The 51984-nt window shown below is 60.5% G+C and carries 52 protein-coding genes; 30 read left to right on the plus strand and 22 right to left on the minus strand.

Going from position 1 to position 51984, the window contains the following annotated elements; translation table 11 throughout:
- Positions 1-65 precede the first annotated feature (65 nt).
- Entirely contained in the window at positions 66-428 is a 363-nt protein-coding gene (locus E4O98_RS02300; protein ID WP_148853797.1) for a cupin domain-containing protein, read from the minus strand.
- 230 nt (positions 429-658) lie between these two features.
- On the opposite strand from E4O98_RS02300, the gene E4O98_RS02305 reads away from it, so the two are divergent.
- Both E4O98_RS02305 and E4O98_RS02310 read left to right on the plus strand, forming a co-directional pair.
- Entirely contained in the window at positions 659-2152 is a 1494-nt protein-coding gene (locus E4O98_RS02305) for an aldehyde dehydrogenase (protein WP_032878725.1), read from the plus strand.
- A gap of 150 nt (positions 2153-2302) precedes the next feature.
- Positions 2303-3445 carry an MFS transporter gene (locus E4O98_RS02310; RefSeq protein WP_032878726.1) on the plus strand — a complete coding sequence of 381 codons (1143 nt, stop codon included), beginning with the start codon at positions 2303-2305 and terminating at the stop codon, positions 3443-3445.
- 11 nt (positions 3446-3456) lie between these two features.
- On the opposite strand, the gene E4O98_RS02315 is transcribed toward E4O98_RS02310, so the two are convergent.
- Both E4O98_RS02315 and E4O98_RS02320 read right to left on the minus strand, forming a co-directional pair.
- The gene (locus E4O98_RS02315; protein WP_081883358.1) at positions 3457-5025 is read right to left on the minus strand and encodes a phospholipase D family protein; all 1569 of its coding nucleotides are present in this window, start codon (positions 5023-5025) and stop codon (positions 3457-3459) included.
- Positions 5026-5087: 62 nt separating this feature from the next.
- The gene (locus E4O98_RS02320; RefSeq protein WP_103734160.1) at positions 5088-6512 is read right to left on the minus strand and encodes a PLP-dependent aminotransferase family protein; all 1425 of its coding nucleotides are present in this window, start codon (positions 6510-6512) and stop codon (positions 5088-5090) included.
- Positions 6513-6678: 166 nt separating this feature from the next.
- Here E4O98_RS02320 and E4O98_RS02325 point away from each other — a divergent pair, with 166 nt between their 5' ends.
- Positions 6679-6903 carry a DUF1127 domain-containing protein gene (locus E4O98_RS02325; RefSeq protein WP_078822630.1) on the plus strand — a complete coding sequence of 75 codons (225 nt, stop codon included), beginning with the start codon at positions 6679-6681 and terminating at the stop codon, positions 6901-6903.
- Here the strand turns inward: E4O98_RS02325 and E4O98_RS02330 are convergent, their stop codons facing one another.
- Positions 6904-8196 carry an FAD-binding oxidoreductase gene (locus E4O98_RS02330; protein WP_032878732.1) on the minus strand — a complete coding sequence of 431 codons (1293 nt, stop codon included), beginning with the start codon at positions 8194-8196 and terminating at the stop codon, positions 6904-6906.
- A gap of 115 nt (positions 8197-8311) precedes the next feature.
- On the opposite strand from E4O98_RS02330, the gene E4O98_RS02335 reads away from it, so the two are divergent.
- A complete protein-coding gene (locus E4O98_RS02335; protein WP_005792472.1) occupies positions 8312-8665 on the plus strand; it encodes a YkgJ family cysteine cluster protein in 354 nt (117 codons plus the stop codon).
- Between the two features lie 5 nt (positions 8666-8670).
- On the opposite strand, the gene E4O98_RS02340 is transcribed toward E4O98_RS02335, so the two are convergent.
- Positions 8671-9159 carry an Lrp/AsnC ligand binding domain-containing protein gene (locus E4O98_RS02340; RefSeq protein ID WP_003176896.1) on the minus strand — a complete coding sequence of 163 codons (489 nt, stop codon included), beginning with the start codon at positions 9157-9159 and terminating at the stop codon, positions 8671-8673.
- 156 nt (positions 9160-9315) lie between these two features.
- Between E4O98_RS02340 and dadA the strand changes: the two genes are divergently transcribed.
- The 6 genes from dadA (at position 9316) to E4O98_RS02370 (ending at position 15412) form a co-directional block, all read left to right on the plus strand.
- The gene (dadA, locus tag E4O98_RS02345) at positions 9316-10617 is read left to right on the plus strand and encodes a D-amino acid dehydrogenase (RefSeq protein WP_248134062.1); all 1302 of its coding nucleotides are present in this window, start codon (positions 9316-9318) and stop codon (positions 10615-10617) included.
- The gene (locus E4O98_RS02350) at positions 10589-10942 is read left to right on the plus strand and encodes a RidA family protein (RefSeq protein ID WP_248134064.1); all 354 of its coding nucleotides are present in this window, start codon (positions 10589-10591) and stop codon (positions 10940-10942) included. The genes dadA and E4O98_RS02350 overlap by 29 nt, the downstream gene beginning before the upstream one ends.
- 78 nt (positions 10943-11020) lie before the next feature.
- Positions 11021-12094: an alanine racemase gene (gene alr / locus E4O98_RS02355; RefSeq protein ID WP_005792469.1), complete on the plus strand. Its 1074-nt coding sequence runs from the start codon at positions 11021-11023 to the stop codon at positions 12092-12094.
- A 116-nt stretch (positions 12095-12210) separates the two neighbouring features.
- The gene (locus E4O98_RS02360) at positions 12211-12759 is read left to right on the plus strand and encodes a cupin domain-containing protein (RefSeq protein WP_005792468.1); all 549 of its coding nucleotides are present in this window, start codon (positions 12211-12213) and stop codon (positions 12757-12759) included.
- A gap of 181 nt (positions 12760-12940) precedes the next feature.
- Positions 12941-13351 (plus strand): c-type cytochrome, encoded by a 411-nt coding sequence (locus E4O98_RS02365; RefSeq protein WP_348984625.1) that lies wholly within the window; start codon positions 12941-12943, stop codon positions 13349-13351.
- Between the two features lie 138 nt (positions 13352-13489).
- Complete coding sequence (locus E4O98_RS02370) at positions 13490-15412, plus strand: acetyl-CoA hydrolase/transferase C-terminal domain-containing protein (protein WP_248134066.1); 1923 nt, start codon at positions 13490-13492, stop codon at positions 15410-15412.
- Positions 15413-15527: 115 nt separating this feature from the next.
- Here E4O98_RS02370 and E4O98_RS02375 read toward each other — a convergent pair whose 3' ends face one another.
- Both E4O98_RS02375 and rep read right to left on the minus strand, forming a co-directional pair.
- Positions 15528-16100, minus strand: a complete 573-nt coding sequence (locus tag E4O98_RS02375; protein WP_032878740.1) for a xanthine phosphoribosyltransferase — start codon at positions 16098-16100, stop codon at positions 15528-15530.
- A 58-nt stretch (positions 16101-16158) separates the two neighbouring features.
- Positions 16159-18168 carry a DNA helicase Rep gene (rep, locus tag E4O98_RS02380; protein ID WP_005792464.1) on the minus strand — a complete coding sequence of 670 codons (2010 nt, stop codon included), beginning with the start codon at positions 18166-18168 and terminating at the stop codon, positions 16159-16161.
- Between the two features lie 265 nt (positions 18169-18433).
- On the opposite strand from rep, the gene E4O98_RS02385 reads away from it, so the two are divergent.
- Positions 18434-20098, plus strand: coding sequence for a bifunctional diguanylate cyclase/phosphodiesterase (locus E4O98_RS02385; RefSeq protein WP_005792463.1), 1665 nt, complete (start codon positions 18434-18436; stop codon positions 20096-20098).
- A gap of 125 nt (positions 20099-20223) precedes the next feature.
- Here E4O98_RS02385 and E4O98_RS02390 read toward each other — a convergent pair whose 3' ends face one another.
- Positions 20224-21627, minus strand: a complete 1404-nt coding sequence (locus tag E4O98_RS02390; RefSeq protein ID WP_032878743.1) for a NorM family multidrug efflux MATE transporter — start codon at positions 21625-21627, stop codon at positions 20224-20226.
- A gap of 151 nt (positions 21628-21778) precedes the next feature.
- Between E4O98_RS02390 and E4O98_RS02395 the strand changes: the two genes are divergently transcribed.
- Together E4O98_RS02395 and E4O98_RS02400 are read left to right on the plus strand one after the other, a co-directional pair.
- Positions 21779-22699, plus strand: coding sequence for a LysR substrate-binding domain-containing protein (locus E4O98_RS02395; RefSeq protein WP_032878744.1), 921 nt, complete (start codon positions 21779-21781; stop codon positions 22697-22699).
- Positions 22700-22876: 177 nt separating this feature from the next.
- Positions 22877-24853 (plus strand): methyl-accepting chemotaxis protein, encoded by a 1977-nt coding sequence (locus E4O98_RS02400; protein WP_248134068.1) that lies wholly within the window; start codon positions 22877-22879, stop codon positions 24851-24853.
- A gap of 3 nt (positions 24854-24856) precedes the next feature.
- Here E4O98_RS02400 and E4O98_RS02405 read toward each other — a convergent pair whose 3' ends face one another.
- Positions 24857-25771 carry an ABC transporter six-transmembrane domain-containing protein gene (locus E4O98_RS02405; protein WP_248134070.1) on the minus strand — a complete coding sequence of 305 codons (915 nt, stop codon included), beginning with the start codon at positions 25769-25771 and terminating at the stop codon, positions 24857-24859.
- Between the two features lie 112 nt (positions 25772-25883).
- On the opposite strand from E4O98_RS02405, the gene E4O98_RS02410 reads away from it, so the two are divergent.
- Positions 25884-26459, plus strand: a complete 576-nt coding sequence (locus E4O98_RS02410; RefSeq protein ID WP_032878749.1) for a TetR family transcriptional regulator C-terminal domain-containing protein — start codon at positions 25884-25886, stop codon at positions 26457-26459.
- 6 nt (positions 26460-26465) lie between these two features.
- On the opposite strand, the gene E4O98_RS02415 is transcribed toward E4O98_RS02410, so the two are convergent.
- Positions 26466-27962 (minus strand): YifB family Mg chelatase-like AAA ATPase, encoded by a 1497-nt coding sequence (locus E4O98_RS02415; RefSeq protein ID WP_005792457.1) that lies wholly within the window; start codon positions 27960-27962, stop codon positions 26466-26468.
- Positions 27963-28177: 215 nt separating this feature from the next.
- Positions 28178-28441 carry an accessory factor UbiK family protein gene (locus E4O98_RS02420; protein WP_005792456.1) on the minus strand — a complete coding sequence of 88 codons (264 nt, stop codon included), beginning with the start codon at positions 28439-28441 and terminating at the stop codon, positions 28178-28180.
- A 422-nt stretch (positions 28442-28863) separates the two neighbouring features.
- Here E4O98_RS02420 and glnK point away from each other — a divergent pair, with 422 nt between their 5' ends.
- The 4 genes from glnK (at position 28864) to sutA (ending at position 31644) form a co-directional block, all read left to right on the plus strand.
- Complete coding sequence (gene glnK, locus E4O98_RS02425) at positions 28864-29202, plus strand: P-II family nitrogen regulator (RefSeq protein WP_002555808.1); 339 nt, start codon at positions 28864-28866, stop codon at positions 29200-29202.
- A gap of 34 nt (positions 29203-29236) precedes the next feature.
- Entirely contained in the window at positions 29237-30574 is a 1338-nt protein-coding gene (locus tag E4O98_RS02430) for an ammonium transporter (protein ID WP_032878752.1), read from the plus strand.
- Positions 30575-30783: 209 nt separating this feature from the next.
- On the plus strand, positions 30784-31209 hold the full coding sequence (locus E4O98_RS02435) for a secondary thiamine-phosphate synthase enzyme YjbQ (protein WP_005792453.1): 426 nt from the start codon (positions 30784-30786) through the stop codon (positions 31207-31209).
- 102 nt (positions 31210-31311) lie between these two features.
- Positions 31312-31644, plus strand: coding sequence for a transcriptional regulator SutA (sutA, locus tag E4O98_RS02440; RefSeq protein ID WP_032878753.1), 333 nt, complete (start codon positions 31312-31314; stop codon positions 31642-31644).
- A 188-nt stretch (positions 31645-31832) separates the two neighbouring features.
- Here the strand turns inward: sutA and E4O98_RS02445 are convergent, their stop codons facing one another.
- The 6 genes from E4O98_RS02445 to E4O98_RS02470 are packed head-to-tail and all read right to left on the minus strand — an operon-like array spanning position 31833 to position 36415.
- A complete protein-coding gene (locus E4O98_RS02445) occupies positions 31833-32528 on the minus strand; it encodes an HAD-IA family hydrolase (protein WP_032878755.1) in 696 nt (231 codons plus the stop codon).
- Positions 32525-33424, minus strand: coding sequence for a tyrosine recombinase XerC (gene xerC / locus E4O98_RS02450; protein ID WP_032878757.1), 900 nt, complete (start codon positions 33422-33424; stop codon positions 32525-32527). The genes E4O98_RS02445 and xerC overlap by 4 nt, the downstream gene beginning before the upstream one ends.
- A gap of 2 nt (positions 33425-33426) precedes the next feature.
- Entirely contained in the window at positions 33427-34143 is a 717-nt protein-coding gene (locus E4O98_RS02455; RefSeq protein WP_005792447.1) for a DUF484 family protein, read from the minus strand.
- A 13-nt stretch (positions 34144-34156) separates the two neighbouring features.
- The gene (dapF, locus tag E4O98_RS02460; RefSeq protein WP_078822621.1) at positions 34157-34987 is read right to left on the minus strand and encodes a diaminopimelate epimerase; all 831 of its coding nucleotides are present in this window, start codon (positions 34985-34987) and stop codon (positions 34157-34159) included.
- A 3-nt stretch (positions 34988-34990) separates the two neighbouring features.
- Positions 34991-36238 (minus strand): diaminopimelate decarboxylase, encoded by a 1248-nt coding sequence (gene lysA / locus E4O98_RS02465; RefSeq protein ID WP_032878765.1) that lies wholly within the window; start codon positions 36236-36238, stop codon positions 34991-34993.
- A gap of 9 nt (positions 36239-36247) precedes the next feature.
- Positions 36248-36415, minus strand: coding sequence for a lipoprotein (locus E4O98_RS02470; protein ID WP_003195417.1), 168 nt, complete (start codon positions 36413-36415; stop codon positions 36248-36250).
- A 238-nt stretch (positions 36416-36653) separates the two neighbouring features.
- On the opposite strand from E4O98_RS02470, the gene cyaY reads away from it, so the two are divergent.
- The 3 genes from cyaY to rnk all read left to right on the plus strand — a co-directional run bounded on the left by cyaY (position 36654) and on the right by rnk (position 37749).
- Positions 36654-36986: an iron donor protein CyaY gene (cyaY, locus tag E4O98_RS02475; protein ID WP_032878767.1), complete on the plus strand. Its 333-nt coding sequence runs from the start codon at positions 36654-36656 to the stop codon at positions 36984-36986.
- 2 nt (positions 36987-36988) lie between these two features.
- The gene (locus E4O98_RS02480; RefSeq protein ID WP_078822619.1) at positions 36989-37207 is read left to right on the plus strand and encodes a DUF1289 domain-containing protein; all 219 of its coding nucleotides are present in this window, start codon (positions 36989-36991) and stop codon (positions 37205-37207) included.
- Between the two features lie 131 nt (positions 37208-37338).
- Positions 37339-37749, plus strand: a complete 411-nt coding sequence (gene rnk, locus E4O98_RS02485; protein ID WP_005792442.1) for a nucleoside diphosphate kinase regulator — start codon at positions 37339-37341, stop codon at positions 37747-37749.
- On the opposite strand, the gene E4O98_RS02490 is transcribed toward rnk, so the two are convergent.
- The 3 genes from E4O98_RS02490 to E4O98_RS02500 all read right to left on the minus strand — a co-directional run bounded on the left by E4O98_RS02490 (position 37746) and on the right by E4O98_RS02500 (position 41386).
- Positions 37746-40586: a class I adenylate cyclase gene (locus E4O98_RS02490; protein ID WP_248134072.1), complete on the minus strand. Its 2841-nt coding sequence runs from the start codon at positions 40584-40586 to the stop codon at positions 37746-37748. The two genes, rnk and E4O98_RS02490, sit on opposite strands and share 4 nt — an antisense overlap.
- 168 nt (positions 40587-40754) lie before the next feature.
- Positions 40755-41006 carry a TIGR02647 family protein gene (locus tag E4O98_RS02495; RefSeq protein ID WP_032878774.1) on the minus strand — a complete coding sequence of 84 codons (252 nt, stop codon included), beginning with the start codon at positions 41004-41006 and terminating at the stop codon, positions 40755-40757.
- A gap of 95 nt (positions 41007-41101) precedes the next feature.
- On the minus strand, positions 41102-41386 hold the full coding sequence (locus tag E4O98_RS02500) for a hypothetical protein (protein WP_032878776.1): 285 nt from the start codon (positions 41384-41386) through the stop codon (positions 41102-41104).
- Positions 41387-41512: 126 nt separating this feature from the next.
- Between E4O98_RS02500 and E4O98_RS02505 the strand changes: the two genes are divergently transcribed.
- Positions 41513-42172, plus strand: a complete 660-nt coding sequence (locus tag E4O98_RS02505; RefSeq protein ID WP_032878779.1) for a glutathione S-transferase — start codon at positions 41513-41515, stop codon at positions 42170-42172.
- Positions 42173-42269: 97 nt separating this feature from the next.
- Here E4O98_RS02505 and argH read toward each other — a convergent pair whose 3' ends face one another.
- On the minus strand, positions 42270-43664 hold the full coding sequence (gene argH / locus E4O98_RS02510) for an argininosuccinate lyase (protein ID WP_005792438.1): 1395 nt from the start codon (positions 43662-43664) through the stop codon (positions 42270-42272).
- Positions 43665-44165: 501 nt separating this feature from the next.
- On the opposite strand from argH, the gene E4O98_RS02515 reads away from it, so the two are divergent.
- The 7 genes from E4O98_RS02515 (at position 44166) to E4O98_RS02545 (ending at position 50554) form a co-directional block, all read left to right on the plus strand.
- Entirely contained in the window at positions 44166-44912 is a 747-nt protein-coding gene (locus E4O98_RS02515; RefSeq protein ID WP_078822617.1) for a LytTR family DNA-binding domain-containing protein, read from the plus strand.
- A 138-nt stretch (positions 44913-45050) separates the two neighbouring features.
- Complete coding sequence (gene hemC, locus E4O98_RS02520) at positions 45051-45992, plus strand: hydroxymethylbilane synthase (RefSeq protein ID WP_032878783.1); 942 nt, start codon at positions 45051-45053, stop codon at positions 45990-45992.
- Positions 45989-46747, plus strand: a complete 759-nt coding sequence (locus tag E4O98_RS02525) for a uroporphyrinogen-III synthase (RefSeq protein ID WP_032878785.1) — start codon at positions 45989-45991, stop codon at positions 46745-46747. Before hemC ends, E4O98_RS02525 begins: the two co-directional genes overlap by 4 nt.
- Before the next feature lie 18 nt (positions 46748-46765).
- Complete coding sequence (locus E4O98_RS02530) at positions 46766-47881, plus strand: uroporphyrinogen-III C-methyltransferase (protein WP_032878787.1); 1116 nt, start codon at positions 46766-46768, stop codon at positions 47879-47881.
- A gap of 5 nt (positions 47882-47886) precedes the next feature.
- Entirely contained in the window at positions 47887-49128 is a 1242-nt protein-coding gene (locus tag E4O98_RS02535; protein WP_005792433.1) for a heme biosynthesis protein HemY, read from the plus strand.
- A 237-nt stretch (positions 49129-49365) separates the two neighbouring features.
- On the plus strand, positions 49366-49887 hold the full coding sequence (locus E4O98_RS02540; protein ID WP_078822616.1) for a disulfide bond formation protein B: 522 nt from the start codon (positions 49366-49368) through the stop codon (positions 49885-49887).
- A 208-nt stretch (positions 49888-50095) separates the two neighbouring features.
- Positions 50096-50554: an Rsd/AlgQ family anti-sigma factor gene (locus tag E4O98_RS02545; RefSeq protein ID WP_032878791.1), complete on the plus strand. Its 459-nt coding sequence runs from the start codon at positions 50096-50098 to the stop codon at positions 50552-50554.
- A 52-nt stretch (positions 50555-50606) separates the two neighbouring features.
- On the opposite strand, the gene E4O98_RS02550 is transcribed toward E4O98_RS02545, so the two are convergent.
- Positions 50607-51284, minus strand: a complete 678-nt coding sequence (locus E4O98_RS02550; protein ID WP_248134073.1) for an FKBP-type peptidyl-prolyl cis-trans isomerase — start codon at positions 51282-51284, stop codon at positions 50607-50609.
- A gap of 192 nt (positions 51285-51476) precedes the next feature.
- On the opposite strand from E4O98_RS02550, the gene E4O98_RS02555 reads away from it, so the two are divergent.
- Positions 51477-51984: AlgP family protein (locus tag E4O98_RS02555; protein ID WP_248089213.1), on the plus strand; the 508-nt coding region annotated here is incomplete at its 3' end.

Genomic DNA, 51984 nt, shown 5'->3' on the forward strand with positions numbered 1-51984 from the left:
CATCGGGCGTTTTGAGACTGAAACAGGTGTAAATCTATTTCAGGACTAGACATGGGATTTGCTGATCAGGCTTTCTGCTCGAACACCACGTAGATCTTGCGGCACGCTTCCAGCACTTCCCAGGTGCCCTTGAAGCCAGCGGGGATCACGAAGCGGTCGCCGGCGCGCAAGGTCTTGGCGTTGCCCTCGGCGTCACGCAGCACGGAAACCCCCTGCACAATTTCGCAGTATTCATGTTCGGTGTAGTTGACCTTCCACTGCCCGACTTCACCTTCCCATACCCCTGCATTCATCTGGCCACACGGGCTGTTGTAGTGGTTGTAGATCGTTTGCTCGGGATCGCCCTTGAGGATTTTTTCTGCGGCAGGGCGGTAGCGTTCGGGGGCCGTGTTGGCTTGGCTGAAGTCGACGATATCCTGGATGCTCATGTGCGTGTCCCGTCTGGCCTGCGGTTGGAGAGCCCAAAGTCTATGTTTATTAAAATGAACATCGCAAGGGCGTTTACCGCCGTTATGTCAAATATATTGAAACATCCCCAGCCGCTGGTTTAGGGTGGCAGCTGCCTTGCGCCGAACAGCTGGCTGGCGGGCAAGAATTCTTTGAGGCTGCCGGGGGGACACCCGCCTGGCCCTCTATTCAATAAGAGGAGGACACTCGCATGACCACCCTGACCCGTGCCGACTGGGAACAACGCGCCAAGGATCTGAAGATCGAAGGCCGCGCCTACATCAATGGCGAATACACCGCCGCCGTTTCCGGTGACACCTTCGAATGCATCAGCCCGGTAGACGGTCGTCTGCTGGCCACTGTCGCCAGCTGTGACGCGGCTGACGCCCAGCGCGCCGTGGAAAACGCCCGCGCCACCTTTAATTCCGGTGTCTGGTCGCGCCTGGCGCCGGCCAAGCGCAAAGCCACCATGATCCGTTTCGCCGCGTTGCTCAAGGCCAATGCCGAAGAGTTGGCACTGCTTGAAACCCTGGACATGGGCAAGCCGATCAGCGACTCCCTGAACATCGACGTTCCCGGTGCGGCAAATGCCCTGAGCTGGAGCGGTGAGGCAATCGACAAGATCTACGACGAAGTCGCGGCCACCCCTCATGATCAACTGGGCCTGGTGACCCGCGAGCCAGTCGGCGTGGTCGGCGCCATCGTGCCGTGGAACTTCCCGTTGATGATGGCCTGCTGGAAACTCGGCCCGGCGTTGTCCACCGGTAACTCGGTGATCCTAAAACCGTCCGAAAAATCCCCGCTGACCGCCATCCGTATCGCCGCCCTGGCCGTCGAAGCCGGCATTCCAAAAGGCGTGTTCAACGTATTGCCAGGCTATGGCCACACGGTGGGTAACGCCCTGGCGGTGCATATGGACGTGGATACGTTGGTGTTCACTGGCTCCACCAAGATCGCCAAGCAACTGCTGATCCGCTCCGGCGAATCGAACATGAAGCGTGTGTGGCTGGAGGCGGGCGGCAAGAGCCCTAATATCGTGTTTGCCGATGCGCCGGATCTGCAAGCCGCCGCCGAATCTGCGGCCAGTGCCATCGCCTTCAACCAGGGTGAAGTCTGCACTGCCGGTTCGCGCCTGCTCGTGGAGCGTTCCATCAAGGACACCTTCCTGCCGCTGGTGATCGAGGCGCTCAAAGGCTGGAAGCCGGGCAACCCACTGGACCCAGCCACCAACGTGGGTGCGCTGGTGGATACGCAGCAGATGAACAACGTGCTGTCCTACATTGAGTCCGGTCATGCCGACGGTGCCAAGCTGGTCGCTGGCGGTAAGCGCACACTGGAAGAAACCGGTGGCACCTACGTCGAGCCAACTATTTTCGATGGCGTGACCAATGCCATGAAGATCGCTCAGGAAGAGATCTTTGGCCCGGTCCTGTCGGTGCTCACTTTCGACAGCGCCGAAGAAGCCATCGCCATTGCCAACGACACCCAATACGGCCTGGCCGCAGCGGTATGGACGGCGGATATCTCCAAGGCGCACCTGACGGCCAAGGCCCTGCGTGCCGGCAGCGTCTGGGTTAACCAGTACGACGGCGGCGACATGACCGCACCGTTTGGTGGTTTCAAGCAGTCGGGTAATGGCCGCGACAAGTCGCTGCATGCGTTCGACAAGTACACCGAGCTGAAGGCGACCTGGATCAAACTCTAAGCAGCACTGCAGGCCAAATGTGGGAGGGGGCTTGCCCCCGATAGCTGGGTGTCAGCCACTGCATGTGGTGACTGGCCCACCGTTATCGGGAGCAAGCCCCCTCCCACACTGTTTTGTGCGACCCCGTAAATTATCCACAGGAGCGTGGCAATGCGTTGGGCGACTTATTTCGCCGTCCTGGCCTCGGTACTCAGCGTTGGCCTGGCCTTGGGCGTGAGCATGCCGTTGGTATCCCTGCGTCTTGAAGGCTGGGGCTACGGCAGCTTCGCCATTGGCGTGATGGCGGCGATGCCGGCATTCGGCGTATTGCTGGGTGCCAAGGTCTCCAGCCGAATGGCGTCCTGGCTCGGCACTGCCAACCTGATGCGCCTGTGCCTGTGGGCCGGGGCGCTGTCTATCGGTTTGCTGGCGATCCTGCCCAGCTACCCGGTGTGGCTGGTGCTGCGGTTGATGATCGGGGTGATCCTGACCATCGTATTTATCCTGGGTGAAAGCTGGATCAACCAACTGGTGATCGAGCAGTGGCGCGGCCGCCTGGTGGCGCTGTATGGCTGCACTTATGCCTTGAGCCAGCTGTCGGGACCCTTGCTGCTGGGCCTGATGGGCACCGATCATGATTACGGGTTCTGGGTGGGCGTCGGCCTTTTGGTAGTGGCGCCGCTGCTGTTGCTGGGGCGATCCGGGGCGCCGACGGCTGATGCGTTCAGCGTCACGTTCAGCGAGCTGTGGCGCTTTTGCCTGAGCTTGCCGGCGATTGCCTGGGCGGTGGCGTTATTCGCCGCATTCGAAGCGATGATTCTGACGCTGTTGCCGGTGTACTGCCTGCAACAGGGCTTCACTGCCGAGATTGCCTTGGCGATGGTCAGCACAGTCGTCGTGGGTGATGCGCTGCTGCAATTACCCATCGGTGCCCTGGCCGATTACTTGCCGCGCCGCACGTTGTTCCTGGGGTGTGCGCTGCTGTTGCTGGCGTCGAGCCTGGCGGTGCCGTTGTTGATGCACACACTGCTGATCTGGCCGGTGTGGGTGCTGTTCGGCGCCAGCGCGGGTGGGTTGTTTACCCTGTCGCTGATTTTGATTGGCGAGCGCTACCGTGATGATGCGTTGGTGCGTGCCAACGCCCACGTGGCGCAGCTGTGGGGCATTGGCTGCCTGATCGGGCCGCTGGTGGCGGGTGCGGGCAGCCAATGGGTCAGCGGTCATGCACTGCCATTGCTGATGGCGGCGGGGGCGTTGGGGCTGGTGGTGCTGTTGCTGCGCCAAGGGGCGTTTGGAGCAGCGCAGCCTGCCTGAACTTCTTTGGCTTAAAGCATACGTTCCAGGCCAACTGACGTGGCGAACCAGGCATTGAAACGGCGCCACCAACTGCCGGGCTCGCGGGTCAGGGTGTGCAATTGCCCGTTGTCCTCGGTGACCCACACCACATTGCCATCCTGCAATTTCGCCTCGTAGCTCAGCGTCGGCGCCATACCTTCCAGCGCCAGGTTGCGCACATGCTCCGCCAGTTCAGGGCTGTCCACCAGCACGCCGACTTCGGTGTTCCACAGCACCGAGCGCGGGTCGAAATTGAACGAGCCGATAAATGACTTCTCGCGATCGAAGATCATTGCCTTGCTGTGCAGGCTCGAATCGGAGCCGTAGAGGCTGCCTCGACGAAACAGGTGCGGGCCACTGCTGGCACTGGGGTCGCCTGGTTGTCGGCGCAGCTCATAAAGTTTGACCCCATGCTCCAGCAGTGCCTTGCGATAGGGCGCGTAACCGCCGTGCACGGCCGGTACGTCAGTGGCTTCAAGGGAATTGGTCAGCAGGCTCACTGACACCCCTGCGTCGGCCCGACCTGTCAGGTACACCAGCCCGGGCGACCCCGGAACGAAGTACGCCGAAATCATGATCAGTTCACGGCTGACCCCTTCCAGCTCCGGGGCCAGTTGGGTGGTGAGCAGCAACTGCGGGTCCGGATCAGCCTTGGCCAGCACCTTGCTCGGTGCGTCCCACAGCGCCTGGTTCCAGGCCCAGATCAGCTCACGGCGCCAGATGTCCATACGTGGTCGGGTCTGGTAGGTACGCAGGCGGTTATACAGGGCGTGGTTCTGCTGACGCGATTGCGCCAATGAAGCTTCCAGGCGCCCGCGGGCGACGGCCAGATCGATTTTGGAGGGCATCTTCGAGACAAACTCATCAATAGGTTTGCTCAGTGCGCTGTTCCAGTACTGATCGAAACTGTGACCCAGTTGCTCTGCCACCGGTCCGACGCTGAGCATGTCGATATCGGTGAAGTTCAGGTTGGGCTCGGCGTCGAAATATTCGTCCCCCAGATTGCGCCCGCCCACAATGGCCACGCTGTTATCCGCCAGCCACAGTTTGTTGTGCATGCGCCGATGTTGCAGCGACAGGTTGAATACACGGCCCATGGCGCGTGTAACGCCGGTGCTGCGGCCCAAATGCAGGGGGTTGAACAGGCGAATTTCGATTTTGGGGTGGGCGGCGAGGGTGGCGATGATTTGGTCGAGGCCGTCGCTGGTGGTGTCGTCCAGCAGGATGCGCACACGCACACCGCGGTCGGCGGCCTTGAGCAGTTCGTCCACAAGCATACGCGTGCTGATGCCGTCGTGAACGATGTAGTACTGCAAATCGAGGCTGGATTGGGCGTTGCGGATCAGCTCGGCGCGAGCCATGAAGGCTTCACTGCTGTTGGGCAGCAAGCGAAAACCCGAGCGCCCTTGGTGCGGCGCCGCCTGGGCCTGGATCGAGCGACCGAACGAGGAGCCGTTCGCCGGCAGGGCATCGCTGGGAATACGCGGTGTGTCGACCGTGGCGCAGCCGCCCAGGGCCAAGGTGCCCAACAGCAAAAACGGTAATAGCCGTCGAATTATCAAGGGAGCTGCTTCCAGGTCAGGGCGGTTATCGATATATGACGGCCTTTTCCGGCGAAAGGTCAGTGCAGCGTCTCTGCCAGCATCTTGAGCGCGGCGGCGCCGACCTTGCGCACCGCTTCTTCAATCTGCGGGGTTGGCTTGGCGGCATAGTTCATACGCAGACAGTTACGGTATTTGCCGGAGGCAGAAAAGATGCTGCCTACGGCCACTTGCACGCCTTGTTCCACCAACACGCGATTGAGCTTCAAGGTGTCGAAGCCCTCCGGCAGTTCGATCCACAGCAGGAAGCTGCCTTGGGGCCGACTGGCGCGCGTGCCTGCCGGGAAGTAGCGGCTCACCCAGTCGAGCATCAAGTCGCGATTGCGCTGGTATTGCGTGCGCATCCGGCGCAAATGCGGTTCGAAATGGCCGTTTTTGAGAAATTCGGCAATCGCAATCTGCGGCTGGGTGGCGGTAGAGCCGGTGCTGATGTATTTCATGTGCAACACCCGGTCCAGGTAGCGCCCCGGCGCCACCCAGCCAATGCGTAACCCGGGTGCCAGGGTTTTCGAGAATGAGCTGCAGAGCAGCACGCGGCCATCGTCATCGAAGGATTTAATGGTGCGCGGGCGTGGGTAGCTGTAGGCCAGTTCGCCATACACATCGTCTTCGATGATTGCCACGTCATAGCGCTGCGCGAGTGTCAGCAGTGCGCGTTTGCGCGCCTCCGGCATGATGTAGCCCAACGGATTGTTGCAGTTGGGCGTGAGCTGGATGACTTTGATCGGCCACTGTTCCAGCGCCAGTTCCAGCGCTTCCAGGCTAATGCCGGTGATCGGGTCGGTGGGGATTTCCAGGGCTTTCATGCCCAGGCCCTTGAGGGTCTGCATGGCGCCGTGGAAGCTGGGCGAGTCCACCGCAACAATATCGCCGGGCTCGCAGATCGCCCGGATGCTGGCCGACAGCGCCTCATGGCAGCCGGTGGTGATCACAATGTCTTCAGCGGTCAGTTGGCAGCCGGAGTCCAGCGACAGTCGAGCGATTTGCTCGCGCAATTCCATACAGCCAAGGATGTTGTCGTAATACAGGCCCGGCAGATCCTGGCGACGACTCACCCGCGCCAGGCTGCGCAGCAAAGGTTTCAGGGTGGGTGACAATACATCTGGCATACCACGGCCCATCTGTATGACGTCTTTGCGGGGTACCGCGCGAATCAGCTCAAGCACCTGGTCCCACTGGGAGATCTCTACCGGCCGTTGGGCCGGGCGGCCTACCTCGGGCAGGGCCGGCAGCTCGCGACCGGCGGGTACAAAGTAACCGGACTTGGGCTTGGGCATTGCCAGGCCGTTGTCTTCCAGCAACCGATAGGCCTGCTGCACGGTACTCAGGCTGACCCCGTGCTCCACGCTCAAGGCTCGCACCGAGGGCAAGCGATCGCCGGGGCGATAGAAGCCTTGTTCGATGCGAGTGCCGAGTAATTCAGCGAGGTTGACGTAAAGGGTCATGGCGGCCGCTCCTGATAGACCAGTACAGATAGAGTGAAAATACAGGATTCAGCCATCCATAGGCAGTATCTGTATGGATTTAATAAAAACAGGCTGGATCTGTAATGGTTTTGCTCGTGCCCCCATCCTAGTCACTCAAGGCAACAAGCCAACGAGGGGCAGCAAAATGAACGGCATGAGCGATGTGCGGCTGGCGCTACACAGCCAAGAACTGGAAGCAGGGCAGCAGCGGGCAACGACTGCGCCTGTCGGCAGCCGCTGGAGCCTGTTCTGGCACCGTCGTCACACGCGCAAGGCGTTGCTTACGCTGACCCGCGAGCAGCTGCTGGACGTGGGTTTGACCGCTGAACAGGCGCGCCAGGAAGGCCTGAAGCCGTTCTGGCGCAGTTGATCACACCAGTTCTTTGAGGCGGTGCCAGAGCATCCCCAGCGCCAGCAGCGGTGAACGCAAGTGTTTGCCACCGGGGAAGGTGATGTGCGGCACCTGAGCGAACAGGTCGAAACGCCCCTGTTGCTGGCCGCTGATGGCTTCGCCGAGCAACCTGCCCGCAAGGTGTGTGGCATTCAGGCCATGACCCGCGTAAGCCTGGGCGTAATACACATTGGGTTGATCCGCCAACCGGCCGATCTGCGGCAGGCGGTTGGCGCCGATGCCGATCATGCCGCCCCATTGGTAGTCGATCTTCACGTCGGCCAGTTGCGGGAATACCTGCAACATTTTCGGTCGCATATAGGCGCCGATATCCTTGGGGTCGCGTCCGGAATAGTGGCAGGCGCCGCCGAACAACAGGCGGCGGTCGGCGGACAGGCGGAAGTAATCCACCGTCACGCGCTGGTCACACACGGCCATGTTCTGCGGCAGCAGGCGGGTCGCTTGCGCTTCACTCAAGGGCTCGGTGGCGATGATGTAGCTGCCGGCCGGTAGTACCTTGCCACTCAATTGCGGGTTGAGCCCATTCAGGTAGGCGTTGCAGCACAGCACCAGGGTTTTGGCACGTACGTGGCCCTGGGCGGTGTGCACCTTGACGTCGGGGCCGTAGTCGATGCGCGTCACTTCAGACTGCTCGAACAACTTCACGCCCAACTGCTGCGCGGCGGCCGCTTCGCCCAGCGCCAGGTTCAGTGGGTGCAGGTGACCAGAGCCCATGTCGATCATGCCGCCCACATAGCGCTCGGAGCCGATCACGCTGCTCATCTGGCTGGCTTGCAGCAGGCGTACCTCGTGGCGGTAGCCCAGGCTGCGCAGTTCTTCGGCATCTTGCGCCAGGCCCTGCAAATCACGGGGTTTGTTGGCCAGGTCGCAGTAGCCCCAGGTCAGGTCGCAGGGAATCTGGAAGCGTTCTACGCGGTCACGCACGATCTCCACGGCTTCCAGCCCCATCAGCTTCATCTGGCGCACGCCGTCACTGCCGATCACGGACGCGAACTGATCCAGCCCGTGGCCGACGCCGCGAATCAACTGGCCGCCATTACGCCCGCTGGCGCCCCAGCCAACCCTGCGCGCTTCCAGCACCACCACGCTGAAGCCGCGCTCGGCCAGCTCCAAAGCCGTGTTGAGCCCGGAATACCCCGCGCCAATCACGCATACATCGGCGCGCAGCTCGCCTGTCAACGCCGGGTACTCGGGGTGCGGCACGCTGCTGGCGGCGTAGTAGGACGCGGTATGCCGGGCGCTGGCGGTCATGGGGAGCCTCCCTGTTTGGAAAATTTGACGCAGGATACAGCGGTCCGATGAAGCTGTCTGCGCGCTGCGTTTTGCGTCAGAATCCACGCCTATTCGCCGTTGGGTATGTGTATCGATGAGTTGCAACAGTCAGAAAGTCAGCGCGCTGCGCAGACAGATTCCTTCATTTGAATGTGTTCCGGGTTGCCATGACTGCTGTGGGCCGGTGACCACTTCGCCTGAGGAAATGTCGCGCCTGCCACGCAAGACGGCCGCCGAGCAGGAGGCCGCCATGGATGAGCTGAACTGCGTGCACCTGGGGCCCCATGGGTGCACGGTGTATGACGAGCGGCCACTGATCTGTCGCCTGTTCGGCACCACCAAGACCTTGCCATGCCCCAATGGGCGCCGACCGGTTGAGCTGATTCATCCGCGGGTCGAGAAGCAGATCCATGAGTACATGGCGAGTACCCGGCAAGTGCTGGTCTGACTGAGTCAATCGGGGATCGGCAGGTTCAGGCTCTCCTTCACCTCTTCCATCACGATATAGCTCTTGGATTCGCGCACATGGGGCAACTTGAGCAGGATATCGCCGAGCAACTTGCGGTACGAAGCCATCTCCGAGATACGCGCTTTCACCAGGTAGTCGAAGTCCCCTGATACCAAGTGGCACTCCAGCACATGAGGCAGTTTCAGCACGGCGCGGCGAAATTCCTCAAAGGTGTCGCCAGACTTGTAATCCAGGCTGATCTCGACAAATACCAGCAGGCTGCCTTTCAAATGCTGCGGGTTGAGCCGCGCGTTGTAGCCCATGATGATCCCTTCGCGCTCCAGGCGCCGCACCCGCTCGGTACAGGGAGTGGTGGACAGCCCGACCTTTTCCCCCAGCTCCGTGAACGAAATGCGCCCGTCGGTTTGCAGGATGCGCAGGATATTGCGGTCGATCTTGTCCAGCTCCCGCTTGGTCTGGGTGTTGGTACGCATAGGGGATACGCCTCTGTGAAAAGGGTTTTTGCCAAGAATTGTCGCCAAATATAGGCATTTATATAGTGAAATGCACTGGTGATTGTTTTTTACACTGCGTCCATCATTGCTCGAATAACACACGTCAGCGGCTAAGCCCGTGATGAGGATATAAAAATGCGCGTTCTGGTCTTGGGTAGCGGTGTCATTGGGGTGACCAGTGCCTACTATTTGGCGCGGGCCGGCTTCGATGTCGTGGTGGTCGACCGTCAACCTGCCGCTGCCATGGAAACCAGTTTCGCCAACGCCGGCCAGGTGTCCCCTGGCTACGCCTCGCCATGGGCCGCGCCGGGTGTGCCGCTCAAGGCTATCAAGTGGTTGCTGCAGCGCCACGCGCCGCTGGCGATCAAGGCAACCGCCGATGTCGATCAATATCTGTGGATGGCGCAGATGCTGCGCAACTGCACGGCCAGCCGCTATGCCGTGAACAAGGAGCGCATGGTGCGCCTGTCCGAGTACAGCCGCGACTGCCTCGACGAATTGCGTACCGAGACCGGCATTGCCTACGAAGGCCGCAGCCTCGGTACGACCCAGCTGTTCCGCACCCAGGCCCAACTTGACGGTGCCGCCAAGGATATCGCGGTGTTGAAAGAGTCCGGCGTGCCGTTCGAATTGCTCGATCGCGCTGGTATTGCCCGTGTTGAACCGGCCCTGGCCAGCGTTACGGATATCCTCGCCGGTGCTTTGCGGCTGCCGAATGACCAGACGGGCGACTGCCAGATGTTCACCACGCGCCTGGCCGAGATGTGCAAGCAGTTGGGCGTGGAGTTCCGTTTCGAGCAGGACATCCAGCGCCTCGATTACGCCGGTGATCGCATTAACGGCGTGTGGATCGACGGCAAGCTGGAAACCGCCGACCGCTATGTACTGGCCCTCGGCAGTTACTTGCCGAAGCTGCTCAAGCCCCTGGGGATCAAGGCACCGGTTTACCCGCTCAAGGGCTACTCGCTGACCGTGCCGATCACCAATCCGGCAATGGCGCCCACCTCGACCATTCTCGATGAGACCTACAAGGTCGCGATCACCCGTTTCGACAACCGTATTCGTGTCGGCGGCATGGCTGAAATAGCCGGTTTTGACCTGTCGCTGAATCCACGTCGACGTGAAACTCTGGAGATGATCGTCAACGACCTTTATCCTCAGGGCGGCGATTTGGCCCAAGCCAGTTTCTGGACCGGTCTGCGTCCGACCACACCCGACGGCACGCCGATTGTCGGTGCCACCCCATTCAAGAACCTGTTCCTGAATACCGGTCACGGCACGCTCGGCTGGACCATGGCCTGTGGCTCTGGCCGCTTGCTGGCCGACCTGATGGCAAAGAAAACGCCGCAGATCAGCGCCGCCGGCCTCGATATTTCCCGTTATGGCAATCACCAGGAGTCCGCACAGCATGTCAATCCAGCGCCAGCTCACCAATGAGCGCATGAGCCAGATCGTGGTTCACAGCGGTACCGTGTATCTGGCCGGGCAAGTCGGCGACGACCTGAGTGCCGGGATTGAACAGCAGACCCGTGAAACCCTGGTCAATATCGAGCGTTTACTGGACCTGGCCGGTACCGACAAGTCCAGGTTGCTGTCGGTGACCATCTACCTGAAGGATATTGACGCCGACTTCGCCGGCATGAACGCGGTGTGGGACAAGTGGCTGCCCAAAGGCGTCGCTCCGGCCCGTGCCACGGTTGAAGCCAAATTGTGCGAGCCGCAAATCCTGGTAGAGCTGTCCATCGTGGCGGCGCTGCCTTAGCAACGATCCCTCTCCCGGCGCCGACGTTGTTGGTCGGCACCGGTTTTTCTTCACCTTGCTGCCTAGAAGCCTGCCGCCATGCGTCCAGCCCGTGCCCTGATCGACCTTCAAGCCCTGCGCCACAACTACCAATTGGCCCGTGAAGTCACGGGGGCCAAGGCGCTCGCCGTGATCAAGGCCGATGCCTACGGCCATGGTGCCGTGCGTGTGGCCCAGGCACTGGAAACCGAAGCCGACGGGTTTGCCGTGGCGTGCATCGAGGAAGCCCTGGAACTGCGTGCCGCCGGCATTCGCGCGCCGGTGCTGTTGCTGGAAGGCTTTTTTGAGGCGGACGAGTTGCCGCTGATCATCGAACAGGATTTGTGGTGTGTGGTGCATTCGTTGTGGCAGCTTGAGGCCATCGAACAGGCCAAACTGAGCAAACCGCTGACCGTGTGGCTCAAGCTGGACTCGGGCATGCACCGTGTCGGCTTGCATCCCAAGGATTATCAAGAGGCGTACCAGCGTCTGCTGGCCAGCGGCAAAGTTGCGAAGATCGTGTTGATGAGCCATTTTGCCCGCGCCGATGAGCTCGATTGCGTCAGCAGCAACGAACAAGTCACGGTATTCGAAGCAGCTCGCCAAGGCTTGGCTGCCGAAGTCAGCCTGCGTAACTCCCCATCTGTATTAGGCTGGCCAGGCGTGGCCAGCGACTGGGTACGCCCAGGCATCATGCTCTACGGCGCAACGCCATTTGGCGAAGACCAGGCCTTTGCCGCACGGTTGCAGCCGGTGATGACCCTGGAGTCCAAAATCATTTGTGTACGCGAACTGCCGGCTGGCGAACCCGTGGGCTATGGCGCCAGGTTTGTCACGCCCAAGCCGATGCGCATCGGAGTGGTTGCCATGGGCTATGCCGACGGTTACCCCCGCCACGCGCCAACCGGTACGCCGGTGCTGGTGGCGGGCCAGCGCAGCCAACTGCTGGGGCGCGTGTCCATGGACATGCTGTGTGTCGACCTTACCGACTTACCCCAAGCGGGCCTTGGCTCAACCGTGGAGTTGTGGGGCAAGAACATCCTCGCCAGTGACGTCGCCACTGCTGCCGATACCATTCCCTACCAGATTTTCTGCAACCTGCGCCGGGTGCCAAGGCTCTATTGCGGCGCTTGATGGCCGGATACGAATGCAGCTGCCCGGGATTTAGGCCCAAGTGTTGTAAATACTGAACGCTGTCGCCATGATAACGCTCAATTACAACAAAGCCTGAATCCTAGGAGGCTCCTGCATTGGACGTCGGCGAACGACTGCAATCCATCCGTAAACTCAAAGGTCTTTCCCAGCGCGAGCTTGCCAAGCGCGCGGGCGTCACCAACAGCACCATTTCGATGATCGAGAAAAACAGCGTCAGCCCCTCGATCAGCTCCCTGCGCAAGGTGCTGGGCGGTATCCCCATGTCCATGGTCGAGTTCTTTTCCGAGGAGATCCTCCAGGAAATACCGACGCAGATCGTCTATAAAGCCAATGAGCTGATCGACATCTCTGATGGTGCCGTCACCATGAAACTGGTGGGCCGGGCGCACCCGAGCCGGGCCATCGCCTTTCTCAACGAAATTTACCCGCCGGGCGCCGACACGGGCGAAGAAATGCTCACCCATGAGGGCGAGGAAACCGGGATTCTGCTGGAAGGTCGCCTGGAATTGGTGGTCGGTCTTGAAACTTTTGTGCTCGAAGCTGGCGATAGCTACTACTTTGAAAGCACCAAGCCCCATCGTTTTCGCAACCCGTTCGATGTGCCGGCGCGACTAATCAGCGCAGCCACGCCCGCGAACTTTTAACAAAAGAGGCGCCCTGCCAGCGTTGCAGAGGCTCCCATAGCTGTATCCGTGTGGCCGTATCTCCCTTTATTTAATAGGGTTGTTTCGGCAGCCCGGGCTAACCGTTATACTTTCGCCGCCTGCGAAACCGTGGCCGCAGGCGTGAATAGCCACCATTGAGGGTGAACGCGTGAACCTAATTATGAAAATGCTGGCTGCACCAGCAACCGTACTGGCCCTATGGGCTGTCAGCGCTCAAGCTGCGACCAATGATGACATTGCCAAGCGCCTGGAGCCTGTGGGCCAGGTGTGCGTCCAGGGCCAGGAATGCAAGGGCATGGAAGTGGCCGTGGTAGCGGGCGGTGGCGGTGCGAAAACACCGGACGAGATTATCGCCAAGCACTGTAACGCGTGCCACGGTACTGGCCTATTGGGTGCGCCGAAAGTTGGCGACACCGCCGCCTGGAAAGAACGCGCCGACCACCAGGGCGGCCTCGATGGCATCCTGGCCAAGGCCATCACCGGTATCAACGCCATGCCACCCAAAGGCACCTGCGCTGATTGCTCGGATGAAGACCTCAAAGGCGCCATCAAGAAGATGTCCGGCCTGTAATCAGACGATCTTCGCCAAAAATGCCGCTTACGAGCGGCTTTTTTGTGCTCGCGATTTATGTTTAGAGGCTGTTCATTGCAGCAAAGACCCGGCAAGCTCGGTCCAACTCCAATTCATGGAATGTTCGGGAGCAGTCCGATGGTGCAGTTGTGTTCAATCGAGCAAGCAGTTGACGACGTACTGGCGCGGTTGCCGGCGCATATCCACATGGGCATGCCGCTGGGTCTTGGCAAGCCCAATCTGTTCGCCAACGCGCTGTACCGGCGTATTGCCAAACTGCCGGAGCGGGCGCTGACGATCTACACCGCGTTGAGCCTGGGCCGCCCGACGATGGGCGATGGCTTGCAGAAGCGCTTTCTCGAACCGTTCATCGAGCGGGTGTTTGGTGACTACCCTGAACTGGACTTCCTCGCCGACCTGCACAAGGACAGCCTGCCGCAGAATATCCAAGTGCAACAGTTTTTCATGCAGCCCGGCAGCCTGCTCCACAGCACTTCGGCGCAGCAAGATTACGTCAGCAGCAACTACAGCCATGCCGCCCGCGACATCAATGCCGCCGGCCTGAACCTGGTGGCGCAAATGGTTGCCAGCAGCGCCGAGCATCCTGATCGCCTGAGCCTGAGCTGCAACCCGGATATCACCCTCGACCTGCTGCCGATGATCGCCAAGCGCCGCGAAGCCGGGGAAACCATCCTCGTTGTCGGCCAGGTCCACAGCGATCTGCCCTACATGCCCGGCGACGCCGAGTTGGGCATGGACGCGTTCGACTACCTGCTCGATGAAAAAGACAGCACCACATTGTTTTCCACGCCGAACATGCCGGTGGGCTTCCAGGATCATTTTATTGGCCTGCACGCCAGCACCCTGGTACGTGACGGCGGCACCTTGCAGATTGGCATTGGCTCCATGGGCGATGCGCTGACCGCCGCCTTGCTGGCGCGCCAGGCCGATAACGAAGCCTATCGATTGCTGCTGACGGACCTGGATGTGTATCAGTGGGCGCCACTGATCAGCCGTGAGGGCGGTGTCGAGCCTTTCGCGCGTGGCCTTTACGGATGCAGCGAGATGTTCGTCAACGGGCTGTTGGTTCTGGCCGATGCGGGGATTGTGCGCCGCAAGGTCTACCCGGATGTGGCGACCCAGACGCAGGCCAACGAAGGCACTCTGGACGATGCGGCGCAACCCGATGGCGTGTCGATCCACGGTGGCTTCTTTCTAGGGCCGCGCAGTTTTTACCAGCGCTTGCAGGAAATGACCCACGCCAAGCGTCTCGAATTCAACATGACTGCCATCAGCTATATCAACGAGCTGTACGGCCAGGAAGAACTCAAGCGGCTGCAGCGCCTGGATGCGCGCTTCATCAACAGCGCAATCATGGTCACATTGCTCGGTGCCGGCGTGGCCGACCAGCTGGAAGACGGTCGCGTGCTCAGCGGTGTGGGCGGGCAATACAATTTCGTTGCCCAGGGGCATGCGCTGGACGGTGCGCGTTCAATCCTGATTTTGCGCAGCTGGCGGGAGTCGGCGGGCGAGGTCAGTTCCAATATTGTCTGGGAGTACGGCCACTGCACCATTCCCCGGCACCTGCGGGATATCGTCATTACCGAGTACGGCATTGCCGACTTGCGCGGGCAGACGGATGCCAAGGTGATCGAAGCGCTGCTCAATATCACCGACTCGCGTTTCCAGGGCGACTTGATTGAGCAGGCACAAAAGGCCGGCAAGCTGCCCAAGGACTTCCAGCTGGATCCGCGCTTTGCGGACAACACGCCGGAACGCCTCCAGGCGATTCAGGCCAAGCATCGACGGTTGTTCCCGGAATACCCGTTGGGCAGTGATTTCACGGATGAGGAGCGGGACTTGTTGCGAGCGCTGAACTGGCTCAAGAGCAAATTCAAGCTGACGGAGATTCTGGAGTTGGGCAAGGCGGCACTGGATGCACCGGAGCCGCAGGCGTATCCCGAGCATTTGGTACGGATGCGTCTGGATAAGCCGGAGGGGTTTAAAGAGGATTTGTATCAGCGGCTATTGCTTGCTGGGCTACAGGCCACCGCCCGCTGACAGGCAACACAAATCAAATGTGGGAGCTGGCTTGCCTGCGATGAGGGCCTGACAGTCGATATCTCTGTCGTTTGACACTCCGCTATCGCAGGCAAGCCAGCTCCCACACGTTGATTTAGTCGATGAAGGTCACGACACCACCCGCCAAGGACTTCACCCGCGCCAGCGACTCAACCCGATAACCCTGCGCATCCAGCTCCGCACGCCCACCCTGGAACGACTTCTCGATCACGATCCCCAAGCCCGCAACAGTCGCGCCGGCCTGCTTGATGATCGAAATCAGCGCCTGGGACGCTTTGCCGTTGGCCAAAAAGTCATCGATCACCAGCACGCGGTCGCTGCTGGTCAGGTGGCGTGGGGAGATCGCCACGGTGCTTTCGGTTTTCTTGGTGAAGGAATACACCGTTGCCGACAGCAGGTTTTCCGTCAGGGTCAACGACTGCTGCTTACGCGCGAAGATCACCGGTACACCCAGGTTCAGCCCGGTCATGATCGCCGGTGCAATACCTGAGGCTTCGATGGTGACGATCTTGGTGATCCCCGAATCCTTGAACAGCGCGGCGAATTCGTCGCCGATCAGTTTCATCAGTGCCGGGTCGATCTGGTGGTTCAAAAAGGCGTCGACCTTGAGAACCTGATCGGAAAGCACGATGCCTTCTTCGCGAATTTTCTTGTGCAGTGCTTCCACGGAAAGCTTCCTCTGATGGCGCAGCAGGCGCCGAAAGTAGATTGAAAAGTAGTCGATTCTAGCGCTTTAGCATTGCGCGTATATCCGCCAGGGCGGTGTTGCCGCGAACGGCCTTCACCTCGGTGGGGGTGTCGTCATTGCCTTCCCAGGCCAGGTCATCGGGCGGCAGCTCGTCAAGGAACCGGCTGGGGGCACAATCGATGATTTCGCCGTATTGCTTGCGCTTGGCGGCAAAGGTGAAGGCCAGGGTCTGACGTGCGCGGGTGATGCCCACGTAGGCCAGGCGCCGTTCTTCCTCGATGGTGTCGGCTTCGATGCTGGAGCGGTGTGGGAGGATTTCCTCTTCCATGCCCATGATGAACACGTAGGGAAATTCCAGGCCCTTGGAGGCATGCAAGGTCATCATCTGCACGCCTTCGGCGCCGTCTTCCTCTTCCTGCTGGCGCTCAAGCATGTCACGCAACACCAGCTTGCCGATGGCGTCCTCGACGGTCATTTCGCCGTCTTCGTCTTTTTCCAGGGTGTTCTTCAGCGCTTCGATCAGGAACCAGACGTTGCCCATGCGGTAATCCGCGGCCTTGTCGCTGGAACTGTTGGTGCGCAGCCAGTTTTCATAGTCGATGTCCATGACCATGCTGCGCAGGGCGCTGATCGGGTCTTCGCCGGCGCACTGTTCGCGCACCTTGTCCATGAAGCGCTTGAAGCGCGACAGGCGATCGGTGAAGCGCGTGTCCAGGTGTTCGCCCAGGCCGATTTCGTCGGTGGCGGCATACATGGAAATCTTGCGTTCGGTGGCGTAGTTGCCGAGCTTTTCCAGGGTAGTGGAGCCGATTTCCCGGCGCGGTACGTTGATCACCCGCAGGAAGGCGTTGTCGTCGTCCGGGTTCACGATCAGCCGGAAGTAGGCCATCAGGTCTTTTACTTCCTGGCGTCCGAAAAAGCTGTTGCCGCCCGACAGGCGATACGGCACCTGGTGGTGCTGCAGTTTCAGCTCGATCAGCTTGGCCTGGTAGTTGCCGCGATACAGGATCGCAAAGTCGCTGTAGGGCCGGTCGGTGCGCAGGTGCAGGCTGAGGATTTCCACGGCCACGCGTTCGGCTTCGGCGTCTTCGTTGCGGCAGCGGATCACGCGGATCTCATCGCCATGACCCATCTCGCTCCACAGTTGTTTTTCAAACTCGTGGGGGTTGTTGGAGATCAGCACGTTGGCGCAACGCAGGATGCGGCTGGTGGAGCGATAGTTCTGCTCCAGCATCACCACTTTCAGCGACGGGTAGTCTTCCTTGAGCAGCATCAGGTTTTCCGGGCGGGCGCCGCGCCAGGCGTAGATCGACTGGTCGTCGTCGCCCACCACGGTGAACTGGTTGCGCGTACCAATCAGCAACTTCACCAGCAGGTATTGGCTGGCGTTGGTGTCCTGGTATTCGTCCACCAGCAGGTAGCGTACCTTGTTTTGCCACTTCTCCAGGATGTCCTTGTGTTCCTGGAACAGCTTGACCGGCAGCAGGATCAGGTCGTCGAAGTCCACTGCGTTGAACGCCTTGAGCGTGCGCTGGTAGTGGGTGTAGACGATGGCGGCGGTCTGCTCCTTGGGGTTGCGTGCAGCTTCCAGGGCTTCGGCGGGCAGGATCAGGTCGTTTTTCCATGAGCCGATCATGTTCTTGATTTCGTCGACGCCGTCGTCGCCTGCGTATTCCTTCTGCATGATGTCGGTCATCAGGGCCTTGACGTCGGTCTCGTCAAAGATCGAGAAGCCGGGCTTGTAGCCCAGTCGCACATGCTCCTTGCGGATGATGTTCAGGCCCAGATTGTGGAAGGTACACACCGTCAGGCCGCGGCCTTCGCCGCCCTTGAGCAGGGTGCCGACCCGCTCTTTCATTTCCCGCGCCGCCTTGTTGGTAAAGGTCATGGCGACGATGTACTGGGCGCGGATGCCGCAGTTCTGGATCAGGTGCGCGATCTTGCGGGTGATCACGCTGGTCTTGCCGGAGCCGGCGCCGGCGAGCACCAATAGAGGGCCGCCGACGTAGTTCACGGCTTCTTGCTGCCGGGGATTGAGTCGGGACATACGGAGTTTTAGGAGTCGTTGTTCAAAAGGGCGGGCATTTTAACAGGCTGGCAAGATTCTGCTGCCTTAGAACGACGGTGTGACGTACCACTCGATCTAAATTTGCCGGTTTTGCTACTTTGCCGCAGGATGTGGGGAATACTCAGACTATTTTTCACAGTCTGCGTGTTTGATAACACCTATCATTTGTCACGCATTTATCATTGCCAGGCCGCACGTCATAATGCCATCGCTCACGAAATTTAGCAGAGTCTAGGGAGTTAGCTTGTCTACGCCTGTCGAACCCTTGCGTTTGCTGCTGCTGGCCGAAGAGCCTGCATGGGCAGCGTTGTTGCGCGAGTGCCTGGTGCCGATGGGCGAAGGGGCTGTGCTGATCAGTGCACCCAACTGGGACTCGGTGAGTCGTCTGTTCGATGACGATCAGGGCGCCGTGCTATTGACCACGCCCAGCCTGCAGCCCGGTCCTGGCCGCTGCAGCTTGCCGTGTGTATTGCTGTTGGAGCAGGAGCCGCTGGTGTCGCCGCTCGGTGTCAGCGACTGGTTGATCCTGAATGGGCTGGACCCTGAAACATTGCGCCGCTGCTTGCGCCATGTGCGCGAGCGCGGCGTTCTGGAGAACACCTTGCAGCGCTTGGCCGAGCAGGACCCGCTCACCGGTATCGCCAACCGCCAGGGCTTCCAGACACTGCTGGCGGCGCGGCTGGCGGACAACGAAGGCCGCGGCCTGGCTCTGGGCCATCTGGACCTGGACAACTTCCGTCATGCCAACGACGCCCTCGGCCACCAGGCCGGCGATCGGTTGATCCTGCAAGTGGTGTCGCGGCTCAAGAGCCAGCTCGAAGCCGGGGACCAGCTGGCGCGGCTGGGCAGCGATGAATTTGCCTTGCTGATCGACACCCGTCGCGCGCCCCAGCGTGCCGAGTGGATGGCCGAGCGCATCACCGAAGTGATGGCCGAGCCTTACTGGGTCGATGGCGAAAGCTTGTTGATCGGCTGCAGCCTGGGCGTGGCACATGCGCGCGCCCGCGCCGGCGCTGACCCGTTGATGTGGCACGCCCATATCGCCATGCAGCAGGCCAAAAGCACCCAGGGCTGCACCTTTCACATCTTCAATGAACGCATCAACCGCAACGCTCGCAGCCTGGCCGACCTGGAAAGTGAACTGCGCCGGGCTTTGCGCCGCGATGAGCTGGAGCTGCATTACCAGCCGCGCCTGGACTTGGACGACGGTCATATCGTCGGCCTCGAAGCCCTGGTGCGCTGGCGCCACGGTGAGCGCGGCTTGTTGCCACCCAGCGAATTCGTGCCGCTGGCCGAGCAGAGTGGCCTGATCGTGCCTTTGGGCTACTGGGTGATTTCCCGGGCCCTGCGCGACATGCAAGACCTGCGCGAACGCGGCCTGCCGCCGCTGCACATGGCCGTCAACCTGTCGTTTCGCCAGTTCCAGGACAGCCAATTGCTCTCCACACTCAGTCGGCTGATTGCCGAGCGTGGCGTGGAAGCGCAATGGCTGGAGTTCGAATTGACTGAAACCGCGGTGATGCGCCGCAGCGATCTGGTCAAGCAGACCATGGACGCCCTGGGCCGCCTCGGCGTGCGGTTCTCCCTGGATGACTTCGGCACCGGGTTTTCGTCATTCGTGCACCTCAACAGCCTGCCGATCGCCTTGTTGAAGATCGACAAAAGTTTTGTCGGCGGCATGGAAGAGCGCGAAGAAAACCGCAAATTGGTACACGCGATGATCAACCTGGCCCACAACCTCAACCTGGAAGTGGTGGCCGAAGGCGTGGAGACACCCGAGCAGCTTGAGCTGTTGCGGTTGTTCGGTTGTGACCAGGCCCAGGGGTACCTGATCAGCAAGCCGTTGCCGTTGGCGGAACTGGTGGAGTACCTGATGTTTGGGCAAAGCCAGCAGGCGCTGTTGGGCTGAGCCTTCAAAGTGGTTCAAATGTGGGAGCTGGCTTGCCTGCGATAGCGGTCGTTCAGCTAATAATGATTAGCCTGACACACCGCTATCGCAGGCAAGCCAGCTCCCACATGGACCGCGTGCACTCGCTAGTCAGGCAGTGCCGCTTGGAATCCAACAGGAGCATCCGGCTCCTGCCGAATCATCCGCTTCATCTTCGCCTCAAACGCCCATGTCAGGCTCACCGCCGCGCACGCCAGTCCCAGCGCCAAGCCCCACCATACCCCGGTGGGCCCCCAGCCTAAAGTGAACGCCATCAGCCAGGCCGAGGGCGCACCGATCAGCCAGTAGCAACCCAGGCCGACCAGGAAGGTGGTCTTGGCGTCCTTCAAACCACGGATACAGCCCATGGCAATTGTCTGCACGCCGTCGAACAATTCAAACCACGCGGCGACGGCCAGCAGGCTGACGGCCAGGACGATGACGTCATGGAACGCCGGGTTGTCATGGTCGAGGAACAGCCCGATCAACGGGTCGGAAAACAGCCACAACACTACGGCAAATCCCAGCATTACCATGGCACCAAAGCCTATGCCGACCCGACCGGCCATGCGTGCCTGCAACAACTGCCCGGCGCCGTAATGCTGGCCGATGCGCATGGTCACCGCGTAGGACATCCCCGCCGGTACCATGAACGCCACCGAGACAATTTGCAGGGCAATCTGATGCGCGGCCAACTGGGTACTGCCCATGGTGCCCATGCACAACGCCGCAAAGGCAAACAGCCCGACCTCTACTGCATAGGTGCCGCCGATCGGCAGGCCCAGGCGCCACAGCTCGCGCAGGTAGTGGGTATTCAAGCGCAGCAGTCCAGTACCCAGCGGGTAGGCGGCGTAGGCGCGGTTGCTGCGGATGTACCACATCAATGCCAGCGCCATGCCGTTGGCGACGATGGCGGTCACCAGGCCAATGCCCATCAGGCCCAGTTTCGGCAGGCCGAACATGCCTTCGATCAAGGCGTGATTGAGCAGGTAGTTGACCACGGTGCCGCACAGGCTGATCACCATCACCGGCGTCGCCTTGCCGATCGCGCTGGTAAAGCCGCGCAGCGCCATGAAAGTCAGATAGCCGGGCAGGGCGAAAGGCAGGATGGTGAGGAATTGCCCCGCCGCTTGTACGTTGGTTTCGGTCTGGCCGAACATCAGCAGCACCGGCTTCAAGTTCCATAGCAGCAGCGCCGCTGCCAAGGCCATCAACCACGCCAGCCACAGCCCGGCCTGGGTGAGGCGCGTGGCGCCGTCGATATCGCCTGCGCCGTGACGAATGGCGACCAGGGTGCCCACCGCGGCAATCACGCCGATGCAGAAGATCGCCACGAACGAATAGCTCGCCGCGCCCAGGCCGCCGCCGGCCAGGGCTTCGGGGCTCAGGCGCGCCATCATCAGGGTGTCGGTCAGCACCATCAGCATGTGCGCCAACTGTGAGGCAATCAACGGCCCCGACAGCCGCAGAATGGCCCAGAGTTCGGTACGTGCCGGATGTTGCATGATCATCACACTCAAATAGTCAGGAAATGGGGGGAGATTGATTCTCGGCGCTTTGGGCGCTTTGCACAAAAGGATAAAAGCGATCGTTCACATGATTAAAACTCATGCCTCGTTGATTCTGATAGGGTGCCGATATTGCGCCGTCGGAGCTTTCCCAATGTCTCGTCGTCTTCCTCCACTGTATGCCCTGCGTGCATTTGAAGCCGCTTCCCGGCACAACTCCTTCACCCGTGCGGCGCAGGAACTGTCCATCACCCAAAGTGCGGTCAGCCGGCATATCCGCACCCTCGAGGAGCATTTCGCCTGCCGCCTTTTCCAGCGCAGCGGTCGCAATCTGCAGCTCACCGAAGCCGCACGCCTGTTGCTGCCCGGCGTGCGCGAAGGCTTCGCTGCGTTGGAGCGCGCCTGTCATACCTTGAATACTGAAGATGACATTCTGCGCATGAAGGCACCGTCCACCTTGACCATGCGCTGGCTATTGGCGCGCCTGAGTCGCTTCCGCGCCTTGCAGCCAGGCAATGAGGTGCAACTGACCAGTGCGTGGATGAGCGTGGATGAAGTGGACTTCAACCAGGAACCCTTCGACTGTGCGGTGTTGTTGAGCGATGGGCATTTTCCGGCGGACTGGGAGGCCAGTTACCTGTTCCCCGAATTGCTGATCCCCGTGGGCGCGCCGAACCTGCTGGATGATGGACCTTGGGACGCTGCCCGCCTGGCGAGTGCCGAGTTGTTGCATCCCACGCCTGATCGTCGTGACTGGCGCAACTGGCTGGAGCGCATGGGGTTGTCGTCCCGGGTGTCTCTCAAGGGTGGGCAGGTGTTCGATACCCTTGAGTTGGGCATGATCGCGGCGGCGCGTGGCTATGGCGTGTCCATGGGCGATTTGTTGATGGTGGCCGAAGATGTCGCCCAGGGACGCCTGAGCCTGCCGTGGCCCAGGGCGGTCGCCAGTGGGGAAAGTTACTACCTGGTGTGGCCGAAAACCCGTCCCGGGGGGGAACGCTTGCGACGGCTGGCGGAGTTTCTTCAAGGTGAAGTCAAAGCGATGGAGTTGCCCCAGGTTGAACGTCTCGATTGAGTAGGTGCCGGCGTTTGATGCAATCGTTTGCGGGATACCCCTGTGATTCGCTCAAGTATTACCAAGTGCCGCCGAAGAAGGTGTGTTGGAACCATCGTGCACCAACGTTTCCCACTAGATAATTTGCCGAGCAGCGCTATGAGATCAGGATGATCCTGGCCTCGGCCAGGAGCTGTCATGTCTCAACCTCGTGCCCGGATTGCCTCCCAGTTAGGTCTCGCCCTTGCCGTGATTCTGGCTGTCGTTATCAGCGGCAGCACTGTGTTTGCCCTGCGTTCCCTCGACTCCGCCAATCTCGACACCCGTGAGGAGCACTTGGCCAGCGAGGCGCGTTTGCTCGCCGACCAACTCAATACCTTCCACAGCACCTTGCGCGAGAGTACCCAGCGTTTGAGCGGGCTGTTTGAAAAACGCTTCGGCGCCGGCCTGAGTGTGCGTGCCGACCAACCCGTGGCCGTGGCCGGTGTACAGACGCCGAGCCTGTACCTGGGTAATGAGGTGCTGAACAACAATTTCGAAGAAGTGGATGAGTTCAAGCAAATGTCCGGCGGTGTGGCCACCGTATTCGTGCGCAGCGGCGACGACTTTATCCGCGTGAGCACTTCCCTGACCAAGCAGGATGGCAATCGTGCCATCGGGACCGTGCTTGACCGACAGGGCGCGGCTTACCAGCGTGTTGCCGACGGGCAAACCTATATCGGCCGTGCGGTATTGTTCGACCGTTCCTACATGACCCAGTACAGCCCGGTGCGTGACAGCAGCGGCAAGGTCATCGCCGTGCTGTTTATCGGCTTCGATTACACCGACGCGCAGAACGCCCAGTTTGAAAATCTCAAGCGCTTCCGTCTCGGCCAGACCGGCTCCCTGGCGCTGCTGGATGAGCAGAAGCATTGGCTGGTGCCGCCAGCCGGCGTGCAGGCGCCGGACCAGGCCATTGCCGTGATGCTCGACCTGGCAAAGACGCCGGGGGCAGGGCATTTCTGGAGCGACAAGAACGAAGATTTCTATAGCGTCTCGGTGCCGTTCGAAGGCGGCCCCTGGGCGGTGGTGGCGAGTATGCCCAAGGCGGAAATACGCGCCGTGACGTGGGAAGTCGGGATTCGCCTGGTGATCGGCAGCGTGCTGGCGATGTTGCTGGCAGTGGGCGCCACGGTGTGGCTGTTGCGCAGCAAGCTGGCGCCATTGAGTGATTTGGTACGCCAGGCGCAAGCTCTGGGCGCAGGCGACTTGAGCGCACGCCTTAACGTGTCCAGCCATGACGAAATCGGGCAGTTGGCGCGCAGCTTCAATCAGATGGGTGAGGCGCTGTCGACCATGGTTTCGCATATCCGCAGTGCTGCCGAACAGGTCAACAGCCGCGCCCAGGCGCTGTCGGGGCTATCCGGTGGCGCCTACGAAGGCATGGAGCAACAGTCTGGCGAGATCACCAGTATGGCCGGCGCGGTGGAAGAGTTCAGCGCCACCTCGTTGAACATCGCCGACAACATGGGCAACACCGAGCGCCTGGCGCAAGAGAATGCCCAGCAGACCCGGATCGGCCGCACCTCGATGCAAGAGGCGTCATCGTCGCTGGAGCATATTGCCACTGCCCTGAACAGCACAGCCGCAGTGATCAACACCTTGGGCCAGCGCTCCCAGGAAATCGGCGGGATCGTCGGTGTGATTACCTCCATCGCCGAACAGACCAACCTGCTGGCGCTCAACGCCGCCATCGAAGCCGCCCGCGCCGGTGAACAAGGCCGCGGTTTTGCCGTGGTCGCCGACGAAGTGCGCAACCTGGCCTCGCGCACCCGCCAGGCCACCGATGAAATTTCGGCGATGATCCAGAGCATCCAGCAGGAAACCGGCAACGCCATCAGCACCATGGAACACGGCAAGGTATTGATGCAGGACGGCCTGTCGCGCAACGCCGACGTCGCCTCGGCCCTGGCGCGTATCGATGAGCAAAGCCGCTCGGCCGGCCAGCAATTCGCTGCGATCACCACCGCCACCCAGGAGCAGAGCAGCACCGCAACCCTGCTCAGCAGTAACTTGCAGAGCATTGCCCTGGCCAACAGCGAGCAGCGCGAAGTGGTGTCGAACCTGGCAGTCACCGCCAAGGAACTGGAAACCTTGGCGGCAGGCTTGCGTCAGGAGGTAGACCGGTTTCGTTGAGGCTTAGTGGTCGCCCAGCCCTGGGTCTACGCGCTTGCCGATGTCCTTGAGCCGCGCCAGTTGGTCGACCATACCTGGCGCTTCATCCATGCTGGTCACGAAGGTCCACAGGTAAGTCATCACCGCGTAGATGTGGCCGGCCTTGACCCCTGGGGACAAGGCCAACTGGCTGATCGCGACCACAAACAGCAAAGCCGCGAGCGTACCGAGAAACAGGTACGCCGCAGCCTCGCGGTCTGAAAGCCAGATGCGCAGGCGCGACAGCACCTGGTAGTGACGTCGCAGGGTCGGCGCGCCGACCTTTTCGACCAGGCCGATTTCTTTCTCCAGGCGGTTATTCAGGCGCTCGTGTAGTTCCTGATTGCGCTGTGCAAAGCGTGGCAACAAGGTCATGCACAGCAGCAGCGCGGCCAGACAGGCCATGCCTACCCATGGCTCAATCACGATCAACATTACCGCCGCGCCCACAATCGACACCAACGCCGTGGCGATGATTGGCACGTGCTTTTCAAAGAAGTCGACAAATTCCCGTGCCAGCACCACCCGTGCCGCTGATTTCGAGGTGCTGTGGTTCTGTTGGCGCTGGTTGAGGATGACTGGCACCGCAAGGTCGGCGTAAATGCGCGTGAACGTGCGTGTATCCAGCGCTCGCCGTGCCGCCCCGACCACCCAGAACGCCATGACCACAGCGGCATAGAACAACGCACTGGTGGTATCGCCGCGGATAATCGAATCCACCGCGAACCCGGCAAACAGCGGGTAGGCCAACAACAGTGCGTTCTCCAGCGCCACCAGCGACAAGGTGCAAGACAGCTTGCCGGGATAGGCTTTGGCAATAGCTTTGAGTGTCTGGCTGGCGGACTGCTGGCCGATTTTCTGGCTTTCTTCGATCAGAATTTGGGGGGTGACGGATGTCATGGGTGCACCAAAGGAGTGATAGACGCTATTATTGAGCGACTGCTCAAGTATCCTTGAGCGATCGCTCAAAAAGCAAGCGCCGCTCATCTACCGGCGCCCGAAGGAATTGCCCATGTCGCGTATCGACCGTAAAGACCAGATCATCGCCGCCGCTCTTGAGCTGTTTCGCAGCAAGGGCTTTGCCGCGGTGTCCACCCGTGACTTGGCCGAACATGCCGGGCTGTCACGCAGTCACGTCTATCACTATTTCAGTGACTGGAATGAACTGCGTCGCGAAGCTTTTGTGCGCTTTGCCAATGAGCAATTGGATGAAGTGCGCGAGCCGTTGGCCGATGCTCCACCGCTGGAGGCGCTAATGGGGTTCTTGCGCGACTGCCTGCCCAGCACCGCTGACGCCGCTTGGGCGCTGTGGCTCGACGCCTGGGACGAAGCCATGCACGACCCGCAAATGGCCCAGGCTTACCTGGTGATCAACGCCCAGTGGCAAGGCATGCTTGCCGAAGTGATCGAGCGGGGCGTTGCCGATGGCGTCTTTCGCTGCGAGTCGTGTCAGCGCGCTGCACGGCAGATCTTCGCCCTGGCGATGGGCTATGCCGATGACCTGATGCTCAAGCCTTCCGCAGAGTCGGCAGAAGCGGTGCTGGAAGAGGTGCTGGAAGTGGCGAGGCTGCTGCTGGATTTTGCCTGACAAGTGCTAGCCATGAGCGGCTGGTCGGTACTGCAACGCCTCCGCCAAATGATGGCGGGCGATGCCTTCCACTTGCTCAAGGTCCGCCAGGGTGCGAGCCACCTTGAGCAATCGGTGGGCTGCACGCAGCGATAATGTCAGTCGTTCGCACGCGCTTTCCAGCCAGCTTTCATCGGCTTTGGTCAACTGGCAGTGTTCGCGTAGCCGTGGCAGATCGAGGAATGCATTGGCACAACCCTGGCGCTGGTGCTGGCGTTCACGGGCTTGCGCCACCTGGGCGGACGCTTGCGCGGTGGTGTCACCGGCCTGTTGGGAGGGGCTCAGCGCAGTGACCTCCCGCGCGACTGTCAGGTGCAAATCAATCCGGTCCAGCAGCGGCCCGGATAGCTTGTTGCGATAGCGTTGTATCTGTTCCGGCGTGCACCGACAACGCCCGCTGGGTTCGCCCATGTAGCCGCACGGGCAGGGGTTCATGGCCGCGACCAATTGGAAGCGTGCCGGGAAACTCACCCGGTCCCTGGCTCGGGAGATCACGATATGCCCCGACTCCAATGGCTCGCGCAGCACCTCCAGTACCTTGCGATCAAATTCCGGCAGCTCATCCAGAAACAGCACGCCGTGATGGGCCAGGGTGATTTCCCCCGGCTGCGGCTTCGAGCCGCCACCCACCAGCGCCGGGCCGGATGCCGAGTGGTGCGGCTGGCGAAACGGGCGATTGGGCCAATGGCTCAGGGGGGCCAGGCTGACCACGGATTGGATCGCGGCCACTTCCAGCGCCTCCTGCTCGCTCAGCGGTGGCAGCAAGCCCGGCAGGCGGCTGGCCAACAGGGTTTTGCCGGTACCGGGTGGCCCGCTGAACAGCAGGTTATGTGCGCCGGCCGCCGCAATCAGCAAGGCGCGCTTGGCTGCCAGTTGGCCCTGCACTTCACTCAGGTCCGGGTAAGGCTTGTTCAAGTACAGCAAGCCGTCGGACCTGTAGGGCTCAATCGGCACATGCCCATTAAGGTGCGCCACCACTTGCAGCAGGTGGTCCACCGCAATCACTTTGAGCCCCGACGCCAGGCAGGCTTCCTCGGCATTGGCCCTGGGCACTATCACGGTGCGCCCGGCCTTGCGCGCTGCCAGCGCGGCCGGCAACACACCTTTGACCGCCCGCACCTCGCCGGACAACGCCAACTCCCCAAGGCACTCCACGTCATCAAGCATCAAGGCCGGCACTTGCACACTGGCCGCCAGGATCCCCAGGGCAATCGCCAGATCAAAGCGCCCGCCGTCCTTGGGCAGGTCGGCGGGCGCGAGATTGAGGGTGATGCGCCGGGCCGGGTATTGCAGCGCCGAGTTGAGAATGGCGCTGCGAACGCGATCCTTGCTTTCCTTCACTGCAGTTTCCGGCAGGCCCACCAGCGTCAGCGATGGCAAGCCATTGGCCATATGCACTTCAACGGTGACGGCGGGGGCTTCAACGCCGACCTGGGCGCGGCTGTGCACGATAGCGAGGGACATGCTCGTTCCTTGAATGGGTGGGCCGCTTCCTGCGGGTTTTTCAAGGGTAGACGAGGCGGGACGGAGCGGGGCGAGGGAGATTTTACAGAACGTATCCGGGCGGCAATGCAAAACAAATGTGGGAGCTGGCTTGCCTGCGATAGCGGTATGTCAGCAAAGAATCATCCGCTGATGCACCGCCATCGCAGGCAAGACAGCTCCCACACTAACCGTGTTTATTCAGCAGAGGATGGCGCCAACCGTGCTTCAAGTTCAGCCACCTTCGCCTCCAGGCTCTCCAACCGCGCACGCGTGCGGGCCAGCACCACCATCTGGCTGTCAAACTCTTCCCGGCTGACCAGGTCGAGCTTGCTGAAACCACTTTGCAGCAATGCCTTGAACTGGCTTTCGATTTCATTGCGGGGCAGCGGGGTGTCGCCGCTGAACAGGCGAGAGGCGTGGCCGCTCAGGGCGTCGAGGAGGTCTTTGGGCGCGAGCATGGGAAACATTCCGGAAAACAGTTGGCCAGCAGTGTATCACGCAGCGTCTATAGTCTTTTTCATGCCGCGTTGCGCACGGTTTTCGCGCATCAAAGCGGGCGGCTGCGCACCGTTTTGATGCGCATTGCGGCCGCGCGCACGCCCCGTGGGTGGGCACAAGTGAGCAAGGGATTGATTTCAGTGGTTTTTACGGAGCTGGCAAGGTTTCTGCTTAGACGATCATGACCCATGCACTGATGCAGTCGCTGTGACGAATGCAGTGCGCCGACGGATCAGGGGTACAGGTTTCGTCACCAGTGGATCGCTGGCGTCGCAACGGCAAATGCCGAGGCGACGATGCGTTACAAAGCCAGGCACTGCGCTTAGACTTGAGACGGGTTTGTTTTCCTGGGGCAAGTCCACCAATTCGGGAGAGAGTTTTCATGAAGCTAGTCACTGCCATCATCAAGCCGTTCAAGTTGGACGATGTACGCGAGTCACTGTCCGAGATCGGCGTGCAGGGCATTACCGTTACTGAGGTCAAGGGCTTCGGTCGGCAGAAGGGTCATACCGAGCTGTATCGTGGCGCGGAATACGTAGTCGATTTCCTGCCGAAGGTGAAGATTGATGTCGCCATTGACGACAAGGATCTTGACCGGGTTATCGAGGCGATAACCAAGGCGGCCAACACCGGCAAGATCGGTGACGGCAAGATCTTCGTGGTCAATCTGGAACAGGCTATTCGCATCCGTACCGGCGAAACCGATACCGACGCAATCTAAGCCGCCAAACCCCAACGCCCCAGGAGAAAACACTATGACTCTGCGTAAATTCGCAGGGCTCGGAGCCCTGCTGTCCATCGTAATGCCAAGCCTGGCCATGGCGGCAGACGAAGTGGCTGCTCCAGTCCTCAACTCCGGCGACACCGCCTGGATGCTGACCGCCACCGCTTTGGTGCTGTTCATGACCATCCCTGGCCTGGCGCTGTTCTACGGCGGCATGGTCCGCTCCAAGAATATTCTGTCAGTGATGATGCAGTGCTTTGCCATCACCGGCTTGATCAGCATCCTGTGGGTCGTCTACGGCTACAGCATCGCGTTTGATACCACCGGTATGGAACAGGGTGTGGTCAACTTCAACTCCTTCTTCGGCGGCCTGGGCAAGGCGTTCCTGGCGGGTGTCACCCCGGCCAGCATCACCGGGCCTGCGGCGCTGTTTCCGGAAGCCGTGTTCATCACCTTCCAGATGACCTTCGCCATCATCACCCCGGCGCTGATCGTCGGTGCCTTCGCAGAGCGCATGAAGTTCTCCGCGATGCTGATCTTCATGGCTATCTGGTTCACCCTGGTCTACGCGCCGATCGCGCACATGGTCTGGAGCGGCAACGGTGGCCTGATGTGGGACTGGGGCGTGCTGGACTTCGCCGGCGGCACCGTCGTGCACATCAACGCGGGTGTGGCGGGCCTGGTGGCGTGCATCGTGCTGGGCAAGCGTAAAGGCTTCCCGACTACACCAATGGCACCGCACAACCTGGGTTATACCTTGATCGGCGCGGCCATGCTGTGGATCGGCTGGTTTGGCTTCAACGCCGGCTCCGCTGCGGCGGCCAACGGCACGGCGGGCATGGCGATGCTGGTGACCCAGATTGCCACGGCTGCTGCGGCGCTGGGCTGGATGTTCGCCGAGTGGATCACTCACGGCAAGCCAAGTGCACTGGGCATTGCCTCAGGTGTGGTGGCCGGCCTGGTCGCCGTGACGCCAGCCGCTGGCACCGTGGGTCCGATGGGTGCTCTGGTGATCGGGCTGGTTGCCGGTGTGGTGTGCTTCTTCTGCGCCACCAGCCTCAAGCGCAAGCTGGGCTACGACGACTCCCTGGACGCCTTCGGTGTGCACGGTATCGGCGGTATCGTCGGTGCGATCCTCACCGGTGTGTTTGCAGCCCCGGCACTGGGCGGTTTCGGCACCGTGACCGATATCGCTGCCCAGGTCTGGATCCAGTGCAAAGGCGTAGGCTTCACTGTGATCTATACAGCCATCGTGACCTTCGTCATCCTCAAGGTGCTGGACATGGTCATGGGCCTGCGTGTCACTGAGGAAGAAGAGGCTGTGGGCCTCGACCTGGCGCAACACAACGAGCGCGGCTACAACTTGTAAGTACGCGAAAAAAACATGCCCGGCTTGCCGGGCATTTTTTTGTCTGGTGTTTGTCTTTGGCTAAAGGTGTATGGGTTTTTTATCAACTTTGTGATGGGATCCACACGGCACTTTTCAGAGTGCAAATGTCTTACAGGCATGAAGGCGTATTCGGCACTTTGTTTTTTCCCAGAGCGCGCTAGAATGCGCGCCGATGGGCGGAGAACTGTATGTGGCAACAGACCCTGATTACCCTGCGGGCCAAGCCCCGGGGCTTTCATCTGGTAACGGACGAGTTGCTTGCCGGCTTGCCTGAATTGAAGGCTTGCCGTGTGGGCCTGTTGCATTTGTGGCTGCAGCACACCTCGGCCTCGTTGACCGTCAACGAGAATGCCGACCCGGCGGTTCGCCGTGACTTCGAGCGTTTTTTCAACCTGCTGGTGCCACAGGGCCGCGCAGGGTTTGAACACAACGACGAAGGTCCGGATGATCTGCCGGCGCACTTCAAGGCCAGTCTGCTGGGTTGCCAGCTGAGTTTGCCGGTCAAGGCCGGCCGCTTGGCGATGGGGACCTGGCAAGGTGTTTATCTGGGCGAGCACCGTGATCATGGCGGTGCTCGTAAAGTCCTCGCCACCTTGCACGGTGAAGAGGCATAAGCCACTGGAAATCCGGTGGATGTTGATTTTTTTCCGGCGACCTCGACAGAGGGTGAAGCTGGGCTATAACTAATCTGCTTTTCGCAAGTCATGAGGTAGAACATGAGCGACGATGATCTGGAACAAGACGACCTCGAAGTAGGTGATGAAGACGACACCGAAGAAGGTCTTGAAGTAGCGGCGGAAGACGTTGCTGACGATGCCGAGGATGGCGGTGCCGATGACGCGGCTCCCAAAGCCAAAGGCAAAGCCAAGGCTGCTGTTTCGGTAGACGAGCTGCCAAGCGTTGAAGCCAAGAACAAAGAGCGCGATGCCCTGGCCCGTGCGATGGAAGAGTTCCTCGCTAAAGGCGGCAAAGTGGTCGAAGTCGAGGCTAACGTGGTTGCAGACCCACCGAAGAAGCCGGATAACAAGTACGGCAGCCGACCTATCTAAGGTCTGCCTCCTGCTTGTAAGAAAAAGCCCGCCGTCGCTGCGGGCTTTTTCATGCCTGGAGCCATTACCAGTTCGCTGCAATACCTTGTGGGAGCTGGCTTGCCTGCGATAGCGGTGTATCTGCGAGCCCTGTGTTGATTGGCCCACCGCTATCGCAGGCAAGCCAGCTCCCACATTGGGGGGCAGTGTTAACCCCAGCGACTCAGCAGTGGCGGCAACTCCGTCAGGCTGCGAATCTGCGCATCCGGGTGCTTGTCACCCTCCCAGGCCTTGCCCGCGGGGTTAAACCACACCGCCCGCAGCCCCGCCTGCTGAGCACCGGCGATGTCATCCCCAGGGTGATCGCCCACGTGCACCGCCGCTCCGGCGTCCACGCCACCGCGCTGCAACGCCTCTTCAAACAAGCGCCCGTCCGGCTTGGCAATGCCGATGTCTTCAGCGCGCAAGGCAAAATGGAAGTACTCCGCCAGGCCAACGCGCTGCACATCGGCATTGCCATTGGTGATCACCCCCAGCAGGAAGTGCTGGCGCAGCGCCTTGAGCATCGGCTCGGCTTCCGGGAACACGGTGAGCTGGTGACGTGCATGGATGAACGCTTCGAAGCACACATCCGCCATTTGCGCCGCTTCAGGCTGGGGATAGCCGGCCTCTTCGAATGCCAGCATCAACACCCGATGGCGCAGGATGCTGATGCGGTGCTTGAGCTCGGGATGACGCTGCAATACTTGCTGGCGCAGGCTGGCGAAATGCTCCAGGGGTAGGTCCCCGACCTTGGAGGCGTTGAGCGCCAGCCATTCGCGCATCGACGCTTCGGCGCTGATGATGACGGGTACGTTGTCCCAGAGGGTGTCGTCCAGGTCGAAGGTGATCAGCTTGATACTCATGAGTCGCTGCCTTTGATGCGTTTGGCCCGGGGATGGGCGCTGTCGTACACCGTTGCCAGGTGCTGGAAGTCCAGGTGTGTATAGATCTGGGTGGTCTTGATATCGGCGTGGCCGAGCAGTTCCTGTACGGCGCGCAGATCCTGGGAGGACTCCAGCAGGTGGCTGGCGAAGGAATGGCGCAGCATGTGCGGGTGCAGATTCTGGCCCAGTTCCCGCTCGCCGGCGGCCTTGACCCGAAGCTGGATCGCTCGGGGCCCCAGGCGTCGGCCTTGCTGGCTGACGAACACCGCATCGTCCGCCGGGTTGGTCAAAAGGCGCAGTGGCAGCCATAGCTGCAAGGCTTCGCGGGCTTTTCTGCCCACCGGCAGTACGCGGGTCTTGCTGCCTTTGCCGAGCACTTGTATCAGGCCATCGGCGAGGTCCAACTGATCGAGGTTCAGGCTTGTCAGCTCCGACAGGCGCAGGCCCGAAGAATAGAACAGCTCAAGGATTGCCTGGTCGCGATGGGCCAGGAAGTCATCCTCTACCGCACCATCGAGCAGCTGCAAGGCACGATCGGTATCCAGGGTCTTGGGCAGGCGCCGCTCGCCTTTGGGCGGGGACAGGCCATTGGCCGGGTCGTGATCGCACAAGCCTTCGCGATTGAGATAGTGATAGAGGCCGCGCACTGCCGACAGCAGGCGAGACAGGCTGCGCGAGGACTGGCCTTGCTGGTGCAACCGGGCGATCAGGCTGCGCAGGGCCTGAATATCCAGGGCTTTCCAGCTACTGACGTGCTGTTTCTCACAATAGGCCAGGACCTTGTTCAAGTCCCGCCGATAGGCTTCAAGGGTGTGGGGCGACACCTGGCGCTCATTGCGCAGGTGAGCGCAGTAGGCGTCCAGTTGCCGCTCCATGGTCAGCGCACCGCGCGCAGTGTGGTGGTGTGGCGCGGCAGGACGCGGCCCAGTACTTCGGCGATGTAGGTCAGGAACAGCGTGCCCACCGAACTTTTGTAGTGCGCAGGGTCACGGCTGGCGATGGCCAGCACGCCGTGCAAGCCTTGATGGCTGACGGCGATGACGGCGGTAGAACCGATCTGCTTGCGCTGCTCGGCGCCAAACAGGAAGTCCAGTTCATGTTCACGCAAGGTGCCGCTGACAGTCTTGCCTTCGGACAGCAAGCCGCCGATGGCTGTCTGTGCTTCACCACCTGTGACCCAGCGACCCACCGGCATCGGGTTGTCGCTGAACAGGATCAGGCTGACAAAGGGCACCTGGAAGTCCTCGCGCAGGCTGTCTTCCACGGCGATCACCGTTTCTTCCAGGCTGGCGGCGTCCATCAGGGTCAGGATCAGGCGGCGGGTCTTGTCGAACAAGCGGTCGTTGTCGCGGGCCACGTCCATCAGGTGGGAAAGCCGATGGCGCATTTCAATATTGCGCTCGCGCAGGATCTTCATCTGTCGTTCCACCAGCGACACGGTATCGCCGCGCTGGTGGGGAATGCGCAAGGCCGGCAGCAGTTCTTCATGCTCGACGAAGAAGTCCGGATTAGCCTCAAGGTACGCCGCGACAGCAGCGGCCTCCAGGCTTTCACTCGGGGTAGCGTGTGCGGGTACTTGAGGCTTATCGGTCATTGGCTTGGCTCACTCATAGACGGACCTGTCCTTCGTATACACGCGAGGCCGGCCCGGTCATCATCACCGGGTGGCCAGGGCCTGCCCATTCGATGGACAAGCGTCCACCGGGCAGGTCGATCAGCAGCGGCGAGTCCATCCACCCCTGGCTGATCGCGGCTACGGCAGCGGCACAAGCGCCGGTACCGCAAGCCTGGGTTTCGCCGGCGCCGCGTTCCCAAACGCGCAATTGCGCGCGGGTACGGTCGATCACCTGCAGGAAGCCCACATTGACCCGCGCTGGAAAGCGCGGGTGATGTTCGATCTTCGGCCCCAGTTCGTGCACAGGGGCGTTATTGATGTCGTTGACCCGCAGCACCGCATGGGGGTTGCCCATGGACACGGCGGCGATATCCACGGTTTTGCCATCCACGTCCAACGGGTAACTGAGGGCCTGCTCGGTGGCCTGGAACGGAATATCCGCCGGCACCAGGCGTGGCGCACCCATGTTGACGCTGATCTGGCCGTCGCTGCGAATATCCAGTTCGATCACGCCGCCCTTGGTTTCGACGCGAATCTGGCGCTTGGCGGTCAGGCGCTTGTCCAGCACAAAGCGCGCAAAGCAGCGCGCACCGTTGCCGCACTGTTCCACTTCGGAACCGTCGGAATTGAAGATCCGGTAGCGGAAGTCCACCTCCGGGTTGCTCGGCGCCTCCACCAGCAGCAACTGGTCGAAACCGATGCCGGTGTGACGATCGCCCCACTGTTTGGCGTGTTTGGGCAGGATGTGCGCGTGCTGGCTGACCAGGTCCAGAACCATGAAATCATTGCCCAGCCCGTGCATCTTGGTAAAACGCAGCAGCATGGCTTACTCCGGCAGCAGGCTTTCGCCAGCATACAACTGGGCTACCGTCTCGCGGCGACGCACTTCAAATGCTTGATCACCGTCCACCAGCACCTCGGCGGCACGGCCGCGAGTGTTGTAGTTGGAACTCATGACAAACCCATAGGCACCCGCCGAATGCACGGCCAGCAGATCACCTTCTTCCAGGGCCAGCTGACGATCCTTGGCCAGGAAGTCGCCGGTCTCGCAGATCGGGCCGACGATGTCATAGGTGCGTGCTTCGCTTGCGCGAGGCGTCACGGCGGTGACATCCATCCAGGCCTGGTACAGCGCCGGGCGGATCAGGTCGTTCATCGCCGCATCGACGATGGCGAAGTCCTTGTGTTCGGTGTGCTTGAGGTACTCGACCTGGGTCAACAGCACGCCGGCGTTGGCGACGATATAGCGGCCCGGCTCGAACATCAGCGTCAGGTCGCGGCCTTCGATGCGTTCGCGCACGGCCTGGATATAGTCGCTAATCAACGGTGGCTCTTCGTCTCGATAACGTACGCCGACGCCGCCGCCCAGGTCGATGTGCTGCAGGTAGATGCCGCACTCGCCCAAACGATCGATCAAGGCCAGCAGACGGTCAAGGGCATCCAGAAAGGGTGGCAGTGTGGTCAGTTGCGAGCCGATATGGCAGTCGACACCCAGCACTTCCAGGTTCGGCAGTTGCGCGGCGCGGATGTACACCTCTTCGGCGTCGGCGATGGCGATGCCGAACTTGTTCTCTTTGAGACCGGTGGAAATGTACGGGTGGGTGCCGGCGTCGACATCCGGGTTGACGCGCAGGGAGATCGGCGCACGAACGCCCATCTCGGCGGCAACGACTTGCAGGCGCTCCAGCTCGTCGGTGGATTCGACGTTGAAGCAATGCACGCCGACTTCCAGGGCGCGGCGCATGTCTTCGCGGGTCTTGCCGACGCCGGAGAACACGATTTTCTCAGCCTGGCCGCCGGCGGCCAATACGCGTTCGAGCTCGCCACGGGAGACGATGTCGAAACCGGCGCCCATGCGCGCCAGGACATTCAGCACACCCAGGTTGGAGTTGGCCTTGACCGCGTAGCACACCAGATGCGGCACGCCATCGAGGGCGTCAGTGAACGAGCGGTATTGGGCTTCGATATGCGTACGAGAGTACACGTAGGTCGGGGTACCAAAGCGCTGGGCAATCGCGGACAGCGCCACGCCTTCCGCGAACAGCTCGCCGTCCCGGTAGTTAAAAGCGTCCATAAGTTTCCCTTAGTAGGTGTCGTGCTTATGCGCTTTTGACGGCTTTTGCGACGATTGCGCCTGTTCATTCGGATCTTTGCTGTCATCCGGCAGGTACAACGGGCCTTTCTGGCCACAGGCACTAACGAGGCAAGCGACCGCGACGAGCGCAGCAAGGGAAGAGATCAGGCGCTTCATGGCGAAATCCTTGAATATGCATTAATTGCGCCCGAGTATACCGACCACCCGGCAGCTTGCCTATGCGCCGCACTACCCGTCCGGCGGGGCTTTGCCGAGGAGCACAAGAAGCGGGCTACGCTACTTGATGATATTTCGTACTGCCATCTGTTATGAAATCGGTATCCTTTGCAATCGGCGAAGCGCGTCCGTATTGTGCCCCGCTTGAGCAAAACCAGACACTTTTGAGGTTGCCACAATGAGTTTGACCGAAGCCCGTTTTCACGACCTGGTGGATGCCACCCAGGAGAAGCTGGAAGATATTTTCGACGACAGCGACCTGGATGTGGATCTGGAAAACTCGGCTGGTGTGCTGACCGTCAAGTTCGAGAGCGGCCCGCAACTGATCTTCAGTCGTCAGGAGCCGCTGCGTCAGCTGTGGCTGGCTGCGCGCTCCGGTGGCGTTCACTTCGACTACGACGAAGAAAGCGGCAAATGGCAGTGCGACAAAAGTGAAGAGTTGCTGGGCGAAATGCTCGCGCGCCTCGTCGAGGAATATACCGGCGCCGAGCTGGATTTCGAAGAGATCTGACCGTGACCCAGCCTGTACCTGTACGCCCGCCCAAGCCGCTGTTCAGCAATGTCAGCCCGGCGGTGCCGTCACCTTGTATCAGTTTGTGTCGCCTGGACGAGCAGAAAGTCTGCCTCGGCTGCTTCCGCCACGTGGAAGACATCCGTGAATGGCGCTCCGCCGACGATGCGCGGCGCCGGGTGATCTGCGCGCAAGCTGAGCAGCGCAAGGCCCAAGCCTGACAGCATCTTGTTTATTTGTGACGCTGTGGTAGTGTCCGGGTACACCTCAACTCATCGAGGTCCGTGAGAACCCCGCCTTTTTCTGGCGGGGTTTTGCTTTTTTGTGCAGAAAAAAGGAGTCTGCCTGAATCATGACCGCACCTTCCATCATTCTTACCCGTCTTGACGTGCAGCGTCTTGAGCAACTGATCGACCGCTTGGGCGACGAGTTTCCCGGCGTCGAAGCGTTGCAAGCCGAACTCGACCGCGCCGAAGACGTGGTCGGTCACGATGAAGTGACTGCGGGTGTCGTGACCATGAACTCCAGCGTGCATTGCCGTGAGCAAAGCAGCGGCAAGGACTATCACCTGACGCTGGTCTACCCCAAGGACGCGAACGCCGACGAAGGCAAGATCTCGATCCTGGCTCCGGTAGGCAGTGCTTTGCTGGGGCTGCAAGTGGGCCAGCATATCGACTGGCCTGCACCGGGTGGCAAAACGCTCAAGCTGGAATTGCTCAGTGTCGAAGGCCAGCCCAAGGATGGCGGGGCTTTCTCGCTCTAAATCTGGCCCAGTGCGGCATTGAGGGACTGTTCCAGTTCGGCTTTGTAGCGCAGGTACAAATTGCTCGGGCTTTGCACATCACCGAGCAGTCCTGACAAGTCCAGATCAGTGATGTAGCAACGGTAACGTTCGGTTTCCCGGCGTTGCCCGACGATCTCCCGGGCGACCACGGCAAACAGTTGGTCGCCAAATTCCAGTTCGCAAAATTCCCGCTGATTGCAGTAAAGGGTGATCCCCACCTGGCCAGGCGCGCCTTTGCCGATAATTGCCTGCACGTCATAAAACGGCTTGTTGGCAGGGTTCTGCGGCGCCGGTCGTGGTTCCACGCCGCGGGCGCGGCTGCTGCCCGATGGCAATAACTGATAGTACAAGGTGTGCACTTCACTCAGGGGCTGTCGGGAATCCAGGGACGACAGCGCTTCGCGGCGATAGAGGATCGATTGCAGGAAGCGTTGCAGCGGAGCCAGCAGACTTTGTTCATCATGAAACGGCAAGCGCTGCTGCCAAAGCGCGTTGAATTCGTCGAGTACGTACAGCTGGGCGAAGCCTTCATTGACTCGATAGAACACTTGCACGCAATCGGCCTGGCCCATAGGCAGGAGCAGCGCCAGGTCATGGTCTTCCAGGGCCATGGCGTCAAGGTGCCAAGGGCTGTAGCTGGCCAGTTCCTCACTGAGGTAGGCAATCAGCGCGTCCTGGGTTGGCAGTGACACATGATTGGCCTGGCCTGGTGTCAGTTCCATGACGTGATAGTGCTGTTGCACCTGCAACAGGTAACGATGATTGCCTTGGCCAAGCAGCAGGTGTTGTGCGGTGTCGAACACCTCTTCTACACGCTGGGCAATGAACTGCGCACGGTTGTGGCAAAAACAACGCACTCGCAGCCGTGGCAGATGACCCAGCGGTAGTTGGTTGAGGTAATCGCGCAGGCAGTCGAGCAGGGCGTGGGGGCCGTCATAGCGGCTGACCATCACCTCGTTCCAGCTGTTGAGCATGACCTGGTCCAGGGTCAGCACCAGGTTTTCGCGTACACCGGCGTAGCTCAGGGAGTCGGTGCGCTCTGTTGTCATCAGGATATTCAGGTCGCGATGATGCTTGAGCGGGTCAACCCCGACGTTGATCAGCAACAGCACGTCTTCGGGCACTGCCGGGCGCAGCAAGCGGCTCTCATCGACACTGGCCAGGGGCAGGGCGATGGTCTGTTGCAGGCTGCCCAGCAGGTTGAACAACTCGAACTCGGTCATGTCGCTGACACCGGGGTGCAGCGCCAGGCGGGTACTGCTGTCGATCACGCCGTTGCGATGGCACCAGGTGAGCATTTCCAGCAGGTCCCGGCTGCGTTTGATCGGCGCGAAGTGCTCCCATTCCAGGGCCGTCAGGTTGCCGTTATACAAACCCCAATGGTGCTGGCCCGGCTCCTTGCGGTTGGGCGACTGCACCAGGGTCAGGGTGTCTTCGGCCAGGTCCGGGGCGATGCCTGGGTTAATGAACTCAACCTTGCCGGCCTTGCGTTCGAACGCCGCATACAAGCGCCGGCCCAGTACATTGAGGTCGCGTTTGTTGATCAGGCTGGCAGTCTGTTCGCTGCGGGCGAACTGGGTGAGGAAACGGTAGCTGTAGTTCAGTTCATTGACCAGAGCGCGGCGCTCGGAAGCAACCTGACGCACTTTCCACTGGCTGCGACTGTCCAGCAGGGCCAGTTGGCGCTGGTCCCAACCCCATTCCTGGGCCAGGCGTTCCAGCAGCAGTCGCTGCCAAGTGGGGGTGCGCTGGCCGGCGCTGAGCTTGCGGTTGATCTTCAGGTACAGGCTGCGTCGTACCAGTTCCAGGCGATCCGGCTCGTTGCGGGCCTTGAGGTATTCCTCGATGCGGCGATACACCACGATGTAAGGGTCCAGCTCATCCAGGTCCACTTGGTTGGCGAACACCGCTCGCTTGAAACGCAGGCTCAGGCAGTACACGTTCGGATGTTCGCTGGCGTAGACCTCGGTCAGCAGCAGCTTGAGCACCGATTTGTACGGTGACTCGATGCCCTTGAACAATTGCCACAGCCCGGCACCTATGAACTCGACCGGCGGGATATGGGCCAAGTGACCCAGGTCGAGGGTTTCATCGGCGCGGATAAACCGCTTGGAAATCAGGGCGTGGGTAAATTCGGCGTAGCGCTTTTCTTCGTAGACCGGCACCAGCCACCAGATCGGCGTGCGCCCGGCCAGCCAGATGGCTGTGCGGTAGAACTCGTCCAGCAGCAGGTAGTGCTGGGTAGTACCGCAATCGTCGGAGCTTAGTTGCGTATCGCGTTCACCCAGGACAAAGCGTGTAGGTTCGATCAGGAAAAAATGCGCCTCGGCGCCCATGCTCAAGGCCCAGGCTTCCAGCAGTTGGCACTTCTTGCGCAGCTCTGCCAGTTCGCTTTCGTCCAGGTCGGGAGCGTGGCACACCCACACGTCCATATCGCTTTGATCGGCCTGGGCCAGCGTGCCGAGGCTGCCCATCAGGAACAGGCCGTGGATGGGGCGGGGCGGGTTGCCATGGCGCGGTTTATAGGAGAACGAGCGGGTCAGGCGTTGGGCTTCGGCCAGCGCCTGGGCGTCAGGTTCGAAATTCGACAGCCCCGCCGGGGTGCTGCTGGAGACATAGCCCGGCAACAGTGGGTGATTGACGTGGAAAAACAGCGGCAACAAGGTCAATACGCCTTGTTGGCGTGGTGTCAGCCCCTCGACAGCCCGGGCCATGCGGCCCTCATTGAGGGCCATGAAACGCGCGCGCAACTGGGTCAGCACCTTGCGGTCGATGCCTTCGTCCAGATCGGGGCGGATTTCGTGGGTGCGGGTCATGTCGAACTCGGTGGCTCGCTGGGCCCGACGTGGGCAGCCATGCAGGAGTCTACAGACAGTAGCGTAGGAGTTTTAGAGGGAAGTGGCTTTTTGGCGTCAGAATTTTTGCGCCACACAACAGCGCCCTCGGAGTCCGCAACGGGCGGACCCCATGGGCGGGATCAGGTGTCAGGCAGCTTCTTTTTTCGTTGTGTTCAAAATCGTCAGCAGGCTTTGGGTGTGTTGAGCTGCATCCCGACCCAGGCTGGTCAGGTAGCCGCCATCGGGTTGGGTAATCAGATCTTTGTCAAAAAGGCGCTTGGCAGCTGCGATGGCAGCGGAAGCGGCGGTCTGGTGGACTTTCAGACCCTCCTGGGAGCTGTCCAGGTTGAAGAGTGCAAGGATTTCCAGTTCGGCAACCAACTCGGGGGTATACGACATAAGGACTCCAGACTTTCTAAAATTTATTAGAGGCTAGCAGGCCATAAGGTGAACGCACTTTGCCGAACTGTCCAGCGTGTTGCTGCGTACTGGGATTATTCCTTTTCAGGCGGCAACTCCGGCAATGCTCGCAGCGCTGTTTCATACCATTGGGTATCGAATGCGCGGTCTTCGTCCAGCATGGCATCAATCTCGAAGGCCAGCACGTGAGCCATCAGATTCAGGATGTCGTCGCGCTCGTAGCCCACCAGGGTCAGTTTGTTGAACGTTGCCTTGGCCGCTGGCGGGTTGTCGCTTTCGATCTGGTTTTCGATGGCTTCGATCAGCGTGGTTTCGGTGAATTCTTCTTCGTCATTGTCGATATCGGTCGGCTCGCTCATGGCAGGCTCCTCAAGGAAAGGGTGCCAGTCTACCGCCATTCAGGCAGGTGATGCTGCTGGTCAGGCCGGGCGCCTGGAACTATAACTCTTGCAGCCAACCCCACACCCGGCCTGGAGGCATCTGCAATGCTCAAGCTCTACGGATTTTCAGTCAGTAACTACTACAACATGGTCAAGCTTGCACTTCTGGAGAAAGGGCTGGCTTTCGAGGAGGTGCCTTTCTATGCAGGCCAGACCCCCGAAGCCTTGGCGGTGAGCCCGCGAGGCAAAGTGCCGGTGCTGGGCGTCAAGCAAGGGTTTATCAATGAAACCAGCGTGATTCTGGAGTACATCGAACACACTCAGGAAGGCCCTTCATTGCTGCCGGCCGACCCTTTTCAACGGGCTCAGGTGCTGGCGCTGTGCCGTGAAATCGAGCTCTACATCGAACTGCCTGCGCGAGCGTGTTTCGCCGAGGCTTTTTTCGGCATGACGGTGCCGGAGGCGATCAAGGAGAAATCCAGGGCCGAGCTGCTGCTTGGGATCGGTACGTTAGGTCGGCACGGTAAGTTCGCGCCTTATGTGGCTGGGGAGAACTTCACCATTGCGGATTTGTATTTCATGTACAGCCTGAACCTGGCGTGCGGCGTGGGCGAGAAGCTGTTCGGGCTGGACCTGCTGGCGCAGTTGCCGCAGGTGAAGGCCTTGTTGGGGCGCCTGAATGAAATGCCCAACGCGCAGAAGGTCGAGGCGGACAGGCAGGCGGCGATGCCTGCATTCATGGCGATGATTGCGGCCAAAAGGTGAGCAAATGTGGGAGGGGGCTTGCTCCCGATGGTGGTGTATCAGGTAAGAAAATCTTAGCTGACCCACCGCCATCGGGAGCAAGCCCCCTCCCACAGTTTTAGCGGCTGGCGAGCAATTCTTTGCCGCGCACGACCGCTGCCTTGACCTGTGCCGGCGCAGTGCCGCCCACATGGTTGCGGGCATTTACCGAGCCTTCCAGGGTCAGCACGGCAAACACATCCTGTTCGATCTGGTCGCTGAACTGGCGCAGTTCTTCCAGGCTCATTTCCGCCAGGTCCTTGCCGGTGTCCACCCCGTATTTCACCGCGTGGCCGACGATTTCGTGGCAGTCACGGAACGGCAGGCCACGGCGCACCAGGTAGTCCGCCAGGTCGGTTGCCGTGGAGAAACCCCGCAGGGCTGCTTCACGCATGATCGCGTGTTTGGGCTTGATCGCGGGGATCATGTCGGCAAAGGCGCGCAGCGAATCACGCAGGGTGTCCGCGGCGTCGAACAGCGGTTCCTTGTCTTCCTGGTTGTCCTTGTTGTAGGCCAATGGTTGGCCTTTCATCAGGGTCAACAGGCCCATTAGCGCGCCGAATACACGGCCGCTCTTGCCGCGCACCAACTCAGGCACGTCAGGGTTTTTCTTTTGCGGCATGATCGAGCTGCCGGTGCAGAAGCGGTCTGGCAGGTCGATGAACTGGAATTGGGCACTGGTCCATAGCACCAGTTCTTCGGAGAAGCGCGACAGGTGCATCATCGCGATACTGGCGGCGGCACAGAATTCGATGGCGAAGTCGCGGTCCGAAACGCCGTCCAGGGAGTTGCCGCCCACGGCGTCAAAACCCAGCAGTTGCGCGGTGTACTCGCGGTCGATCGGGTAGGTGGTGCCGGCCAGCGCAGCGCTGCCCAACGGCATACGGTTGGCGCGCTTGCGGCAATCGACCAGGCGCTCGTAATCGCGACTGAGCATTTCGAACCAGGCCAGCAGATGGTGGCCGAAGGTCACTGGCTGTGCGGTCTGCAAGTGAGTGAAGCCGGGCATGATGGTGTCCGATTCACGCTCGGCCTGTTCCAGCAAACCTTTTTGCAGGCGGGTGATTTCGGCCAGGATCAGGTCGATTTCATCGCGCAGCCACAGGCGAATATCGGTGGCTACCTGATCGTTACGGCTGCGGCCGGTGTGCAGTTTCTTGCCGGTCACGCCGATGCGATCGGTCAGGCGTGCCTCGATGTTCATGTGCACGTCTTCCAGATCGACGCGCCAGTCGAATGTGCCTGCCTCGATTTCACCGCGGATGGTGGTCAGGCCGTCGATGATGCTGTCACGCTCGGCGTCGGTCAGCACGCCGACCTTGGCCAGCATCGTGGCATGGGCGATGGAGCCCATGATGTCGTGGCGGTACAGGCGCTGGTCGAAGGTGACGGAGGCGGTGAAGCGCGCGACGAAGGCGTCGACGGGTTCACTGAAGCGGCCGCCCCAGGACTGGTTGGTCTTGTCGGTGCTCATGGATTCGCTCGTGATCTGCTTGAAAGAGGCATGAAGGTGTACCGGCGATAATAACAGGGTTGCCCGTGAAGGCGGTGCCGCGGGTGATCGGCAATTTTATTTGTGTCGTAGATGGCTAAGTGCCTTGCCGCCGAACGCATCCGGGACGAGACTGGAGATACGTACTTATTGAAACGATATTTGACGATTGAGCAATATCGTCTCAGTGAGCGTCTACAGTTGGACTGCTAGTGTGTGAATGCACCAAAGTCTGGTGATGCGGTCATAACCAGACTATCCATTAAACAGGGGGGTATTCGGATTGTGTATCAGTGAACCCTACGACGATGCCCGAAGGCAGCAGGTCTTGGGCGCTATTGAACAGGTCCGGGTAAATTTGGGTGCCGCTCTCAGGGCACTTTTTGCCGCTCGCGCTAGTCTTAGCGTGGATCGCTGTGACGCAAGTCACCGCACCTGTCTACGCTATCCTTGTGCGAGACTCACGCAGGAATCCAGCGCAATATGAATGTCCTGATCGTTGATGACGAACCCCAAGCCCGCGAGCGACTGAGCCGTCTAGTCAGTGAACTCGAGGGTTATACAGTCCTTGAACCGAGTGCCACCAGCGGTGAGGAGGCGTTGACGCTGATCGACAGCCTCAAGCCGGATGTGGTGCTGCTCGATATCCGTATGCCGGGCTTTGATGGCCTGCAAGTCGCTGCCCGCCTGAGCGAACGCGAATCGCCACCTGCCGTGGTGTTGTGCGCGGCCCAGGAAGAGTTCTCTGCACAGACGCTGGAAGACAGCGGTGTCAGTTTTCTCGTCAAGCCGGTCACCGCCGAGGCCTTGCTCAAAGCCTTGAAAAAAGCCGAGCGTCCCAGCCGTGCCCAACTTGCCGCACTGACCCAGCCTGCGGCCCAAAGTGGTAACGGGCCACGCAGCCACATCAGTGCGCGCACCCGCAAAGGCATCGAGCTGATCCCGCTCAACCAGGTGGTCTACTTTATTGCCGATCACAAGTACGTGACCCTGCGCCATGAAACCGGCGAAGTGCTGCTGGATGAGCCGCTCAAGGCTCTTGAGGATGAATTCGGCGACCGTTTTGTGCGTATCCATCGCAACGCGCTGGTAGCCCGCGAACGTATCGAGCGCTTGCAGCGCACACCCCTGGGGCACTTTCAGCTCTTCCTGAAGGGGCTCAATGGCGATGCGTTGATCGTCAGCCGACGCCATGTCGCCGGCGTGCGCAAGATGATGCAGCAGCTTTAGCCCAAGGGCTGGGGCGCGGTCTGCCTTCCTTATCCCGGTGCGATGTGGCCAGGGAGGCCCCGCACTTGCTGATTCAAATCAAAGCGTATTTGCCTGAGCTGTTATTATCCGCCGTATCTATTCAGTACGGATTGATCCATGTCCTCTCGCGAAATCCGCATCGCCACCCGTAAAAGCGCCTTGGCCTTGTGGCAGGCCGAATACGTCAAAGCACGCCTTGAGCAGGCTCATCCGGGCCTCAAGGTATCCCTGGTGCCCATGGTCAGTCGCGGCGACAAGCTGCTGGACTCACCCCTGTCGAAAATCGGCGGCAAGGGTCTTTTCGTCAAGGAGCTGGAAACTGCGCTGCTGGAAAACGAAGCCGACATCGCTGTGCATTCGATGAAAGACGTGCCCATGGACTTCCCTGAAGGCCTGGGCCTTTTTTGCATCTGCGAGCGCGAAGATCCGCGTGATGCCTTTGTTTCCAATACCTACGCGTCCCTGGATGACTTGCCGCTGGGCAGCATCGTCGGCACCTCCAGCCTGCGTCGCCAGGCTCAGTTGTTGACACGTCGGCCCGACTTGCAGATTCGCTTTTTGCGCGGCAACGTCAATACGCGCCTGGCCAAGCTGGATGCCGGCGAATATGACGCGATCATTCTTGCCGCCGCCGGCTTGATCCGCTTGGGCTTCGAAGATCGCATCACATCGGCCATCAGCGTCGAAGACAGCCTGCCCGCCGGCGGGCAGGGCGCAGTCGGCATCGAATGTCGGACCGTCGACAGCGAAATCCACGCACTGCTCAAGCCCCTCGATCACGCCGATACCGAAGTTCGTGTGACCGCCGAGCGCGCCCTGAACAAACACCTCAATGGCGGCTGCCAAGTCCCCATCGCCTGCTATGCCGTACTCGAAGGTGAGAACCTGTGGCTGCGTGGCCTGGTGGGGGATCCGGATGGCGGTACCCTGCTGACCGCCCAGGTGCGTGGGCCGCAACGAGATGCGACGGCCTTGGGGATTCAGGTTGCCGAGGAGTTGCTGGACAAAGGCGCCGGTGCCATTTTGCAAAAAGTCTATGGCGAGGCCGGTCCGCAGTGACCGACTGGCGAGTGCTGCTGACGCGGCCTGCCGAGGAGTCGACAGCCCTGGCGGCTTTATTGTCCCAGGCCGGTATATACAGCAGCCGTCTGCCGTTGCTGGAGACGCAAGCGTTAGCGGTCACGGCTGAGCAACAAGCGGTGTTTGACGCGTTGCAGCGTTATTGCGCGGTCATTGTTGTGAGCAAGCCGGCCGCGCGCCTGGCGCTGCAACGGTTGGGGAATGCCGTGCCGCCAATGCCGTGGTTCAGCGTCGGTGCGGCGACGGCGCAGATCCTCGCCGGTCATGGCCTCGACGTTCATTATCCCGCCACTGGCGATGACAGCGAGGCCTTGCTTCAATTGCCTGCATTGCGCGAGGCTATCGCACAGCCGGGCGCCAAGGTGCTGATCCTGCGTGGCGAGGGCGGCCGCGAGTTGCTGGCAGAGCGTTTGCGCGAGCAAGGTGCTAGTGTCGACTATCTGGAATTGTATCGGCGTTTTCTCCCGGTCTACGAGACGGGTGCGCTGATGCAACGCATCCGGTTGGAACGCTTGAACGGCCTGGTGGTCAGCAGTGGGCAGGGTTTTTTACACCTGCAAGCCCTGGCGGGCACCGATTGGCCACAGGTGGCACAGCTGCCGTTGTTCGTGCCCAGCCCGCGCGTCTATGAGATGGCGCGGGCCGCTGGCGCAAAAAAAGTTGTGGATTGTCGCGGCGCGAGTGCCGCGGCTTTGTTAGTGGCGTTGGGGAGCTATCCCGTTCCCACTCTCTGATACGCAAAGGACGGATACGTGAGCGAAACAGCCTTGCCTAAAGATGAAGCTCAGCCCGCGCTTGATGCGCCGGTCGAGACACCGGTCACCGCGCCGCGCCGTGGCAATGGCCTGGCGGTCGTCGCCTTGCTGCTAGGGGCTGCTGGCGTAGCTGCTGGCGGCTGGGGGATCTGGCAGGTCCGCGCCCTTCAAGCCAGCAGCCAACATCAATTGAGCCAAGTGCAGACCCTGGATGACCAATCCCAGAGCCTCAAGCAAAGCCAGCAACAGTTGGCCGCCCGTCTGGCGCAATTGCCGGGTGCGGACGAGCTGGAAGAGCGCCGCCGCCTGGTTGCCCAGTTGCAGGGCGATCAGCAACGCCTGAGCCAGCGCCTCGAAACGGTGTTGGGCGCCAGCCGCAAGGATTGGCGCCTGGCCGAGGCGGAGCATCTGATCCGTCTGGCCAGTTTGCGTTTGTCTGCCTTGCAAGACATCAACAGTGCGCAGTCGCTGGTCCAGGGCGCCGACGAGATTCTTCGCGAGCAGAGCGACCCAGGGGCTTTCACCGCCCGTGAGCAACTGGCCAAGAGCCTTGCCGCATTGCGCAGCACTGAGCAACCAGACCGCACCGGCCTGTACCTGCAACTGGCGGCCTTGCGTGACCAGGTCGTGCAACTGGCGGCGATTGCCCCGGAGTATCAGCTTACGGAACCTGCTTCCCAAGGGCGCCCCACCAGCGATACGCAGAACCAGTTGAGCCAGTGGTGGGAACAGATTTCCCGCTATTTCCGCATCGACTTCAACCCGGATGACAATATCCGGCCATTGTTGGCAGGCCAGGGTTTGAACCAAGTGCGCCTGGCCCTGAGCCTGGCGCTGGAGCAGGCGCAGTGGGCCGCGCTCAACGGCGAGTCGGCGGTATACAGCCGCTCGCTGGGCGAAGCGCGCAGCGTATTGCAAGACAACTTCAATCAGGACAACCCGCAGAGCAAGGCGATGCTGGCGCGTATCGCTGAACTTGAGCCCAAGGCCGTGTCGGTGGTGACGCCGGACCTGGCTGCGAGCCTGGCCGCCGTGCAGGCTTACCTTGAACGTCGTCATCTGTCTGCCGACGAAGCCAAGGCCGCGGCCGGCAAACCGGCGACCCAGGAGTAGAGCTGATGAAGCGTTTCTATGTGATCCTGGTGCTGGCGATTGCAGTCGCCCTCGCACTGGCCGTGGGTATTTCGAAACACACCGGCTACGTGCTGATTACCTATCCGCATTTGCTGCATTACGAGTCAAGCCTGTGGGCTACCCTGGTGGCGGTGTTTGCCATCGGCCTGGCGATCTACCTGGTTCGTGTGTTGCTGAGCCTGATCACCACCTCCGGTGGCGTGGTCAATCCATGGTCGCGACGCAACCGCAGCCGCCGTGTGCAGATCGCGATCGAGCAAGGTCAGATGGACCTTGCCGAGGGCCGCTGGGCCAGTGCCGAGCGCCACTTGCACCGTGCTGCCGAAGCAGAGCGTCAGCCGCTGCTCTATTACATCGGTGCTGCCCGTGCGGCCAATGAGCAGGGCCGCTATGAGGAATCCGACGGCTTGCTGGAGCGCGCCCTGGAGCGCCAGCCCCAGGCGGAATTGGCCGTAGCCCTGAGCCATGCGCAACTGCAGATGGACCGCGGCGATACTGAAGGCGCCCTGGTTACGCTTCAGGCGATGCACGAGCGTCACCCGCATAACGCGCAGGTACTCAGGCAGCTACAGCGCCTGCATCAGCAGCGTGGCGATTGGTCGTCGGTGATTCGCCTGCTGCCTGAGCTGCGCAAGGACAAAGTCTTGCCCGCCAGTGAGCTGGCCGAGCTGGAACGTCGTGCCTGGGGCGAAAACCTGAGCCTGGCTGCCCAGCGTGAGGAGCAGGGCGAGGCGGGCTTGCAGTCTCTGGAGCGTGCCTGGGAGCAACTGACTTCGGCCCAGCGCCAGCAGCCACAATTGGTGCTGGCCTATGCCGACCAGTTGCGTCGGCTAGGCGCGGATGCAAAGGCCGAGGAAGTGCTGCGTGGTGCCCTCAAGCGCGACTATGACAGCCATCTGATTCGGCTGTATGGCCTGTTGCGTGGCAGTGACCCGGCGCGCCAGTTGAAGTTTGCCGAAGGCTGGCTCAAGGACCATCCGGGCGATGCCAGCTTGCTGCTGACGCTTGGCCGTCTGTGCCTGCAAAACAGCCTGTGGGGCAAGGCGCGGGACTATCTGGAAAGCAGCCTGCAAGTTCAGCGCAACCCCGAAGCCTGTGCCGAATTGGCCCGCCTGCTGGCCCAACTGGGCGACACCGAGCGCAGCAACCAGCTGTTTCAGGAAGGTCTGGGGCTGCTCGACAATCGTCTGTTGTCCTCGCCTCTGCCAGTACCCGCGCGTATTTGAAGTAGGAAAGGGTGAATGGATTGGCTCGGATCTATCCGACACCCGATCCTTAAAACCCCAATAAACACTCGGTATAACTGACGTGATGACTAATTCCTACTTGTTGTAACTGGATTTCCGCCATGCCTTGGCGGAATGTCCTTGCTTCTTCGCGGAATTGTCTGCTCCGGGGCGTCTTGAAAGGGGTCGGGCCTTTCCTCTACCGTAGCGACCTATCTCTTGCAGTGCGGATAAACAATGTCTTTGGCCCCTTTACGCTCCTTGTTTTTGCTGGCGTTCATGGCGGGTGCGCTGACGTTGGGCGCGTCCTTCTATCTGGAATACGGCGCGTTGCTACAGCCTTGCTTTCTGTGCCAGGTACAACGTCTGCTTCTGGCCACTTTTGCGCTGATCAACCTGATGGCCGCCCTTCATAATCCCGGGCGTTCCGGCCTTTGCCTGTATGGGCTGGCGAGCACCGTGTGTGCATTATTGGGTGCCATCACTGCCGGGCGCCAAGTGCTATTGCAGAATATTCCGTCAGGTGCGGGCCGGGATTGCTGGCCCAGCCTGCACTACATGATCGAAAACCTGTCGTTCTGGCAGGCGGCGCGGTCAGTGTTCAACGGGACTGTCGATTGCGTTGAAATCAACTGGACGCTATTTGACCTGAGCCTGCCGGAGTGGAGCCTGTTGTTCTTTGTGGCGATGTTGATCCTGGGTGTCATGCAATGCTCGCGGCTGTTGTTCAGTAAGCATTTGCGCATCACAACGTCATGAAAACGGGACGCGCGTTGTAGGAGGGGATTAAACACTTGTATGAACATTCTCTCCTGCGTACCTTGAAGCCATAGTCCTGCGGGCATAATCTGGCCCGCACGCGTATCCAAACCATTTGTCAGACGCGGCTTTGTTCGACTGCTGCTTAATCCTTCAAGTGTTGCGCAGGTACAGAGCAGCAGCGCCCCTATAGGGAAGAGAGATCATCATGCTGGAAAGTTGTCAGAATGCTCAGGAACGTTGGGGTGGGGTGCACAAGCTGATCGACAGCTGGCTGAAGGCACGCCACGAACTGGTTCGGGCCTTTGATGCTCTCGGTGCCAAGCCCGAAGCATTGGGTGAGAATCGCGAGCCATTGCAGGATTTCTGTGGGGTACTGGTTGACTACGTATCGGCAGGCCATTTCGGCGTCTACGAGCAACTGACCAAAGAGGCGGAAGCCTTCGACGACCAGCGTGGCCTCGACCTGGCAGAGACTATTTACCCGCGCATCGATGTGATCACGGAAAAACTGCTGGCGTTCACCGACCTGTGTGACGCAGGGAAATGCGTAGCGGAAAAATTCAAAGAACTGGGCGCGCTGCTGCATGAACGTTTCGAGCTGGAAGACTGCTTGATCGAAGTGCTGCACAACGCCCATAAGGAAGAGGCTGCCACCCAAGTCTGAAGCTTGGTAGGGAGATAAAAAACGGTGCGCATGTCGCACCGTTTTTTATGGGTCAGTGGCGAGTGCCGAGCAGTTCTATCTCGAACACCAGCGGTGTATAGGGCGGGATCAACTCACCTGCGCCGTCTGCGCCATAGGCCTGGGCTGAAGGAATCACCAGACGCCATTTCGCACCCACCGGCATCTGTTGCAATGCACTGTTCCAACCGCTGATCACGCTGTTCAGGCGAAACCATCGCGCTTGCGTACTTTTGTCGAAGACAGTTCCGTCAGGCAGTCGGCCCACGTATTTCACCTGCACTTCATCGCTGGCTAACGGCTTGTTGCCAGTGCCCGGTGCCAGCTCGGTGAGCAGAATCCCATTTGCCAATTCACGAACACCACTGGCGGCGTTTTCCCGAGTTAGAAATTGCTGTTCGGCGGCGAGTGCTTTTTCGCTTTGAGGTAGCTGGGCGTTGGCGGCGTTTTGCGCTTCGTGCTCGGTGAGAATCTGTTCGATGCGCGCGTTGTCGAGCGCCAGCGGCTTGCCTTGATAGGCTTGCTTGAGGCCGTCGATCAGGGCCTGGATCTGCAGGTCGGGGACTTCCTGGCGCAACCGTTCGCCGAGGCTTGCGCCCAAGCTATAGGCTAGATCATGCGCCTCTGTGGCAGTGTTTTTTGACGGCGATTGCTCGCTCGCATCGGCCACGAAGATCGCCAAGCCAAGCACTAGAAAAAGATAACGCGACATGGACATTCTCCCGGCGAAAGTGCGACGGATTATGCCAGTGTGAGTGCGTAAAAACTGGTGAGCATTTGCGTTATATCGATAAGAATTTTCGTACCGTGCAACGCAAGCCCAACGATACTGTCAACATGCGCTAGCGGCGGTAAGAGCAGAGGGCTAGTATGAGCCGCACCCACGTCAGCCAGGAGGTAAACCATGTCGGCCAAACAGAAGCCTGTAAATACCCCGTTGCACTTGCTCCAACAACTTTCGGGCAGCTTGCTCGAACATCTGGAAAGCGCATGTTCCCAGGCGTTGGCCGATGCAGAAAAACTGCTCGCCAAACTGGAAAAACAACGCGGTAAAGCGCAAGAAAAGCTGCACAAGTCCCGTACCAAACTGCAAGACGCCGCTACTGCCGGCAAGTCCAAGGCGCAAGCCAAAGCCAAGGGCGCAGTCAAAGAACTTGAGGATCTGCTGGATGCCCTCAAGGATCGTCAAGCTGAAACCCGCAGCTACATTTCCCAACTCAAAAAAGACGCTCAAGAAAGCCTGAAGCTGGCCCAAGGCGTTGGTCGTGTGAAGGAAGCCGTAGCTAAAGCGCTGGGGGCTCGTACACCCGCAAAAGTTGCAGCCAAGCCCGCTGCCAAAACCGCTGCTGCCAAGCCAGTTGCTAAAACTGCAGCTGCCAAACCAGCAGCCAAGCCAGCCGCTAAAACTGCAG

Origin of the sequence: Pseudomonas sp. W2Jun17, from assembly GCF_023127795.1 — a bacterium.
GTDB classification, from domain to species: domain Bacteria; phylum Pseudomonadota; class Gammaproteobacteria; order Pseudomonadales; family Pseudomonadaceae; genus Aquipseudomonas; species Aquipseudomonas synxantha_A.

Bases quoted from the DNA above. Each gene is read 5' to 3' on its own strand.
- E4O98_RS02300 (WP_148853797.1), bottom strand. From the start codon at position 428: ATGAGCATCCAGGATATCGTCGACTTCAGCCAAGCCAACACGGCCCCC.
- E4O98_RS02305 (WP_032878725.1), top strand. From the start codon at position 659: ATGACCACCCTGACCCGTGCCGACTGGGAACAACGCGCCAAGGATCTG.
- E4O98_RS02310 (WP_032878726.1), top strand. From the start codon at position 2,303: ATGCGTTGGGCGACTTATTTCGCCGTCCTGGCCTCGGTACTCAGCGTT.
- E4O98_RS02320 (WP_103734160.1), bottom strand. From the start codon at position 6,512: ATGACCCTTTACGTCAACCTCGCTGAATTACTCGGCACTCGCATCGAA.
- E4O98_RS02325 (WP_078822630.1), top strand. From the start codon at position 6,679: ATGAACGGCATGAGCGATGTGCGGCTGGCGCTACACAGCCAAGAACTG.
- E4O98_RS02330 (WP_032878732.1), bottom strand. From the start codon at position 8,196: ATGACCGCCAGCGCCCGGCATACCGCGTCCTACTACGCCGCCAGCAGC.
- E4O98_RS02335 (WP_005792472.1), top strand. From the start codon at position 8,312: ATGAGTTGCAACAGTCAGAAAGTCAGCGCGCTGCGCAGACAGATTCCT.
- E4O98_RS02340 (WP_003176896.1), bottom strand. From the start codon at position 9,159: ATGCGTACCAACACCCAGACCAAGCGGGAGCTGGACAAGATCGACCGC.
- dadA (WP_248134062.1), top strand. From the start codon at position 9,316: ATGCGCGTTCTGGTCTTGGGTAGCGGTGTCATTGGGGTGACCAGTGCC.
- E4O98_RS02350 (WP_248134064.1), top strand. From the start codon at position 10,589: ATGTCAATCCAGCGCCAGCTCACCAATGAGCGCATGAGCCAGATCGTG.
- alr (WP_005792469.1), top strand. From the start codon at position 11,021: ATGCGTCCAGCCCGTGCCCTGATCGACCTTCAAGCCCTGCGCCACAAC.
- E4O98_RS02365 (WP_348984625.1), top strand. From the start codon at position 12,941: ATGAAAATGCTGGCTGCACCAGCAACCGTACTGGCCCTATGGGCTGTC.
- E4O98_RS02370 (WP_248134066.1), top strand. From the start codon at position 13,490: ATGGTGCAGTTGTGTTCAATCGAGCAAGCAGTTGACGACGTACTGGCG.
- rep (WP_005792464.1), bottom strand. From the start codon at position 18,168: ATGTCCCGACTCAATCCCCGGCAGCAAGAAGCCGTGAACTACGTCGGC.
- E4O98_RS02390 (WP_032878743.1), bottom strand. From the start codon at position 21,627: ATGATCATGCAACATCCGGCACGTACCGAACTCTGGGCCATTCTGCGG.
- E4O98_RS02395 (WP_032878744.1), top strand. From the start codon at position 21,779: ATGTCTCGTCGTCTTCCTCCACTGTATGCCCTGCGTGCATTTGAAGCC.
- E4O98_RS02400 (WP_248134068.1), top strand. From the start codon at position 22,877: ATGTCTCAACCTCGTGCCCGGATTGCCTCCCAGTTAGGTCTCGCCCTT.
- E4O98_RS02405 (WP_248134070.1), bottom strand. From the start codon at position 25,771: ATGACATCCGTCACCCCCCAAATTCTGATCGAAGAAAGCCAGAAAATC.
- E4O98_RS02410 (WP_032878749.1), top strand. From the start codon at position 25,884: ATGTCGCGTATCGACCGTAAAGACCAGATCATCGCCGCCGCTCTTGAG.
- E4O98_RS02415 (WP_005792457.1), bottom strand. From the start codon at position 27,962: ATGTCCCTCGCTATCGTGCACAGCCGCGCCCAGGTCGGCGTTGAAGCC.
- E4O98_RS02420 (WP_005792456.1), bottom strand. From the start codon at position 28,441: ATGCTCGCGCCCAAAGACCTCCTCGACGCCCTGAGCGGCCACGCCTCT.
- glnK (WP_002555808.1), top strand. From the start codon at position 28,864: ATGAAGCTAGTCACTGCCATCATCAAGCCGTTCAAGTTGGACGATGTA.
- E4O98_RS02430 (WP_032878752.1), top strand. From the start codon at position 29,237: ATGACTCTGCGTAAATTCGCAGGGCTCGGAGCCCTGCTGTCCATCGTA.
- E4O98_RS02435 (WP_005792453.1), top strand. From the start codon at position 30,784: ATGTGGCAACAGACCCTGATTACCCTGCGGGCCAAGCCCCGGGGCTTT.
- sutA (WP_032878753.1), top strand. From the start codon at position 31,312: ATGAGCGACGATGATCTGGAACAAGACGACCTCGAAGTAGGTGATGAA.
- E4O98_RS02445 (WP_032878755.1), bottom strand. From the start codon at position 32,528: ATGAGTATCAAGCTGATCACCTTCGACCTGGACGACACCCTCTGGGAC.
- xerC (WP_032878757.1), bottom strand. From the start codon at position 33,424: ATGGAGCGGCAACTGGACGCCTACTGCGCTCACCTGCGCAATGAGCGC.
- E4O98_RS02455 (WP_005792447.1), bottom strand. From the start codon at position 34,143: ATGACCGATAAGCCTCAAGTACCCGCACACGCTACCCCGAGTGAAAGC.
- dapF (WP_078822621.1), bottom strand. From the start codon at position 34,987: ATGCTGCTGCGTTTTACCAAGATGCACGGGCTGGGCAATGATTTCATG.
- lysA (WP_032878765.1), bottom strand. From the start codon at position 36,238: ATGGACGCTTTTAACTACCGGGACGGCGAGCTGTTCGCGGAAGGCGTG.
- E4O98_RS02470 (WP_003195417.1), bottom strand. From the start codon at position 36,415: ATGAAGCGCCTGATCTCTTCCCTTGCTGCGCTCGTCGCGGTCGCTTGC.
- cyaY (WP_032878767.1), top strand. From the start codon at position 36,654: ATGAGTTTGACCGAAGCCCGTTTTCACGACCTGGTGGATGCCACCCAG.
- rnk (WP_005792442.1), top strand. From the start codon at position 37,339: ATGACCGCACCTTCCATCATTCTTACCCGTCTTGACGTGCAGCGTCTT.
- E4O98_RS02490 (WP_248134072.1), bottom strand. From the start codon at position 40,586: ATGACCCGCACCCACGAAATCCGCCCCGATCTGGACGAAGGCATCGAC.
- E4O98_RS02495 (WP_032878774.1), bottom strand. From the start codon at position 41,006: ATGTCGTATACCCCCGAGTTGGTTGCCGAACTGGAAATCCTTGCACTC.
- E4O98_RS02500 (WP_032878776.1), bottom strand. From the start codon at position 41,386: ATGAGCGAGCCGACCGATATCGACAATGACGAAGAAGAATTCACCGAA.
- E4O98_RS02505 (WP_032878779.1), top strand. From the start codon at position 41,513: ATGCTCAAGCTCTACGGATTTTCAGTCAGTAACTACTACAACATGGTC.
- argH (WP_005792438.1), bottom strand. From the start codon at position 43,664: ATGAGCACCGACAAGACCAACCAGTCCTGGGGCGGCCGCTTCAGTGAA.
- E4O98_RS02515 (WP_078822617.1), top strand. From the start codon at position 44,166: ATGAATGTCCTGATCGTTGATGACGAACCCCAAGCCCGCGAGCGACTG.
- hemC (WP_032878783.1), top strand. From the start codon at position 45,051: ATGTCCTCTCGCGAAATCCGCATCGCCACCCGTAAAAGCGCCTTGGCC.
- E4O98_RS02535 (WP_005792433.1), top strand. From the start codon at position 47,887: ATGAAGCGTTTCTATGTGATCCTGGTGCTGGCGATTGCAGTCGCCCTC.
- E4O98_RS02540 (WP_078822616.1), top strand. From the start codon at position 49,366: ATGTCTTTGGCCCCTTTACGCTCCTTGTTTTTGCTGGCGTTCATGGCG.
- E4O98_RS02545 (WP_032878791.1), top strand. From the start codon at position 50,096: ATGCTGGAAAGTTGTCAGAATGCTCAGGAACGTTGGGGTGGGGTGCAC.
- E4O98_RS02550 (WP_248134073.1), bottom strand. From the start codon at position 51,284: ATGTCGCGTTATCTTTTTCTAGTGCTTGGCTTGGCGATCTTCGTGGCC.